This is a genomic window from Paenibacillus sp. Y951, from assembly GCF_056786395.1.
In genome coordinates, this window is record NZ_JBXCIY010000002.1 from 346,029 (window position 1) to 403,699 (window position 57,671).

Sequence of the window (57,671 nt, forward strand, 5' to 3'; positions counted from 1 at the left end):
AGACGATCAATGTTGGACAAGTGAGCTATAACAGTAATTCTTTATTCGATCATACACCCAGGCCGGCTACTTTAGCCGGAGGTGGATTTGAGCATTATCAAGAAAAGGTTGAAGGTCGTGTTATTAAAGCACGTGCTGATAGCTTCAAAGACCATTTCTCCCAAGCGACGATGTTCTGGAATAGTATGAGCGACATCGAGAAACAACATATAAAAGATGCGTTCACCTTTGAACTCAGTAAAGTGAAAAGTAAATCCGTTCAGCAGCAGGTCGTTGATATGTTTGCTAATGTCAGCTCAGAGCTTGTACAGTATGTAGCTGAGCGAATTGGCATTTCTTATGTGGACAAGCAAGAACAAGCTCCCGAGAAGCTTAATACGAAGGCCTCACCTGCGCTAAGTGTCGATCAATCTCCCAAATCAGCCCGCACTCGTAAAGTGGCAATCGTTATTTCGGATACTGTGCTAGCTGATCAACTACAACCAATATTAGATGCGTTGAACAAGGATATGGTTCAATATCGCTTCGTTGGAGAGCGTTTAGGCAATGTACTTGATCACGAGAACGGGGAATGGACGGTACAGGATACATTTTTCAATACAGACCCTTGCCTATTCGATGGATTGATTATTGCTGGAGGGTTGGAGCATGCCGGGCTGATCAAACCATTCATACTTGATACTTATCAGCAATATAAACCAATCGCTTCACTTCAAGACTATGAGTCGATATTAACGCAATTGCAAATTGCTGATCAACCTGGCGTTATCCAAGCTTCTACAGCAGGAAAGGCGATGGGGACAAGATTTGTCGAAGCGATAGCACAACAACGCTTCTGGGAGAGGTAGCTCAAAACATCCATTTGTGATCACGATGGATATGCTGGCGTAGCTTAGTCGACGGCGAATATGCCTCCCCATCGAAAGCCTGCGTGTGCTCGTGTACCAATTACGTACACTGTGCTACTCGTTTTCGCTGTGGGGCATCTTCTTGGTGCTGACAAGCGAATGTTTTGAGCCTTTATTGAAAGAGGTAGTTCAAAACTTTCATTTTAAGTTTCGCAGTTGATCGCTTGTGTACTCGTGCCGTACACGTTGCTGGGTTTCGTTTCATTGCTTTGCAATCACTAAGAATATGCTGACGTAGCATATTTGGCATCGAATAGTTACCAATACAAAAGCCGCACCCACCTCTCTCTTCATATAGAAGGGAGAGTATGGATGCGGCTTATTCGTATGACATTGTATGAATGCTTCTCTATAGGGAAAACTACATTTGAATATTACGCGTATTTTCGCGCGTTTGCGGTTTTAATGCTTTCTTTTTCTTAATACTGCCAAAGATAACCCAGCTTTGCGGAATAAAGCGTACAACAAGCTCCACAACAATCCAAGAACCTATTAATGCAAATAGGAAGCCACCAACATACCATGCGTGATGAATCATACTAGTTCCAGTTTGCGGTGGATATGCACGATAGATCAGTAATAAGAATGGATGGAACAAGTATACGCCAAACGATACTTCACCTAATCGTGTTAATACATTTACTATCGATTTTGCTGATTTTCTATAAATAATGAAAGCTATTTGCATCAAAATAATTGCTGTTGTTAACGTATGAATGTTCCATACCAGATCAAACATTGTTGAATTATAACTATCTAGCTTCAATCTAGTTTCATACCACATATAAACATGCCCTAGACCTGAGCTTAACCAGATTAGTCCAAATACAATCCAGCCTAACACTCGTTTCTTCGTTACATTTTCTTTCGCGATAATGATCCACTGTTTCCATTTGTCATAATAAATTCCTAAGTATGCACCTAAGAAATAGTACGTAAAGTAACTTAGCGACCAGCTACCGCGCGCTGTAACCGGTGTTTCCAGACCGTATTTATTCACTAGGAAGAAGCCCCATTGAACGATAATCCCGATAAGCAATAACCAATGAGTAAGCTTCGGATATTTTTTGAAAAACCATAAAAACAACGGAAATAATAAATAAAATTGAATGCTTATATAGACGAAATATAAATGTGTATGCGCCGTACCATGCATCAGACGATCACCTAAAGCAAGCATCATTTCTCCAAATGAGAAACCATTCCCGAAAATTAATGGATAGCTTCCCGGATATAAATAAAGCTTCAATCCAAAGTAAAAAAGTGAAAAAGAGACATAAGGTATAATGATATATATTAATCGCTTCTGATAGAAACTCGTAACTAATTTTGCGGTGAAGGGTCTATTATAGTAATTGTAGAACAAAACAAAACTACTTAAAAAGATAAATGTCGTTGTCCCGAACTTCAAAAAGATGTTTGCAAAATTATAAAGAAAAAACCAATCGGAATCTATCATTCCCGTACTTACTGCTACGGAGGTAGAATGAATACTTAATACACCTAGAATAGCAATGGCGCGAACAATAGATAACTGAGGTATATTGTCACGTTTTGCGCTTAGTAACTGACTCATGATGAGCTCCTTTCGTTGTTCCAAAACTTGTACAATTCAAATATATCAATTTTTTTACACTCTCCATGATACACCCTATCAGTGAAAATAATCAATTTTTAGATTATGGTATTAATATTCCAGCGTGAAACAATCGTGCATTATGCCATATCAATAAGACGTTTAACTATATGTTTTTGCTTGGAAATTGCTCATAATAAATGGGTAGTCTATACTTATTTATTATGATAATACTTTTTGTTCGCAAGAGACTCACAAAAAGTTTTAGGGGGAATTATGATGACTTATACAGCTAATGAACAGCGTTATGCAGATATGAAATACAATCGTTGCGGCAATAGTGGATTACTTTTACCGGCAATTTCTTTAGGGCTTTGGCATAATTTTGGAGGAAAAGATGTATTTGAGAATGGACGAGCTATGGTTCGTCGTGCCTTCGATCTTGGCATTACGCATTTTGATATTGCGAACAACTACGGACCTCCAGCTGGTTCTGCTGAAGAAAACTTCGGAAAAATGCTTAAGCTGGATATGGCTCCATATCGTGATGAGCTTATTATCTCAACAAAAGCAGGTTATGACATGTGGGCTGGTCCTTATGGTAACTTCGGCTCTAAGAAGTATATGGTTGCGAGCTTGGATCAAAGCTTGAAACGTCTAGGACTAGATTATGTTGATATTTACTATCATCATCGTCCAGATCCAAATACACCAATTGAAGAAACGATGGCAGCGCTAGACCTGCTTGTTCGTCAAGGTAAAGCATTATATGTTGGTCTATCTAACTACAATGCTGAGCAAACGGCTGCTGCTTCAAAAGTATTGAAAGAATTAGGCACACCATGCTTAATTCATCAGCCAAGCTATTCTATTATCGATCGCTGGATTGAGGACGGTTTGCAGGATGTATTAGCAGAAGAAGGCATTGGTACAATCGCTTTTGTGCCACTAGCGCAAGGTGCACTTACGAATAAATATTTGAATGGTATCCCTGAGGATTCCCGTGCAGCTGGCCATTCCGTATTCTTGAATGAGGATAGTATTTCTGAAAAGAAAGTAAATATTGCTATACAATTGAATGAGATTGCTACCGAGCGTGGACAAAGCTTAGCGCAAATGGCATTAGCTTGGGTGTTACGAGGTGGTAAAGTCACTTCCGCACTTATCGGTGCAAGTCGAGTTAGTCAAATCGAGGAAAATGTTGCCGCACTGCAAAATCTTGAATTTACAAGTAAAGAGCTTGCTCGTATTGACGCTATCGCACGATGATCGAATTTCTACCACAGCATCTTCATCAGCTTGATCTGTACTTAATTCAATATGGTCGTGAACAATGTACGCCTGGTCACTCCTTCGGTCCTGCCATGCGCGAGTATTATAAATTCCACTACATCCTTGAAGGCAAAGGAATATTCGAGGTTAATGGAAAAAGATATCATCTACATGCTGGGCAAGGATTTCTAGTAAGTCCTGGAACGATTACATTTTATCAGGCAGACCAGAATGATCCTTGGAAATATTGTTGGATCGGATTCCATGGCATAAAGGCTCCAACCTTATTGAAGCAAGCAGAGCTATCAGATGAAGCACCAATATATGATTGTGATAAAGTTGATTTTTTCAATTGCAGTATTGATCAAATGATGGAGTCTAAACATATAGTAGCTGGTCGTGAATTGAAACTAACGGGTTTGCTTTATTTATGGCTATCAATCTTAGTAGAATGTCGTGGTTCACAGCTTGCCTATAAGCTTCGAGAAAATAGCAAAGAACACTACATTGCCCAGGTCGTTCATTTTATTGAAATAAATTATGCTAATAAAATTACTGTCCAATCTATTGCTAGCTTCATCGGCTTGCAACGTAGCTATCTTAGTTCGATATTCAAAGAGGTTATGAATAGTAGTTTACAGGACTATCTCATTGCTTTCCGAATGCGAAAAGCTTGTGAATTATTAAGTAATGTACAGCTAACGATCGGTGATATTGCCCGCTCTGTTGGATATGAAGACCCGCTTCTATTCTCCAAAATGTTCAAGAAGACGATGCAATACTCACCTACTCATTATCGTGAAAGACAGTTACTGAATAGTTAAATGCTACAACTATCGGCTATATATATTATAAACTGTCGCAAAGGGCATCACAGAGGTCATTAAAAATGACCTTTTGATGCCCTTTCTTTCTTTACTTACTACTATAGCTACATTAACAGTGCAGTGCTCCAATCGATGTAGGTTCAATGATTGATTATCCCCTTATCTGACTAGCATATGTTGAACAATTTCTTTATTTCGTTCCTTGAACAGCTCATTATGAGAAGAAACCATACCATTAGTCTTGGCATCAGGCACGATGTAGCTTTTCGCTTTATTCACTGCATTAGCCGCATCTTGGAATGTACCTGCAATGAGATTAAGCTTACCATCATAGGCTACAATATCTCCTACCGCATATACTCCAGCAACCGAGGTTTCACAATGCGAATTACCTGCTATGTAGTAATTATCCTTCATAGCTAATTGAAGCGGACTATTCTCCATTAACGAAACATCCTGCTCGTAGCCATGACTAATAACTACTTCATCGACTTCTACAATCTGTTTTTCTCCCGTATCAGCATTCGTTAACTCCACTCTCTCAATCGCTGACTTCTGATCATTTGCTATCAGCTTTGTAATGGTCGTATTGAAGCAGCATTGCACATTACTTTCCATCAGCTTCGTAACATGAGCTTCATGCCCCTTCATCTGATCTTTGCGATACGTCAGTATCACTTGAGCAGCTACGCCTACTAATTCATTTGCCCAATCTAGAGCAGCGTTTCCACCGCCTGAGATCATTACCGTTTTATTATGGAAAGGTTTGAATGATTTGATCGTATAATGTAAATTACTAATTTCAAAGCGCTCTGCACCTTCTATTTCTAATTTTTGTGGTTTTAAAATTCCACTTCCAGTAGCGATAAATACGGTTTTGGAATAATGCTTCATTCCCGTAGATGTGTGAATAATAAATTGATTGTCTACTTTTTCGATACGTTCAACCTTCGTATCCAGCACAATTTCTGGATTGAACACCATCGCTTGCTTCGTTAATCGCTCAATTAACTGCGCACACGGAATGGGTGGAATCCCTCCAACATCCCATATTAATTTCTCAGGGTATACATGCAGCTTACCGCCAAGCTCAGGTTGGAAATCAATAATTTTAGTCTTCATTTCACGTAAACCACTGTAAAAAGCAGAATACAATCCTGAGGGACCTCCACCAATTATCGTTATATCGTATAGTTCTATATTATTCATTATTTTAACTCCTTATTTAAGTAGGTTATATTCGTATCCAAAATTTATCATTGACAATGTCGACTATAATTCTATATCATTATAACGAAAATGATAATCGTTATCAATTAGTTTTTTTGTTAATTTTCTTATTTCTCACAATTTATCTTCCTAAGGGGGAAAACAATGGTTCGCCTGCTTACCAAAGAACTTACTGTCGCATATGGAGAACATACTATTATTGATCAGCTTTCTGTGGAAATACCTGATCAAAAAATAACAGCTATTATTGGCTCTAATGGCTGTGGAAAATCTACATTACTTAAAGCAATGACAAGAATTATTGCGCATAAATCTGGTCAAATTGTGTTAGATGGAAAAACGATCGCTTCAGAGCATACAAAAATATTAGCGCAGAAGCTCGCCATCCTCCCACAAACACAAGAACATTCCTCTGGTCTAACGGTAGGTGAGCTTGTTTCATACGGAAGATTCCCTTATCAATCAGGCTTTGGTAGACTTTCAAAACAGGATTATGATGTGATTGATTGGGCACTCGAGGTAACAGGCACGAAAGATTATAAACATCGTAGTGTCGATGCCTTATCAGGTGGTCAGCGTCAACGTGTCTGGATTGCGATGGCGTTAGCGCAAGAGACAGATATGATCTTCCTTGATGAACCAACCACCTATCTTGATATGGCTCATCAGCTTGAAGTGCTTGAACTGCTGCAACAGCTTAATGTCAATCAGCAGCGAACAATCATTATGGTTTTACACGATTTAAATCATGCTGCTCGTTTTGCCGATTATGTGATTGCTATGCGAGATGGTCATATCGTGAAGCGTGGTAGTGCACAAGAAGTTATTACACATGAGGTTTTGAAGGAAGTCTATCATATCGATGCTGAGATCGGAACTGATCCGAGGACTGGCAAGCCAATGTGTATTACCTATGAGTTACTAAAAGGAGAGAATTAAATTGAGAAAAATATTTATGCCATTATTAATCGTATTCATGCTTGCCATCGCCGCTTGCGGTAGTAATAACACAACTAATACTACTAGTAACAGCACACCTAACAATTCTAGCAATGTTGCTGCGAATAATAGTCAGCAAGAAGAAACAACGACTACTGAGGCTCAACTCGTAACCTATGAATCTGAGGTTACTTTAGATTTCCAACTTCAACTTTTTGTTGATGGTTTTCTTGGAGAATAGGAAGTCATGATGAAGCGATCATGGCTGCAAATACCTTTCGCTCTTCAATTAGTTATTGCTGCTTGCTTAACTATTATTGTATTTCTCGTTGCGATCACGTTCGGAGCAGCGGAAACTACGCTTAGCGATGTATATCATGCTCTATTCACATCTGTCAGCAACGAGAAAATAACGATGCTTGAAGAAATCCGTATTCCTCGTGCTGTGGCAGCTATGCTCATTGGCGCAGCACTTGCCATCGCAGGTGCTATTATGCAAGGAACGACTCGCAATCCATTAGCAGATCCTGGATTATTGGGTTTATCTGCGGGAGCTAACTTAGCTCTCGCTGTATCTATTGTGCTACTCCCTACAATAAGTACGTTTACAACGGTTTGGGTTTGTTTTATCGGTGCTGGTATTAGCGTTATGCTAGTCCTGGCAATTGGTTCTGCCAAGCGCGGCGGCTTCTCTCCACTTCGGATTGTATTAGCTGGTGCTGCAATTACCGCTTTCCTTAGTGCGATAACAGAAGGCATTGGACTGCACTTTCAGATTACAAAGCGAGTTTCAATGTGGACTTCAGGTGGCTTGATTGGTACTACATGGTCACAAATAAGTATCATTACGCCATTTATCATTATTGGTATTCTTATTGCGCTTTACTATTCGAGATCATTAACGCTCTTAAGTTTAGATGAAGAAGCGGCTACTGGATTAGGACAGAAGGTAACTAGAGTGAAAATTATTTTGTTCACCGTAGTCGTTATATTAGCTGGTTCCTCCGTCGCCCTTGTTGGTAATATGGCCTTTATTGGTCTTATGATTCCGCATATGGTGCGAGCAGTTGTGGGTAATGATTATCGCTACATTTTGCCAATGTCAATCTTTATCGGTTCAACCTTTATGGTGCTTGCCGACTTACTCGGTAGAATTGTTACTTCACCATACGAAACGCCCGCAGCTGCCATCGTGGCAATTATGGGGCTTCCTTTCTTCTTACTTATCGTTCGCAAAGGAGGTCGCAGCTTCTAATGCTACTCGCTCGTCAAACAAGAAAGCAACGTCTTACTATGCTTGTCCTTACGATACTACTACTTGCTACATTTATTGTTGGCATAGGGACAGGATCGTCGGCCCTTGGCTTCGATCGTCTATTCCCTACATTGTTCGGTGACGGTAGTTTTAAAGAAAGCTTTACTTTATTCGAAGTGAGATTGCCCAGAATTATCGTTACGTTGCTTGCTGGTATGGCACTGGCACTATCCGGAGCAATTTTGCAAAGTGTAACGCGTAATGATCTCGCTGATCCAGGAATTATTGGCATACATTCAGGTGCTGGTATTGGTGTAGCGTTATTTTACTTGTATGTTCCAACACAAGTACTAAGCCTAACTTTTCTACTACCACTTGCAGCATTCGGTGGAGCAGTAATTACAGCGATTATCATCTATATTTTCTCTTATGAGAGAGGCACAGGACTACAGCCTATCCGCTTAATATTAATCGGTGTCGGCGTTTCGATGGCATTGTCTGGCATTATGATTTTTATATTCTCTGCTGTTGATCCGTTCAAGGTTGAATTTATTACGAAATGGATGTCGGGTAATATATGGGGGGCCGATTGGCCGTATATATGGTCGTTACTGCCGTGGTTATTACTATTAATTCCGTATACGTTATACAAAGCTAACCGACTCAATATTCTCACCATGAGTGAACCAGCAGCAATTGGACTTGGTATCTCTTTGAATAGAGAACGTATCACATTAATGTTAACTGCTGTCGCATTAGCTGCTTCTGCTGTTTCTGTTGCTGGTAGTGTAGCCTTTGTTGGATTAATGGCTCCGCATATCGCTAAAGCGATTGTTGGTCCAAGACATCAGTTATTTATGCCCGTATGTTTACTGCTTGGCGGACTCTTATTAATAATTGCTGATCTACTTAGTCGTCTATTATTTCAACCGACAAGTTTACCAGCAGGGATTATGGTCGCGATTATCGGTGCGCCATACTTCGTCTATTTACTAATGAGAAAAATTTAGTTAGATAATGAAAGAGCTCGCAGTAAAGTATCTACCTGCTTACCTATAAGTTATTATAAGAGGTTTTTCAAAGAGGAGAGAATTATATTGAGAAAAGTATTCATGCCACTATTAATCGTATTCATGCTTATCATCGCCGCTTGCGGGAGTAATAACACAACGAATAATCCGAGTAGCAACACTAGCAATGCTACTACATCTAATAGCAATAGCAATGCAGCAAATAATAGTCAGCAAGAAGCAGCTACTACTGAACCTCAAATGGTAACCTATCAGTCTGAGTATGGTCCTATTAAAGTACCTGCTCATCCGCAGCGCGTTGTCATGCTTTCATCTGGTTATGTTGGTAACGTACTAGCATTAGGTGTCCCTGTTGTTGGCGTTGACAGCTGGGCAATTGGTAGTTCACTCTTTACAGATCAACTAAAGGATGTCGCAATTATATCAGAGGATGATGTTGAAGGCGTTCTTAACCTCGAACCAGATTTAATTATTGCGTCTTCAACTACAGCAAATTTAGAGAAGTATAAGGAAATTGCTCCGACGATTACTTATACTTACAATGCTTTAGATTATTTATCTCAACATGTTGAAATTGGTAAATTAGTAGGTAAAGAGGCTGAGGCTCAAGACTGGGTTGATGACTTCAAAGCTCGTGCCAAGCAGGCTGGTCAAGATGCGAAAGCTAAGCACGGTGATGAGGTGACAGTGACCGTTATTGAACACTATGCCAAACAAATGGCTGTATTCGGCAATAACTGGGGACGTGGAACAGAAGTACTTTATCAAGAAATGGGGCTTGGTATGACAGATAAAGTAGCTGAGATGGCACTTGCCGATGGCTACTATGCACTATCTGTAGAAGTACTTCCAGAATATGCTGGTGATTTTATTGTACTAAGTGATGACGGTTCTGATAATTCATTCAAAGAAACAGATACTTTCAAAAACATTCCTGCTGTAAGTAATGGTCATGTTATCGAAGCTAACGCTGCAGATTTCTTCTTTAATGATCCGATTACTTTAGAGTTCCAACTTCAATTGTTTATTAACGGTTTTCTTGGAAATTAGAATGTTAAGATGAATAAAGAGCTTGCGAGTTAATTAGTCTACCTCCATCATTCTGAAGGTAAATTAGTCAAAACTCGCAAGCTCTTTCTATGATCCGTATATTGTTTCGCGTGAAAGAATACTATCTGAACAAGCTTTATAGACAACTATAGACTATATTACGTAAACGCAAATGATGTTCAACTTCCATATTAGGAATACGTTGATGCATATAGACGATAGATAATTGCTCTGCAGGATCGATTAATGCGTATGTGCCTGACATACCTGTCCAACCAAATTCACCTATAGAACCACCAAAATGCGCTGCCGCAGGATCAATCAACGTCCTTACTCCTAGACCGTACCCATAGCCAGCAGTGTATGGATTGGTAAAGTCCTCTAATTGAGCAGCATTAAGCTGATTACTACGAATAAGATCAATCGTCTTCTTACCAATGATTTGATCCTTACCCAATCCGCCGCCATTTGCAAGCATTTGAGCAAATTTCGTATAGTCTCTTGGTGTAGAGTATATTCCCAAACCACCGCCGTTATAAATAGCTGATGGCTCGAAATTTTCATCTCCACGAGCCCACGCAGGTGCCAATTCGTTGCTAGTATTCAACTCATATAAAGGTACTAATCGAGCTTGTATATCGTTTTTGAAACGATATCCAGTATCATTCATCTGAAGTGGATCCAGTAGCTCCTGCTGAATAAATTGCTCAATCGTTACTCCACTTATAACTTCAACTAATCTCGCTACAATATCATGTGAATACCCATATGCATAGCGGGTTCCCGGCTCGAATAATAACGGTGCTTTGGCAATCTCCTTAATCAGTTGCTCTAATGTATAAGGACCTTGCTTGCTAAGATTACCCGTTAGCTTAGATAACTCTTGATGCGTTTTCGATTCGCCCCATTCGTATGGAATTCCTGAAGTCATCGCAAAAATATGTTTTACGAGGATTGGATTTTGAGCAGGTTTCACATGTACATTTCCGTTCAATGAAGTATGAACGACTTGCATATCTTTGAATTCAGGTAAATATAGATGCAATGGATCGTTCAACAGAAACTTACCTCGTTCAAAGAGTAACATTGCCGCTGTACATACAATTACTTTCGTCGTCGAGTATTGTCGATGAATGCTTCGATCATTCATCAATACCTTTTGCTCACGGTCAGCATAACCATAATAACCCTCATACATAAGTTCACCATTTTTCGTAACGACACAACCACAGCCTACGATGTCCTTATCTACAAATCCTTGTAATAAACGATCGATATTATGTAATCTATTCATACTATATGCCTCCTCATCGTTAGTTCACTTGGATAGCCCTCTATTCTAGTTTTCTCTTCGATTACATCATGTGATTGTAATATTTTAACATAAAATATTACACATATTCTGACTTCAGATGATTAATCATCCGCCGTATCGCATCGGCTACTACTTCCGGCTGCTCAGTCGGCACATGTCGATCACTATTAGGTGCTACTATAAGTAAACCTTCCTCCGATAATTTTTTCATATGTGCTGCTAGAGCATACCTTGCCTGCTTCAAATCATTCGAATCATCAACCATTTTACCGCCAATAATAACGGTAACAGGAATGTTTTTATAAGATTTTACTTTACGAACTTGGTTAAATGCTTGTTCAATATGAGCTTGCTCATTAGCTATTGTTTTCACTGTTTTGTTCAACGCGATTAACGTCCATATTTGTTGACGAATTGCCAGCGGATAATGATTGAATAATTGATGCAAAGGACGCTGTAATCTAAGTAATCCTTTTGCAACTCCAAAATAATTTAACAGCGTGTAGCGTTTATACCGCTTCTGTATTTTCAGTTGTTCTTTCATATACTGCTCAGGAAATTTATTCGTATGCTCGTCTTCATGTAATGCATCAACTAGAATAATACCGCTTACCTGCTTAGGATAACGATATGCGAACAAACGTGCATTAAGCGCACCATAACCATGACCTACAATAATAACAGGACCTGTAATCTTTTCTGCTAATAACAATTGATGTAAATCATCAACATGATCCATTCTCGTTCTTGGATAGCTGCCACTATCACTAAAGCCATACCCTGCGCGATCATAGGTAACAACTTTAGAGAAATGTTCCACCCGCTCCGCCACCATATGCCATGTAAGTGAGGAAGCACCGTATTCACTACCGTGATCGAATACAACGGTAGGCGCTTCTCTTTGACCTGTTACATGGATATGTAACTTTCTATGGCCAATAGTGTGTAATCTACCTGCATAATGATATCTATTCTGATTACGTCTATTCATTAGCATTTGAATCCATAGTAATGCTAGAATGACCGCTACTATACTACATCCGATAATAACCATACTGCACTTCCTTTACTCTATAGATAACCCTATAACTTTTCTCATCTATCATTCTAACAATTAATTAGAAGGTTTGCATCAGTCATCATACCCCATAATGTAACAAATGATATAGCCGCTATTGTATTTTAGTTGTATATTAATGTTATTGTTGTCTACGACCGACATTCTAAAACTATTTGCTTCAATTGATATTTTTTTTGGTTAACAATGCTACATTATTCACCGATCAATGGCTTAGCTTTATTCCAGGCGGATTTGATAAAAACATTGGGATTTCTCAATTGTGGGCACGACACTTCACAGTTGGAGGCATTCTTTATTAGTTCGATGGAAGCCCTACAGAAGCAAGGTTCTCTATTACAGTATCGGTTCAAGTTACTATTACGATCGACAATGGAGTAGCTTCTATCTACTATGACGGTACACTTATGAACAGCTTCAACAATTTCAAAGACCTATTTACAGGTGATACCGCAGAGGCCGCTCTTGGTGTGAATTACTGGGACACTCCAGTTATAGGAACTGTTAACGATCTAAAAATCTTTGACTATGCTCTATCAGATGCTGATGTTAAAGCTTTAAATTAGTTTAACACAACAAAAAGCCTACTATGTCATTTACGTTGGACAACGTATAGACATAGTAGGCTTTCTTATTAATTACGTTAACTACTCTCACTATAAGTAACGATAGCGAGCATTTTTCATCCATTGAATTATTGAACGGTTAGATTGTACGTAGAGATTTTATCTGTAATAGCTTTTGCTGCACTATCTAATGCCGCTTGAGGTTCTTTAATTCCTGTTAATGCTTCTTCAATAGCACTTTCAACGATTTGACGAGCTTCAGGGAATACACCCATTACTGCCCCATTAGATGCTGTACTAGGCTTAGATGCATGAAGCTGATCGATAGCAGTTTGGAATTGCGGATACTTTGCTAGATTATCAATAATAAGCTGTTGATCATAAGCCTTCTTCGTAATTGGGAAGTAGCCAGTATTCACATTCCAATAAGCTTGTGTTTCTGGCTTCGCTAAATATTTAATAAATTCCCATGCCGCTTGTTGTTCCTCATCGGATTTATTGTTCATGATCCATAGGCTTGCTCCACCTACAATAATCCCGCCGTCAGCAGCCCCTTCAGCTTTAGGCAGAAAGCCTGTGCCGATCTCAAACTGACCCTCTGCCGCATCTACCATGCCCCGAAGTGACGCAGTTGAATCCAACGTCATCGCTATTTGTCCTGCAAGGAATGCTTTTTTCGTATCAGCTGTAGCACGACCAAGATTCAAAACATTTCCACTGTCTACAAGTTCTTTCCACCAAGTAAGTGTTTGTAAACCAACTTCATTATTAAGTAATGATTCCGTTGCTGCCGCAGAACGACCATTACCATTATTCAAATAGTCGCTACCTTGATTTGCAAAAAACTGTTCCATGAACCAACCATAGATTGCGAAGGATGCACCAGCCTGTCCGTTCACTGTCAGTTTTTCAGCGTATTCCTTAACGTCCTCAAAGGTAGCCGGTGCTTTTTCTGGATCGAGACCAGCTGCCTTAAATAAATCTTTGTTATAGTAAAGAATAGCATTAGACGTGTTGAAAGGCATGGAATGCAGTTGTCCATCAAATGTGTAATAGTTCGTAATATTTTCTTCAAGCTGAGACATATCAAAGCCCTCTGCATCTACAAACTTTTGCATCGGCGTTGTAGACTTAGAATCAATCATAAAGCGTGATCCAATTTCGTACACTTGAATCAGGGAAGGACCTGTCTTAGAATCCATAGATGCCTTCATTTTATTTAAGCTTTCATCGTAAGATCCTTGATAAATTTCTTCAACAATAATATTAGATTGAGAGGCATTGAAATCAGTCACTAATTGTGTGACTGCACTACCAAGCTCACCACCCATAGAATGCCACCATACCACTTTAACTGGATCATTCGATGTAGCTGCTGGAGTTGGTGTTGCTTTGGTTTGGGATGCATCTGTTACGTCGCTAGTTTTGTTAGACGCATTATTTCCGCTATTTCCTCCGTTTGCACCACAAGCTGTAACAAAGATAAGCATTACAGCCATAATGACAGTCAAACTTAATTTCAATTTTGCTCTCATTCTTGTTTCTCTCCCTTTATCTCGTTTTTTATTTATATGGATCGCCTTACGGCGTTGCCACTGAGGCTATGTACTACTTCATCCTTTTACTGCACCTGCTGTAATTCCTCGAACCAACTGCTTCAAGCCAAGCACTAACAGTAAGAGCGAAGGGAGCAGAACGACCATAACACCTGCCAGCAAATTGTTCCAAGAGCTCATTTCTTCGAACTGCAACATACTAACCCCAATTTGTACAGTACGCATTTTTTCACTATTCGTCGTTAAAAGCGGCCATAGATACATATTCCATGAATTAAGAAATACATAGACAGATAAGGATGCAATTGCTGGACGGGATAATGGTAATACAATTGTGGCATAGTGACGTAGATGTCCCGCTCCATCTATCCGAGCTGCTTCGAATAATTCCTTAGGTAGCTGGAGAAAAAACTGCCGAAGCAGAAACACACCAAACGCTGATGCTAGAAAAGGAATTGTGAGACCCTGGTAAGAATCAAGCCAATCCCAAGATTTAATCGTCAAATAATTAGGGATAATGGTTACCTCCCACGGAACCATCATCGTAGACAGAAACAAAATAAACCAAAATTTTTTGAACGGAAATTCGATATAGACGAAGGCATATGCTGCCATTGAAGCGATACATACTTGTCCCACCATAATAGCTGTTGCAGTAATGAAACTATTGCTAATAAACGTCCCGACCGGTATTAAGCTAAATACATTCTCAATATTACCGAAGTACCATGATTCTGGAATAAGCTTTGGTGGATACAGTGTTGATTGCGCAGGATTCATAAATGCTTGCAGCACTGTATACAATAGTGGAAAAAGTACAATCACTGCAAACATGACTAACAGAATATAAACGAGCGAGTGATTCATAATATTCGTTGTTTTTCTCATTGATAGTGCACCTTCTTCTCTACAAATGCGAATTGAATGATAGTAAGCAGCAGCACTATCGCAAACAACACTAGTGCTAATGCACTTCCTGTGCCGTACTGATAATTAACGAAAGCTTCCTTATAAATGGAGTAAACTAACACTTCCGTTGAGCCTGCCGGACCACCCTTCGTAAGCAAATGAACTTGCCCAAACGATTGGAAAGCACCAATGATCGAAATAACTGAGAGGAAAAATAATGTTGGTGATAAAAGAGGTAATACAATACGTACAAATGCTGTAAGCGGTCCAGCTCCATCTATTTTGGCACTTTCCACCAAGTCATCTGGAATCCCCTGTAAGCCACTAAGCACAATGATGTAATTGAAGCCAAAGTTCATCCATACTGTCATGATTGATATCGATAGTAGTGCTATTGACGGATCTGGCAGCCATTGTATCGGTGAGATACCAACTAGCGATAATAAATAATTGAATACCCCTAGTGTCGGATGGAATAAGATAAGCCAAATTACCGCAGACGTACTAACTGACATCGCAAGCGGCATAGAAAACATAAATTGAAATATGCGCATGCCAGGTAATTTAATATGAGTAAGTGCAGCAGTTATAATCGCTAACACAATGCCTGCAGGTACAGTCAACAATGTAAATAGGCCCGTTACTTTCAAACTGTTCCATAATAACTCGGAAGCAAACAATGTTGTAAAGTTATCAAAACCTACAAATGCAGCAACTCTGCCTCTTGGATCTGTTAAGTGAAAGCTTAAGTAGACTGATTTGACTAATGGATAAAATAAAAATAGGCTAAACAGCAGTAATGACGGTGCTAGAAACAAATATCCGAGCGAGCTTTCCTTGATTTTTCTTAGCTTGTTAGACTTTACGCGCACTCTAACAAGGTTTCCACTTTTCAATCTCTGTAGCGTCAATTCCCCGTCTCTCATTTCCATCTCCTTATTACCACCTTCATATTTATCTACTCTATCTATCATAAAGGTGATTTGTTAATTGACTGTTATTGCAGCATTAAGATTTTGTGTGCATAATTGTTAAATTTATGTAATTTTATGAGCAGGCAAAACAAAAAAAAGAAGACATCACTGCATAAACACAGTGACATCCTCTTCTTGATAAGCAACTTTACTTTCAAAACTTTACTTATTTGTTATTGCAAGAAAGTTAATGATCATCTGAGCTAGCTCAGCTCTTGTTAATTGTCCTTGCGGATCAACAGTATGACCATTTTTACCTTGGATTAAGGACAACGCTTGAGCTTCACGAATATCGTTCAATGCCCACTTGGAAACATGATTCATATCCGTAAATTCTGCTTGTTCGGCTACATTTACTTTTTTGTCTGGATTAAGAGTACGATATGCTCTCATTAACATAACGACCGCTTCTTCACGAGTTACTTTATCCAATGGACGGAATTCATTATTATTACCTTGAACGATACCTAGTCCACTTGCTACAGTTACAAATCCAGCATAATAAGTATTGCTATTAACATCTGTAAATTGGTCACTAGCTTGTGGATCATAAATACCTAGTGATCTTATTAGAGCTGTTGCAAAATCAGCACGTTGGACATTTGCTTGAGGACTGTAATTGCTAGCAGATGTTCCATTCACGATATGGTTAGCTGCTAGAATGGAAATGCTGCGCTCTGCCCAATGATCAACGGTATCTTGGAATGCTTTCACATATTCCGCTACAAAGAATTGTCCCGATTGCGTAACATCAACTGAAATCGTAAGACCATCTACTTTACCGCCGACATAGACCGGTTGCCCATCGACTAGTTGATATACCCCTACAAAATCAGCATCTAGTGAAGTAATATCCAACACAAGTATCATCTTACCTTCAACTTCTCTAGATTCAGCTGCATTGACTAGATTAGTTGCTGTCAGCTTAACATCTAGAATATTACTTGCATGTTGGAATTCTTTTGCTAATTTATCCGTAGTTCCTGATTGTCCCTTCGAAGCTACAGTAATTTTCAACGACTCATCGCTAGCTAATCCACTCCAAGTTGAAGATGGAATAGTAATCGTTTGCCCGCCTACTATAATTTCTAGATCATGCTCATTCTGAGCTAATTGTGCAATAGCTTCTTTCGTTATCACAATGTCGACTGGCGTTCCATTCGTACTACTAACAGTAATAGAAGTGCTTCCCGACTCATCAGAACCAACATCTTTAATGTCGACCGTAATCGTATTGTTTGAAGCTTCTGGTTTGTTCTCAGTTTCATCTGGAGTTGGCGTTGACGGATTTGTGCCCGTTGACCCGCCTACTGTTGTAAAGTTCCAAATTGGTGAAACTAATTTACCTGAGAATTGGTCCGTTATTTCAACATACCATTCATAGTTTGTACTTTTCTGTAATTTCTCCCATTGAATCGAAGCTTCCGATCCACTAGCAACATTAGTAACCTCACCAATGACTTGCGCCGTGTGGATATTCACTTCAAAATAATCGGTAGCAACACGTTTGTTCATAACACCTAAATCTACATCCATATCGAATTCATCTTTACCTGGATATTCTGTCGGATCGTAGTAATTGTAATCATCCAAATATGGTGAGTACGTTTTGACATGAATTTGGTCATTATCTAGATCAAATTGAAGTAGACGAATATAACCTAATCCACCCATTTCGGCACCTTGATAATCGGCTAACATTTGATAAACTTTACGATCTATAATGCCATCACCATTATCATCGATTTCATCTACAAGAGTTTCCGCATCATGATAGTGACCGCTCAACGTAGCTATAACGTTAGGATATGGTACAACAACTTGCTCATATATTTCATCGGCAATTGGTGCACGATTATTAGAAACTAGCATATATTCATGGAACGCTAGAATAGCTTTCCGTTCCGGATGATCCTTCACAACCTGTTCAACCCAATCAATTTCTGCATCACCAATGTTCCAGCCCATATATACGATAATAAAATCAATACCGCCAGCAGAGATCAGATCATAGTGACCACGGTTATTTTGATACGATCCACCGTAAGTCTCCATATCTTTGAAGCGATCTTCACCGTAATGCTTCCAATAGTATGAGTAATCCCCGGTTTGATGATCAACATCATGGTTACCTGCTAATACACCGTACGGAATTTTTGCTTTCTCGATTGTTTCCATCGCTTTATTCGCAGCTTCCCATTGATAATCTTGATCCGCATCATCAACGATATCGCCCGTATGAATGATATAACGAATATCCATCGCCTCTTGGTTATCTACAACCCACTGCGTATTGGTCTCATAGATTTCAGGATAACTCTCTGAGTAATATTGTGTATCCGACATCCATATAAAGGAGAAGTCATATTCATCCTCAGTTACTGGTCGTTCATCCTGCACCATCACATTAATGACACCATTGTCATTATAGTCCCCTGCAGCAACTTTAGCTTCTAGCTTAAAGTCTTCTAGTCCAGCAATATGTCTGTCCAGTAAACCCCATTCTTCAACAGTAGGATTCCAAGCGTATAAGCTCACTTTTCTTCCTTCTAATGAATTCCCCTGCCAGTTAATCTCCACTTCATCAGTAGCAACTACAGATGAATCAAACTTGATCTCAAAACGTTGGTATGGGAACTGTTCCGTAGCATCCGTCGTATAGTATTTGCTATCTACTGCACTAATTTCTTGCAATGCCGTTGAACTCATCTTCGTCTCAGCTGAAGGTACTTTTTGCTTCGGCGGCTCTACAGTAGATCCACCATAATAAGCGTTAAAGCCCGCTGTACGTTTACTGTCATAATGGAAGCCACGTTTGAATAGAACCGACATTGCATCCTCTTGCGGATCAGTAACTTTAACCTTTAATGTCGGTGCTAGTCCAACATTTTTACTACCTGATAGCGGAGTAATCAGCTCGACCGCATTTGGGTTATCATTATCAATTGTAAATGTGACCGTTTCAACTGTGCGATTACCTACGGCATCCGTTGCTGTCACTGCAAATGAATAGGCTCCTGAAGCTAATGTACCCGTTGAAGTTTCATATGGCAACTCAATAATGTCACCATTTAATGTTGCCTCAACAGATTGAACACCAGCATAATTATCGGTAACTACTGTATCCAATGTAAACTCACCATGTAATACTTCATCATTAGTAATCGAAGGTACAATTGTGGGTGCTGTATTATCAACAATAACGGTTTGTTCAACTTCTTCATTACCCGCTACTACTTTAACAATATGCTCACCATCTTCTGTTTCAAGCGTGTTCCAGTCATAAGCAAGTGCCTGTAAGCTGTCGCTTGATAGTTCAAAATTGAATGCCAATGCCTCATTCATACCTGCGCTATCACCCATCTTGATGACAGTATCCTTATTATTGAAAGCTGGATCATAAATATTAGTGCCATCCGCTAATATTAGACGAACATTGCGTACTTTGAAATCATCTTTATTTTCTTCTGGACGATCATCGAAAGGACCAGACTTCGTACCTGCACGAATAGCAATTTCATTATTGCCAAACGCTAATCGCTCTGCTTCAATTGGAACTTTAATTGTTGTAAATGTGTTAATAGGATCAAGGAATGTATGCAGAATTTCCGTACCCATCGTAACGCCGTTTTTGAAGTAATAATTGACATCGTTCGCTTCAAATACGAAATACGCATCCGTTTCTAATGCTGCATAAGTATCCAAAGCCTCTTGTTCATCAACAAACAGTTGTAATTGTTCTGGAGTTAATGTACTTGAAGCACCTTTCAAAGTTGTAATGCCATTTACGATTTGATTATTATTCATATTCAATCGTGTACTATCATCTTTGCTGTTATTCGTAATATTTACTGTATAGGTAGAAGACGTTAAGCTATGCGGACCATCCGAATATTCGAAATAATACGTCACATCATTGCGTCCAATAAATTCAGTCGAGTTGACCGTATACGTAAATTGATCTGTTCTATTCTCATCGTATAAATAGCGCTCTGAATATGCGGAATCTTTATCAGTCTTGTAGTATAGAACAGCAGATTTCACACTTTCATTATCTGTAATTTCTGCTTGTATCGTAAGATCAGTGATTGCATCAACTTCAGTAACATTAGTTAGATTAATAAATACAGGTTCTTCGTTATCTTCAATTGTTTTCATAGGAACTGCCGGCACTTGATTCGGCAATACAAATCCAGGTGAAGAATCAATCGTACCTACTGCAAATTCAAACATATCTGTGTTGCCCACTTGATATTGATAGTGACTACCTTTGTTAACAACATTCGTAATTGAACCATCATAATAGGCCACAGAAATATCTTGATGTGTATTCGTACCGATAGCGATACCACGTCTAGAGCCATTCGCCAGTCCATCATTGTACAATTTAACGATATTTTCATTTTCAATTAGATTTGTCTGGAATTCTTTATTAAAGTCTGCAACCGTTAAACTTCCATTCGCAGAGTTAATATTCCAAAATACCATTGTATCCATTGCTTTAATAATAATATCCTCTTGCTTTGTAGCCCATACGACGTCAGCTATTCTACCGTTATCCGTATAGATGTAGTACAATTTGTAATCCTTAAAGTTAATGTCTTTATCTGTATTGTTGTAAATCTCAATAAACTCGTAAGCATCACTTCCACCTACATTATTACTGTTCGGCAGTAGCTCTGTTACGAGCATAATTGGAGCATCTTCACTAGTTGCGTCAGGATCAACAATCGTAATGTCATAGACTGGAGTTACGATTGGTGCTTGATCATCACCTACTACTTCTATGTAGTACGTTAGCTTATTATGGGATGTCAATTGGCTACTTACGATCGTAGCGCTTTGCTCAGTTAATGTACTACCTGCCATTTCCATTTCCGTGTAATCTGTCTCATCATCGAATTTATAATATACTTTTCCATCAACTGTACTTGTAGCATTAGAAATCGCTACCTCAATCACAAAATCATTCGTAGAGATCAAGCGATATGTGCTCGGAGTATGTTGTAAGTCAATTGGTACCTCTGTAACAATCTCATCAAGACGTAATAATTGATCTGGTGATATAACACCAGGAGAAGCATCAATTGTACCTGGATTGTCCATCATGACCATAGCTGTATCACCCGCATTAGGCATACGATAGAAAATACCTTTGTCTGGCTTCGTTTGTTCATCGTTTTGATATGAGGCTTGAGAAATTATTGTACCTTTATTATTCTCATCTAAAACTGTTGGATCAACAATTGCTAACGTTCTTGCTGCGCTATTAATCATTCCACCAGTAGTCTCAACTTTAAACAGATTCGTCCCTTCAACAAATTGAGTTTTGTAATTGCTATTGAATTGGTCGAGTGTCACCTTCTCGATAGCTTCATATTGTACCCATAATACGATAGCGTCGTGTGCCGGAATAAGTACACTCTCATAGGAAGCTAATACATTCCAGTGTATATCTTTCGCATCGTAACGATAGCGTAGTTCATAATCTTTGAACTCAATTGCCTCATCCGTATTATTATATATTTCAACAAATTCATAAGCATCGTTCTTATCTACATTGGCTGTATCAGGTACCAATTCTGTAATAAGTAGATCTGGTTTACCGTTTTTACTTGCAAAGCTCATGCCAACTGGTGTCATACTGAAAATCATAGCTACCATTAACAAAATAGCTATTCCTTTACGATGTTTAACTGCATACATGAATAAATTCCCCCTAATATTGATAAGTACAATGATAGAGGATGTATGTCATCACTATGTTTATTTCATATTAAGGTTCAGTAAAGACTGGTACAACTATTAGATCCACTTGGCACAACACAAAAAAGGAGCATGGATATAATCCCATGCTCCCAATGACTTATCTAACGAAACAATTACTTTCTTCTGCTCGTAGTTGTTTCCCACATATCTGTAAGCCAAGCGTCAAAGCCTTCGCCTTTATCACCTTCGTAAGTATCATAAATATCCGAACGCATCTTTTGTAGCTTTTCTTTAAACTCTTCGAATGTATGACCTTCTGGTAAGCTCTTCTTAATTCTTAGCAAAATCTTACGAAGATTTTTGAATAGCTCTCCCTTACTTTTCACTGGCATTTGTACATCTTCGCCCATTTTTTTCAGCGTGCGGAATGCAGCTTCACGAACTTGGGATACTTGATCGCCTGTCAGAACATGCTGTAAAACTTTAATTGTCTCATCGGAGTTCCACCCAGCCAATTCATTAACAGCATCCAAACGATCTTTCCAGTTTGCAGTACGATTAACTGCTTTCTTAAGTTCTTCAAAATTTTCTGGAAGCTCACCAACAGCTTCATGGTTTTTATTATTCAAAATTCAATCTCCTTAATCATCGCCGCAATGGCATAATGATAAATTACATACTATTAGTTTCTATTATAGCACGAACGCAACTATTCTACCCACACTTGTTGATTAGTTTTTGATCGACTCAGCTGCAGCATTTAAAGCTCCAATAACTTTATCACACCAGCTATCAAATTCAGGATCATCCGTCTGGTGCTCAGGATGAGCTAATATATATTCGATCGTTTGCTTAATTCCTTGATCTAGTCGCGTTGTTGCAACAAACTCAGGAACAAGTCTTTTCAGCTTCGAGTTATCAAAAACGACAGAATTGGCCTTATCGCCTAATAATCCACCACTAAACTCTTCATCGCATTCCGCCAAAAATGATGATGCAACGTGAACGCTATTTAGCTTCACCCCAAGAGCATCTGCAATAATTTCATATATTTGATTCCATGTGACCGTCTCATCCGAAGTAATCTGTACTGCTTCACCAATGGCATGAATATTACCCATTAATCCAATAAAGCCATTAGCAAAATCACTATTATGCGTCATCGTCCATAGCGAAGTACCGTCACCATGAATAATAACAGGCTTATTCTCAAGCATACGCTTCGCAACCTGCCATGATCCTTTTCTACCGTGTACACCAAGTGGAATCGAACGTTCATCATACGTATGACTTGGTCTAATAATCGTAATTGGGAATCCATTATCTCGATACTGCTTGACCAAATACTCCTCGCAAGCAATCTTATTGCGTGAGTATTCCCAGTAAGGATTCGATAATGGCGTGCCCTCCGTAATTCTATAATCAGATAGTGGAGTCTGATAAGCAGACGCCGAGCTAATAAATATAAACTGTTTTGTCTTACCGTTGAACAAGCGATAATCTCGTTCCAGCTGAGCTGGTTCAAATGCTATAAAGTCAGCAACAACATCAAACTCTAAATGTTCAATGAGCTTTGCTACTTGCACTTCATTATTAATATCTGCTTGAATGACATTGACACCTTCTGGTAGAGCATTGTTGCGATTACCTCGATTCAAGAGATATAGCTCATGTCCTTGCGCTAATAATTGCTCTGTAATTGCCGAGCTAATCGTACCTGTCCCTCCAATAAATAGTGCTTTCATCTATCCACCTCCAGAGTGTTTTCAACATAACATCATTGCTTTACTTCCCTCTTACGTTATCATGTATGCGTTACCAAGACAATATGTAAAACCTATCAATTACTTTTCGGCGAAAACTGATAGATTTAATCTAACCAATGAGCAGGAATCGTTAGCGCAGATGGCAATTGAGTTTCACTATCACCATTAGCGGAATTGACTTGTGCTTGCGTAAGAAAGATACTGCCTATAAGATTAGCTCCACTGAGATTAGCATCTCTTAAGTCTGCACCAATCAGATCTGTTTTTCTCATATCCGCTTGTCTAAGATCCGCTGCAATAAATAATACGCCTCTTAAATTAGCTCCTTTAAGACTAGCTCCTTTTAACTTTGCACCAATACAATCTCTTCCTCTAATAATTTTACTATGTTTACTATTTTGGGGACCTATTTTGACTTTGGCACGTACTAGTTCACTCGTTTGCAGCAGTAAGTCATTCACAAATGCTCTATGAGTTGGTACATGGAGTTCTAGCAGTGTTGTCGTATTGAGATTTGTAAGTTGTTCCGTTTCTACTATAGCCTTTTGTAATTGTTCATAAATAGGATGAGTATCCTCTAGACTAAGTGCTTCTGTTAAGTAATAAAGCATTTCATGCAGCTGTTGCATAACTGGTAAAACGTCGAACATTTCCTTCGCTAACTCTGGGTTATCTCGCCAGTTTTTTCCGTTATACGTCATTCGAGAAACTTTCTGACCTGCTCCAAAACATTCATATACTGTACAGCCCCGCAAGCCACTACTTCTTAATTTTTGGTGGATACCACAACGATAATCCGCTTGTAGATGATGACATGGCGTCCCTCCGTCTTTATTAAAAGCGAAGTCAGCAGATTTGGCATAAGGTAACGCCACACAGCATAAACCAAAGCATTGTTCACAATCTGCACGATATGGATTTGGGCTATTGACGTTATCTATTAATCGTTGAAACACAATATTGTACACATCCCTTTACTAGCATCTATCAAAATTAATATTACCATTTAAATGAAATGTTGGGATATTTGTTTTAACTATGACACTTGCTAGCTAAATATTACAAATGAAGAGATGATGTCTTGGTGCATCATCTCTTCATTTATACACATTACTTTTTACTTGAATAAGGTTATTCTAATCCCGCGATCCAAGGTGATAATCGCAAGCTTACATCACTAGTATTTATTACGGCTCCAACTGTAAACCCAGTGAGGTTTTGAGATCTAAAGTTAATTGGGAAAGCATCATTTACACTGCCTGTTCCAGTAACTCGACCACCGAGTGATGATCCATTGATCTGATTGTATACAGCTAGATAATATACACTATTATCTAATAGTGTTATAGGTGCAGTTAATGGCAAGATGAACAGACCTGGAGATATGGTCATTGATACCGTTGTCACAGCAATAACCGTAGCTGTTGTTGAGCCTACAGGCTGTAAGACTGCCATTTGAAAACTTCCCGTATTGCCGCCTAGTTGAGTAACAAAGGTTGCAAGTCTGCTAATCGTTGTGTCCTGCCCATTATATACAAGGGCTCCAATAGCTTGGTTGTTTCCTGAACCTGCGTTAAATGAAATTAACGTGTCTATGTCGCCTACATTTAACGTTTCAATATATGGCGTATCTTCTCCCGTTGCTCCTGTTGTCCCTGTTGCTCCCGTTGCTCCTGTTGCTCCTGTTGTCCCTGTTGCTCCTGTTGCTCCTGTTGCTCCTGTTGCTCCGGTTGCTCCTGTTGCTCCTGTTGCTCCGGTTGCTCCTGTTGCTCCTGTTGCTCCGGTTGCTCCTGTTGCTCCTGTTGCTCCGGTTGCTCCGGTTGCTCCTGTTGCTCCTGTTGCTCCGGTTGCTCCTGTTGCTCCCCCTGCGGCTCCCGTTTCTCCTACGGCTCCTGTTTCTCCTGTTGCTCCCGTTGCTCCTGTTGCTCCTGTTGCTCCTGTTGCTCCCGTTTCACCACTATCTCCTGTTGCTCCTGTTTCTCCTGTTGATCCCCCTGCAGGTCCTGTCGCTCCCGTTGTTCCCGTTGCTCCCGTTGCTCCTGTTGCTCCTGCTACTCCAGTTGCTCCTGTTGCTCCCGTTGCTCCTGTTGCTCCCGTTGCTCCTGTTGCTCCTGTTGCTCCGGTTGCTCCTGTTGCTCCTGCTACTCCAGTTGCTCCTGTTGCTCCCGTTGCTCCTGCTACTCCAGTTGCTCCTGTTGCTCCCGTTGCTCCGGTATTTCCTGTTGCTCCCGTTGCTCCGGTATTTCCTCTGTCACCTTTTTCTCCTTTATATCCACGTGGTCCTCGCTTACCTCTATATCCTCTTTTACAACATTTCTCACATACCTTATGATTCTGCTTACACCTATAATCCTTATTACAGCAGCCTCTGTCTCTTCTTAGAGATTCATTTCTTTTTTTATTGCATTTTTTGTATTTACTCTGTTTCTTCTTGCATGAACTACTACGATAACTGGACTTTTTCAATTGCAGACACCTAGAACACCTTCTCAAGCGAATCATATTTTTAGTTGAACAATTATTTTCAACATACAACACCTCCATGTACATATATATGAGGTTGTATTAAGGTTGGATTGGGTAGATACCACCATGAATTTCACTTTGGGTATGAATCCAACATATCTACATTGTTTCGATGACATCATAGATATCCTAATTACGGAAGACTTAACTCTTTCAAAATAGAGAAAAACAGGTTGTATCTAAGAGTCAATGACTCACGATTCCAACCTGTCTCAATTTAATTTTCCCGTATATTATTCGTACTTCCCTGTGTATTTAGGAGAAATAAGTTCAACACCTATTATCAGTCTTAGCGAAAATAATTTCAGGAACTATTTGTGCCCAGTATACAGATATTTTTGATTCTGCATTTGCTTCTTTTGAGCCTGGTTCATAAGCATCAATTAAGTTACCTGAATCCAACTGATCATTACTAAACATATAGTTGGCGTTTCCATAGAATAGAGATTCAATATATACTGATTCCTCTGTGTTGCTAGACTCTCTTACAGATGCCAGCCAAACATCGTTAGCCATCCATCAAGTATTAGAGGCTGCAATAGATGAAATAAATACGAACTATGGTTATCGTACGATACGCATATGTCCAGATACAGGGTTCTATCTGAATGATCGTCCTATCAAATTAAAAGGAACATGCAATCATCCTTCTGTCATTATGTATAGCTTGTTTAATGAGGAGCCACTACAAAGTACCCCGATTGTTCGTAAAATGTTCAAGCGTATGGCAAGCATTCGAAACAACCACTTATGGGCTCAGAAACGGTAAGTGCCTTCGCCACCCGCAACAATTATGAAAGCAATAATGAGATTTAGATTACGTTATCAAGCTTGATAACGTAAGGAAAACCAACCCCAACTAGTAAGCACCTTAATAAGTGCCACTATTGGGGCTCGTTCTATCTCAACTATTATCATATTATCATTTTGTATTTGCTATCACGCACTAACATAATTGCTTCCAGCAATATTTTTCGCTTTCTTTTTGAGTTTAGCAGCTGTGAGCGATATCTCAGTCAAATCAGTATATTGATCTGCATCAACATTGATTACCGCTATGGAAATGCTAATAAAGGGGAATTTTTTCAAGCGATGATCTCTATCTAATGAAACTATATAGTTTTTGGAGTAATCTTCTATTGAATAAAATTGTTTTTTCTCCTCTTCAAATATAGCAATGATTTTTTCACAGTACTCAGTTACAAAGGGCTGAGAAATAATTGTCACAAAGTCATCCCCACCGATATGACCAACAAATAGTTCTGGCAACATTATTGATGTGAGAGTTTTGCCAACCCACTTAATTACATCATCACCAAACTTAAAACCATAGGCATCATTATAAGCTTTAAAATAATCGATATCTGCATAAATAACCGAAAATGTCTGCTTATGTTCTAACTTGTAGCGAATATATTGTTCGATGCTTTCATTACCTGGAAGCCCTGACAACGGATTTTGTTGAATTGCATTTTTCAGTCTATACTCTGTCATGAAAGTTAACAACTCATACACTGGAATAACACCTATGAACTTACCTTCTTCTGTTACAAGAATATCATCATAAATATCCTCATACGACCTTGCCATCGCAACTCTCGATATTTCATCTACCTTCATTGAACAATCAGCGATTAAAACATTCGAATACATGACGTCTTTTAGCTTCTTTTTTAAATTTAATGACATGCCATACTGGGTTCCTAATAGGCCATACATGTCCACACTTCTAATAATACCGATTGCTATATCATTTTTTAATACTACATATGTACGCATGGATGATTTTTGCACTTTAATTTGATTTACCAAATCATCTAACTTCTCATTCTCATCTACTGTATGTCCTGGTTGTATATGAATTTCTTTCAAACTCGGAACATCATTCCAGTTTTCCAATTTTCGTACACTCCAATGTTAAATAGTTAATTAAATCCTTTATAATGGGTTCACTATTACTATGTGATTTTACGATTTTGTCGAATAATCTCAACAATATGTGAAGGGATTGCTGATGGATTTTGATGTGGTCTTGCTAATAGATAGCCTTGTGCATACTCTACTCCCATACGAACAAGCATAGCAAGTTCTTCCTCTAGCTCAATTCCTTCTGCTATTAAACCAATATTCATTTTTTTAGTAAACGTAATAAATGCTTCAAGTATACATTCTTTCATCCTATCCTGATGAATATTTTGGATAAGCGAGCGATCAAATTTAATATAATCAGGACAGAGCTGAGCAATTGTATTAAGCGAGGAATAACCTACTCCGGCATCATCTATTGCAATACGATAACCTTGATTACGATAATATGCTAAACATTGCCTTGCCTTAGTAAAGTCATCGATAGAACTCTGTTCCGTTATCTCGAATACTATATTATGAGGTTTATATCCACAACTATGTAGTGCCTCTAACGTTCTCAATGATATGAACTCAGAAGCATTAATCATTTGCGGGGATATATTGAGAAATAACAGTTGTTGCATGGAATCCAAACGAGCATTTAATATCGCTTTTTCCTGTGCTAGACGTTCAAGTGTATGCAATTCACCAAACTGATCGGCTATTGTAAATAACTGCAAAGGAGAATGAAGTATACTATGGACTGGTCCTCTTGTTAATGCTTCATAACCCATCACATTTCCTGAATCGAGCTCAATAATTGGCTGATATAATGTATGTATACTCTGATCATTCAGCACAGTTAACAATTCATGCTCCAATTCACTATACTGTTGCGTTTCACTTATTACATGTTTCAATGACTTTCCCATGTAGTAATCATCCTATCAAATCTTAGATTTATGATTCTAATAATTTCATTCTAACATTCGATATAACGAAACAGATTAATTGGGTGTAAAATATATGTAAAAACAGTAAAAATAAGCTGTCTCCGACTATATCGAAAATAGCTTATCTACTTCACCTAAGAGTAGTATGCGAAATAACAGTTACATCATGTTACATTGTGAGTTTAAGGTATTTTCACTAACACTTCGTAGACAGTATTTGGCTTAATATTTCTAATCATGCTATCTGCAATATAATGACCATTCACATAAGTTTCCATTAATCGCAGTCCCGCTTCTCGCTTCATAACAATATGTAGCGTTGCGCATCTAAATTCTCGTTTGACTGTAACCTCGTTCCATTCTGTTGGTAGCTGAGGCTTAATCTGTATGCCTTCACTAGTGCCTTTAATACCGAATAAACCATCAATTAGACAGCGATACATCCAAGGAACTGTGCCTGTATTGAACAGCTGACTCGAACGTCCTGCCGTACGAGGGATTTGTCTATATGCTCCGCGATAATAGTTAGGTATAAATACCGGTAGCTGACCTCGCTGTACAATATCCTCTAGTGTCGGTCCTGGTAGCATTTTTCTAAGCAAACGATAAGCATTTTCTTTCTCACCTACAGCATAAAGCCCGTAAATATAGAATGCCGCAGCATGATTGTATACAGCACCATTTTCTGCGGAACCGGGATGTTTTTGAGTTACTCTACCTACATCCTCTCGCATGGCTGTATAAGAAGGAGCCAGCTTTTCAACGCCATATGGTGTTTCTAATTGCTCCTTAACCGCTCTAATTAACTTCTCTTGCTGCTCAATATTAGCAGCACCGCTCAATAGTGCCCACCCTTGTGGATTGATAAAAATCCTGCCTTCACTATCAGTGCTAATCCCGAAAACAACATTGTCATCTGTTATGCCTCTTGCATACCAATTGCCATCCCATAAATAGGTATTAATAATATCATTCGTTTCTTGCGCTGCCTGATGATAGTTATTGCTAATTTGGTTTTGACCACTATTTTCACATATATTAGCCCAAACCATACATGCATAAGCTGTAGCAATGGTCAGCCATCCAGAAACACCTTTGCCTTTATAACCAACCATATTCATAGGATCACACCAATCACCTTGATTGATATAATTCAGTCCTCGACTATCTCGATCATGGATTAACCATTGCATCGCTCGATCTATATGTTCAAATATTGATGCTAGTTCCTCACTATCTGCAAATGGTACTTGTTCATCCAATATTGCATAATCATTCGTTTCATCTAAATAAGTACTTAAGCAAATAGGTAACCACACACAATGATCAGTGTGAGGGACTTGATTAATATATTTCAACTCGGCATCCTGATGTAGAATAATACCATCTGGCATGGCACCACTTACTTTTTGTTGGCTCAATGCCAGTAGAAAAGCTTCTCTAGCTATTTGAGGTTTTATATAACTCATCCCCATATGATCCTGGAGGAAGTTACGGGTTTGTGGATCTGTCGTGAGACGATTCGTTATTCCGTGATAATAGATTTGGCGGGGCAACCAGTGATTAACAAAGTTATCTAGATCAGAATCAGGAGTTTCAATCTCAATGCACCCTTTACCTTCTCTAATGTACGCATCATATTCTCGCCTAGCTAATTCGAAACCATCTTCATTATCCGAGTTTTTATCTATAAAATAAGCTTTTCGAATTTGTGCAATTTGTTCGTCATTGTTAGCTGGTCCAAAGATAAATCGATATGATTGCTCTTCTTCTTGAAGCAGATTTATTCGATATTGAAGGACAGCTACTGGCGTTTCGTATCGTGCATCTCCTTTTCCCAGTTCTTCATTACTAATTGCAGAAGGCATTGAAATTCCACCTTCTCCATCAAATGCTTCATGATTAACTTCCCATGCAGAAGGTTTCTGGTCAGCTAGTAAAAAGGTTTTATCGTTAAATTCTTTTATTTTGTCATATTCATGATATTTTTGATAAGGAGTAACTGATGAACATACAATTCCTTGTAAATTTTCATTGTATTCTCCAGATTGATTCATCCACGACATGTAACCGACAGTAAAATAAGGGTAAATGCTTATCTTACGTTGCCGCTGTGAAAGGTTCTTTACCTTCACTTGCCAAAGCTCCATAGCATCTGCTTTAGGCAAACTTAAGCTCATTTCTATTAATATTCCATTACATTCAACGTTCCACACGATGTCGCTCTTACCAACAGCAAAAGAAAAGTTATCTGCTGGCTTGCGTACAGGTTCGTATGGAGCAGAGAAAACTTCTCCACTTTCCTCATCCTTCACATATAGAAAGCGACCAGGATGATGAGCATAGTAAGGCTGCTCAGGTTGCATAAACGATTTGGCTTCCAAATTGGGAGCATGGGAGTATTTTGCGGGTTCTGGTTGCATGAACTGGGTTACAGCATATCCGCGACAATTCATATGAATCATCATTTTCTCATTCCATAAAAACCCTGATGCCTTAGGTAGAAGAGTTGCACTTTTCAATTCATAGTATTCGTTATTTTTTGTTGCATGGATCAATATGATCACCCTTTTCCACTAATCTTATAAATCTTTCCGGCTCTTGTCTCTATATTCACTTGGTGTTAGTCCGGTATACTTTTTGAAAATTTGTCCGAAATACTTTACGTCCTCGTATCCAACTCTATTGGCTACTTCGCTGACTTTGGCAGGTGAGGTTGCTAGAATTTCAGCAGCTCGCCCAACCTTCTTACCAGTAACGTAATCGACAAATTTCATACCCGTTTCCTTTTTGAAGATTTCGCTGAGATGATTCGGATGAAGATGTACAAACTCAGCTACCTGTTGCAATCTCAAATCCTTTCCAATTTGCTCCTCAATATAGACGATTGCTTTTTGGATATGTGCAGTCTTTCCTTCTGCATAATAATGATGATAAAGTTTCATAATCATATGCAGATGTTGAAACAGAGTATCACTAGGGTTACGATCAAGCTTATATTGCAGGGATGGCAAACTCACTTCCTGTGATCCCTTCCGACCAATGGCCGAAAGTACTCGATCAATCCATCGATGTGCTGCTATAACAACCGACTGAATAGCACTCTCAAGTGATTGAGGTGTAACCTCTGGGTCATCAAGCAGATGATTAATATAGCTTTGCACCCATAGTTTCAGTGCTATAGGATCATCTTCAAGAAGTTGTAATGATAGCTCCATCTCCTCTTCATAGGAACAAACGGTCGTTCCACCTTTTCGATGCTTAATATCTTCATACTCCCATTGATTTTGCTCTAGCAGCGATTGATATGATTTGGCTGTTACCGCTGTCAAGTATGATTCATGCCATTGACTAGGATAATCAACCTGCTGACCAGCAACAACCGTTAGCTGACATTTCAGTAAACGACTGATCTTCTCAAAGATCACTCGACGCATCTGCTTCTCGCTCTCTAATTTACCCATTGATATAGCGACAATTACATTATCTTTATATACGAAACTTATGCAAGGAATTAGATCCGCAACCATATTATCAACGCCGAATAAAAGTAACTCCTGTTCCAAAGCAGATTGCCCCCAGCCCTCGGCCGATATAACGATGATTTGCCAACCTTGATGACATTGTTCTAACGTAGAAGAACTTTTCTCAAATAGAATTCCGACCTCTTGCTGTAACTGCTCCCCATCAATAATGTAGCGTTTTAAGAGACGATAGCGATCCTCTCTATGTTTCATATGATCCTTACTTTGGGTAACTCGACGCTCCTCTACCCGTTGCTTTGCCTTTAACACGGTTCGAATAATATCCTCCGGTCGACTCGTCTTTAGCAGATAATCGCTAACTTGTTGACGAATTGCCTGCTGTGTATACATAAAATCATCGTATCCCGTCAATATAATAATCTCAAGATTAGGAAATATCTCTTTCACTTCCTCTGATAGTTCCAATCCCGTCTTACCGCTCATTCGAATATCCGTCATTAAAATATCTGGTCGTTCTTCTTCAATCCGCTCAAGAACCTCTTCAGCAGACGAAGCGAGAGGCAGTAAGGTTAGACCAAGGTCTCCCCACTTTATTACTTTTTCTAACCCTGTACGAATAATTACCTCATCATCCACGATCATAATTTTCATAAGAGCGTAAAGGACACTCGTGACTTCAGTCGTGAGAGGAATTGACGCAGTCTCCATCATCGACACTGCCATCGAATCCTTTCCTCCCTTCAAAGTATTTTTAATTATTTTCTACAATCGAATAAAAAAACTATAGCCGCGAACGTATGTTTGGTATAATGGGAATATGACTAACTTCTTATGCTGTGAACCGGAGTCCTTACCCTGATCATACGAGGTGATTCTAAACATGAATAAGCTGACGCTTACCGCCAAAATCAAGATCATGCCCACAACTGAGCAAGCGGAGCAACTGCTTCAGACCGTACGCGCTTATCGTGACGCTTGTAACGATGTCTCTCAGCTTGTGTTCGAGTCCAAAAGGATGTCTACGATTTTCTTGCATAAGCAACACTATCGTCATCTGCGCCAGACCTATTTGCTTCGCTCTCAGATGGCGCAATCTGTCCTCAAGACCGTTGTTGCTCGTTATAAGTCACTAAACAGTAGCCATCATCCCTGGACACGAGTTCAGTTTAAAAAGTCCGAATATGATCTCGTCTGGCATCGTGACTATTCGCTAAGTCAGCAGATGTTCTCGATCAATACATTAACAGGTCGGATCAAGGTTCCCTATGCCCGGAAAGGGATGGATATCTACTTCGATGGCTCTTGGATGTTCGGTACCGCCAAACTTGTGATTCGACGTGGGAAGTTCTTCTTGCATATCCCAATGACAAAAGCATCGGAAGAAGTTTCAACAGTAAGCATCCATCAAGTCGTTGGCGTGGATCTGGGCATCAATTTCACCGCTACCAGCTATGATACCGATGGACAGTGTACTTTCTATAACGGAAGAGTGGCGAAGAATAAGCGGTCACGGTACAAACAGTTACGTAAAGCCTTGCAGCAAGTGGGTACGCCTTCTGCACGAAGTAAACTGAAACGAATCGGAGATCGAGAACACCGCTGGATGATGGATCATAATCATCAGATTTCTAAGGCACTCGTTCACCGCTATGGTTCAGGCACATTGTTTGTCCTAGAAGACTTAACTGGTATTCGTGGGTCCACAGAAACCGTCCGACTTCGCCATCGATATGAAATGGTATCGTGGTCCTTTTACCAGTTAAGGCAGATGATGACCTACAAAGCTGCGTGCCAAGGTTCGCAGGTCATTGCGGTTGATCCCCGGTATACTTCGCAGACCTGCCCGAAGTGCGAGCATAAAGAGCGGGCCAACCGAGACAAGAAGGGGCATCGCTTTACCTGCAAGGCATGCAGCTATCGATCGAATGATGATCGTATCGCTGCGATGAATCTTCAGCGTATTGGAATGAAGTACATCGCTGAAGTGATTGTGTAGGTATACCTATGCCATCGGGCAGCTGTCGACCTGCCTAAAGTAACGCCATCTTAAGGAAGGAGGCCTTCGTAGCCGTTCTCACTTCCGGGCAGTTACAAGCTTGCAACTTTAGTTGTGAGTTGTTGATAAGGACCCTCCAAGAATGGAATAGAGAAAGATATTCGAGTACCGTTATTCGGTCTGCTCTCTATTTGTAAACATGACAGCAAACCATAGTGTAGACGAAGTCGTTCATTTACATTTCTCAAACCATAACTAGCCTCTGGACCATATACAACTGCTGATTGTTCTAATTGATTGCGTACATTATGTAATCTATCTTCCGTTATGCCAATACCATCATCAACAACAAGAAAATTCATATCGTTCCCTTGCTGCTCTATATAGATACCAATGCTACCTTTTCCAGCCTTTTTCTGAATACCGTGAATCATGGCATTTTCAATAAGAGGCTGTAAAATTAGCTTCAACATGAATTTATCCTGTAAGCTTGGATCTACGATAATATCTACCTCAAACTTATCTGGATAACGAATAGACTGTATGTCTGTATAGTTCCGAATATGTGCAAGCTCTTGATGTACGGGACAGAATTCATTTCCTTTATTTAAGCTGAACTGAAGTAGATCACTTAATGCTCCTACCATATTTGAAATTTGTTTTTCTTCTGACATAAGCGCCATCCAATGTATAGATGATAATGTGTTATATAGAAAATGAGGATTAATTTGCGCCTGTAAAGCGCGAATATCTGCCTCCTTCTTACGCGTCTCATCTCTTATAAGCTGCTCTTTCAACTCCTTAATACGAGAACCTAGCTTATTGTAGCTCTCTCCTAATCTTCCTATCTCATCTCTTGATTGAGCATGATAAATTGGCATAAGATCATCGGTGTTCACCTTTGTTAACAGCCGAGTTAACATACGTAATGGATTAGTTACTCGTTGGATGACAAAGAGGACAAGCCCACCGTTAATAATAATGGAAGATAGTACAGCAACCGCTGTTAAAATTAATATAAAGCGATTTTGGGAGCTATATAGATCGTATGGCAACATACCAATAAAATTCCAGCCGTTCGTCTTTTGACTATAGTAGAGTATGGTCTTCTTGGCTGATCCTTCTCCATACACCGTTTCACCGTATAGTCCTTCATTGAATTGACTTAAAGCACCTGGAAATAACTCATCAAAAGATTTTACAAGCCATTCTTTCTCAGTTGATGAAATGACATTTCCATGTTCATTAATTAATGCGACCTTACCATTACCCTCACCAAGATTAGCCTCTGACCAATACTCAGAGAGTTCGTTTTCGTCTAAACTAATGACAAGCCATCCTAGAGTTTCATATGAATAGATACTTCTCATAGGTCTAATAAGTGACATAACTTGATGCTGACCTGAAAAATCAGATACCGTATAAACTCCGGTCCAGATCTTGTCAGTCACATTGTATAAATCAACTTGATCAGACAAATTTGAAGAGTAGATGGCTGTATTAGAAAGAGAGGTATTCGCATTTTTAGAATAAAGTGAAATGTTTGATATATATTTTTTTGAGGTAGATAAATTCATCATAAAATCTAGAATTCTTGCTTGATGTTGATTATCATCCACTTCTGCGCTAAGAAATTTTTGAATGTCATTCTGGCCAATCATAAATAAGGAAATATTCTCTATGTCATCAATAATAAAACGTAGTTTATCTTCCATCTGCTTAAGCGTATCGATTCCAGATTGATTGACTTTTTCCTCGGTTACTAGTGAAGAAACGGAATAAGTAAAGACTCCTAAGGATAATAGAGGAACTAGTGTAGAGATCATAATAATGACTGATAGTTTTCTCCCAAGAGAGTTACTCATCCATTTGACCATTTCGTTACCCTCCAGAGAAATTAGGTTACTTCGCTAGCGATGCAACTTGTGCATCCTGAATTTTTTGAGCAATCATGACAGGATCGTCACCAAGTAATATTTCTTGAAGTCCATTATTCAGTACATCTGCTATCTCAGAATTAAGGCTGCTATCATATACGGGACTAATGCTTATTCTTTGAACGAGCTCATTCAATTCAATAAATAGAGGACTTACCTTGCTCTCATCGAGTGAAATTTTGTAGCTGATTAAAGTATTACTGTCGAGTGTAGCTTGTTGACCTTTCGGTCCTGACAACGCATAGAACAACTCCATTGCAGCTTCTTTTCGTTCTCCAGTTAAATTAATATTGACGCCAAGTCCTGTGCCAACAACTCCGGATGTCGATAATGCCGCACCTTTTCCGCCTTCAATTGGAGGAAGTATCATAACATGTGTATGGTTCAGTACATCAGACATAGCATTCTTCACGATGGAGGATACTGCCCATCCACCATTAATGACCATCGCTGATTTTCCATTCAAATATAACTGCATCATTTCGTTCTCATCAATACTGTTATAACCGGATTGAAAAGCTCCAACTTCTTTCAAGTTTTGTAATACTTCAAGTGCTCGTATGAACTCAGGGTCGGTAAATGACGCACCATCTTGATTTCTTACCCTTTCAATCCAATCTGATCCTGTAATTCTATCGGCTAATGTACTGAAAATTGTAGACTGTACCACCCAGGTTGACTTGTTACCTAATGCAATTGGAATTATATTGTTACGGTTAAAAATTTCAATGGCTTGCAATAGTTCCTCCCATGTCGTAGGAACTTTGACCTGATATTGATCGAATATAGCTTTGTTGTAATATATAAATGAAGTAGGAGCTAAATTCATTGGAACAGTGTATATATGATTGTTTACAGTGTAACCATCGAAAGATCCGGGGAGAAAGTTATTTTTCCATTCTTCCTTATCCGCTAAAAAATCATCAATGGGCTGAAGATGTCCAGCCTTGACGAAATCCTTGGTCATAGCATCCGGCCACATAACAAACAGATCAGGCATTTCATCTGCCGCAGCCAGTGTACGCAATCTAGACTTTAGTCCATCTGTGGATAGTCCCTCTTCTTCTATAATAATATTTGGGTGTGTTGCACGAAAATCCTCGAGAATAGTACGTATCGCCAGTGCCTTTCCATCTTGAACAATCCAATTATGCATAATGGTAAGCTTAATAGGTTGCGAAGTATCCATCACATTTCCGCTCTCCCCTATGAGGCTACAACTAATAAGTAACATCGTGGAGATAAGCAGTATAATCGATCGAAGAAGTAATATTTTCATTTCGCCCTCTCCTTTACGATTGTCTACATAACCGTTATTTTCATATTATTCCCATTACACTTATTGTCGATAAATTTTCCTTAGATTACCGCTTTTAATTATCCTATAACTACATTATTTTCACAATATTAACTTTTCATAAAGTATAATGTTATCCTGTTTGTTCCTATTAATAAAACCCAATAGTTAGAAAAAGCCGCCTGATTACAGTTAAGTAATAGCAGGCGGTTTGCTAGAGAGATATTAAGATTATCTCTTAGCTGCAATTTCTAATCCAAGCGTATTCAGCTTCTCATATGCTTCTTCAATTGAAGATTTTCCGAACATAACAGATTGCATCGTTGCCTTATAAGTATCGACCCATTCGGAATATCCTTCAGCTATTGGAAAGAATGGTAATGCCTTGTCTAATGCAACATCATAAATCTTTTTACCAAGCTTTTCTTGTGGTGTAAGATTTGGCTCTAGTGCCGTATAAATCTCCGGATTAATTGGAATACCACGAGTTAATGCAAGTGCGCTACCTGCCTCCACATCTGTAATAAACCATTTCAAAAACTCTTTTGCTTGCTCTTTATTTTTGGAATTAGCACTAACAGATAAGAAGATTGTTGATTGTGCCCAACCGCCACCTGCTTCTCCTATCGGAAGGTTCACAACATCAACTTGCCCTGGAAGCATACTCTCAAGTGCATTAACCGATCCTGTAGTTGCTCCACGCGTCATCACTACTCCTGAACCCATTGGATCGGAAGTAGGATCATTCTCCAATAAAGCTACCTGCTGTTCCGCTGCTGGTACAATTTTATCTTGACGTAATTGAGCAAATGTATTGTGATATTCAAAAAATAAATCCTTATCTAAAGTAAATGTTTTTCCTCCATCACTCATTAGAGGTTTTCCACCATTCGCGGTTTGATACCACAGATACCAGTCCCAAAGGTCTGACGTATCAGAAATACCATATTGACCTTCTGGTAGTTTTTCTTTTGCTTTGCGACCAAATTCAAAATACTGTTCCCAAGTCCAATCCTTTTGTGGTAGATCAATACCAGCAGCCTCAAGTGCAGTTTTGTTGAATGCAATACCTTGAGCATTTTGACTTAGCGGAATACCATATAGCTTGCCATCAATTTTCAAATTCTCAATTACGTTGGAGTCAACAATACCTGACAAATCAATATCAGATAGATCTTCCAATGTTCCCTTACCAACATACTCTTGAATATATGCTGCATCCATTTGTAATACATCTGTAATAGACTTAGATGCTGCTAACGTTGGTAGCTTTGCCCAAAAAGCATCCCAAGCCAAATACTCAGGCTTAAAAGTAACGTTAGCATGCTGTTTTGTATAAATTTCAAGTGCCTTTAAAGTCGCTTCATGTCTAGTATCTGGCCCCCACCACATAATTGTTAACTCGACTGGCTTCGCATTATCACCTGTAGAATTACTTACTAAACCATTATCCGCTGTCTTTGGTGTATTGGTTGTTTTACCTTCGTTAGTGCTGTTGCTTCCACATGCTGTAACAATAAGCAGCATAGCTAACATGAACAATCCCATACTTATTGACCATTTTTTCTTCATGACATTGATCCCCTCTCAATTTTCAATTAGATGAAACTAACTAACCTTTAATCCCCGTCGTTGCAATACCTTCGACGAAATGCTTCTGTGCGAGAAAAAATATAATCGCAGAGGGAACAATTGATACCATAGCCATCGCAAGCATCGGCCCCCACTGGATTTCAAATTGGTCAATGTACATGCGCAATGCAAGACCTACTGTGAACTTATCGACGGAGGTCAAATAAAGCACCTGTGCAAAGAAATCATCCCAGCTCCAGATGAATGTGAAAATTGCCACAGTCACTAGTGAAGGCTTAATAAGCGGGAAAATAATTCGAAGGAAAATTCCGTATACAGATGCCCCATCGATTTTCGCTGCTTCATCAAGATCTCGTGGAATTCCACGAATAAACTGTACAAGAAGAAAGATAAAAAATGCACCACCACCAAAAAAATGTGGCAATATTAATGGGACATAGCTATTAACTAAATTAAGTTTATTGAAGAGAATGTATTGCGGTACGATAGTAACTTGAGTAGGCAACATCATCGTCATTAACAAAATGGCGAACCAAAATCCTTTTAACCGAAAATTCAATCGGGCAAAACCATAGGCTACGATTGCTGCAGTAATTACTCCTCCTGCTACATTCCAAAGCTCCATAAGTAATGTATTACCGAAGAAATGAGCAAAGGTATGCTCGGAAGGTGAGAATGACCAGCCTTGAATATAATTGTCCCAAATTGGTTCTGTTGGCCATAGGGACGGACTTTTCATTTCTTCGATCGATTTCAATGATGCGCCTAACCACCAAAACACTGGATAAATCATAAAGATAGAAAACAATATGAGCACAATATGTTTCTTCTTATTTTTGAGTTGATTCATCATTTGTCCCCCTTCCCATCTGACTCATAAAACACCCAGTAACGAGAGACAAAGAAATTCAACGCCGTAATAATAGCTACAATAACTAGCAATACCCAAGCAAGTGCGGATGCATAGCCCATCTGAAAGTGCTTAAATGCCTTCTCATAGAGGAACAGAGCATACATATAGGTGGAGTGCATCGGACCACCCTTTGTAATAATGAGTGCAGCGGTAAACATTTGGAAGGAACCGATGATACCTAATATCAAATTAAAGAACATAACTGGAGATAACATTGGTAAAGTGATATGGAAAAACTTCCTTACTTTTGCTGCTCCATCAACAGAAGCCGATTCATACAGTTCAGAAGGAATTTGCTTAAGTCCTGCCAGAAAAATAACCATCGTTGAGCCAAATTGCCATACATTAAGTAAAACGAGTGAGCCAAGTGCTGTATCAGGATTGGAGACCCATCCGATTCCTTGAATGCCAAACCAAGAAAGCATTTCATTGACGTAACCATCTAAACCAAATATATTTCTCCAAAGTAGAGATACTGCAATGCTACCGCCAATTAGCGATGGAAAATAAATTACCGTTCTATAAAAATTCATCCCTTTTAGTTTTTGATTAAGCATTAATGCTACTAAAAGCGAAAATATTAATTTTAACGGCAATGATACTAATACGAAAATAAAAGTCACCCTTAAGGATGCAGTAAAATCATCGTCCCTAGTAAAGATTTTTTTATAATTATCTAGTCCTGACCATTCTGGATCTGAAAGTAATGAATAATCCGTGAAAGAAAGATAGAATGATTGCAGAATCGGCCATAACGTAAGTAATAAAAATCCAATTAACCATGGAGATATGAAGATATAACCAGCTAAGTTATTCATGCCATTTTTTGAGCGTTTATGCTTAATGGGGTTATTTTCATTCTTGTCAGTCTTCATACGAATCTTCTCCCTTCTCATATTCTCTACTAATAACATTAAATGAATTATCTAATAGCGAACAGGTGAGGAAATCAACATGAATAGGTGAAAAAATAAAGATAAATACGCTCTAGCCATTACAAACAAGGACCACAAGAAACAATATCGTGGATGAAACAAAAAACACATCGCTTTATGAGCATTCAGCCCATAAAGCGATGTATTTAAGCTTTCTATTTTTGGCTCAAAACCAAAATCAATGCTTGAATATCAATCAAGGTTGATTTTGATGTCTTCACACCATTTGATGCATTTGGGCTCCATTAAGGTCAAATAACGACTTCTATGTCCGTTAGAATGCCATTCGACCCTAATATTCACAAATAACGGCTTTCGATAATTTGAATTATTGCTTGGCTGTTAATTTTATTTCTCCCATATCAATTCAGCACCGTCTAGAACAGAATACCAAGGATTAGTGCTTTGCTTCATAGCTAATTTTTTAGAATCAAAATCTGTATAATATACAGCGTCGACCATTTCACTCTCTGGAATTTGAAAGATAAATTCTTGCTCATTACGTACTTGTTCATTATCCATAAGTTTTCTTGAATGCGAATTTGCGATAGATTCTTTATAGTGTAAGAAGACCACATTCTTTTCCTCACCATTAATTTCAAGGGTAATCTGCGTCATATTTATCGATTGATAACTAACCCCATAATAATGTGTAACGAGCCGATTTTTATTTTGTGTTTCAATTTTGATTACATCTTCTGAGTAAGGTACAACTGTTGCATAAACAAATACATATAAGTAAGCTCCTATGAGAATTAAAGCTGTAATTAGTACTGATAATCCTGAAATCATAATTTTTTTATTTAGCCATTTTTTTTGAATACGCTTAATGATTAATGTCTCTTTATCGACGGGAATAATAAGATCCCGCTTCATTGCTGCATATTCATTCGCACATTGCTCACACTGTTCAAAGTGCTCTTCTACCATCTTCTTCGTATCTGTACTCACTACCTCATCAGTATAAAGAGGTAAAATATCTTGTATAATAGAACACTTAATTTCTGTCATTATTAATCCCCTCCATATATTCCATAATTCGCTTTCTTGCCCTGTAAAAAGTTACTCTTGCCCATCCCGAACTTTTCCCAAAGATTGCACCTATTTTTTCGAATGGTAATTCACCAAAAGTGCGTAGTGAAAAGACCTCTTTGTATGGTTCATCCATCTTATGTAGAAATTGATGGACAGTAAAAGCATCTTCTTCGGTCATCATATGGTCCAAAATCGTAACACCTGTACCAGCTTCTTCATCTACAAACTCCGAATCTACTTGCCACTTCTTTTTCTTGTAATAAGAGAAATATGTATTTTTAGCAATAGTAAAAAGCCACGCGCGAATATCCTTAGATCCATCGAAACTATCAATTGATTTTAATGCTTTAAAAAACGCTTCTTGAGTAATTTCCTCAGCTATACTTTCGTTATGAGCTAATGATCTAATATACAAATATACTTCTTGAAAGTACTGGCGATAGATTTCCTCAAATCTCATATTTTCACTCCTTTCACTAATATAACTTCTAACTTTTCATTATGTTACAAGAAAAATGTTTTTTTATTTGTAGTACTTTAGAGTCATCCGTTTTTGTAATCATAACAAAAAAAGCCAGTCAGAGATGTTACGCTCTTTTCATAGCATCAATATCTATATTCGCTCTAGCTAATTTGATTATTTTATTGTTATTTTCCCACTCATAAACTTCGGAACAATGGCCCTCACCAATTTTTTCACCAATCAATACATTCATTTAGAAATCATTCCATTCAGAAGGTAACAAACCCTTATAAATATGTCAAAACTGTGAAGATTGTTAATTTTTAGCATGTATTATACCATAAATTTACATAAAAATCAAGTGTTGTTTCATTAACTGTCCCCATGTTATAACAGAAATGAGGTGATAGATAATGGAAAATAAGAGTTTAACTGCGCTTATCAGTGCATTCTCAAGAGCGTATCATACTGAGCATAATCAGATTAAAATTTTTGATGATCAAATTGCTAGACAACTATTAACCGATGAAGAATATGAGAATATTTCCAGTAATATGTCTCAAGCAATAGCGTTCTTCCAACCTGAATTTGATGGTTCACAGGAGCAAGCGCTACGCAGGATTAATGATTACCAACTTTCTCCTTCTCCAATTGGTAGAGCCGCCTTTGCAGAGCGAGCACTAGAGCTTGCAACTACACTCGGCGCCAGACAATATCTCATTTTTGCCGCAGGTTATGACACCTTCGCTTATCGCCAGCCAAAGTGGGCATCGCAATTACAAATCTTTGAAATCGATCATCTTTTTACTGCTACCGACAAACTCAGACGTGTATCCACCTTAAATATGATTAAACCCTCAAATCTACACTGCATTTCAGCCGACTTTCTCGAAACTGACTGGCAGAACCTTGTACTAGCCTGCCCAGCTTTTAACAGAAATCTAATCAGTTTTAGTAGTCTGCTAGGAATTAGCTATTATTTGCCTAAGGATGTATTTAAGCATCTCTTGTCTACTATTGCTTCGTTGATTCCGAGCGGGAGCAGTATCGTTTTTGATTATCCCGATGAGCATACATTCACTTCTCAAGCAGCTGAACGTACACAAAAGCAGGTAATGATGGCTGCTCAAGCAGGTGAACCTATGCAGGCCAGTTATTCTTATTCTGAGTTGGAGCAAATGTTAGCATCTGTTAATCTGCTCATCTATCAGCATTTGACTCCTGCGGAAATTACTGGAGAGTTGTTTCAAGCTTATAATGAAAGTCAGCCTGAAAATAAAATAACAGCGTTCGATAATGTAAATTATTGCTTGGCAGTTAAATCTTAAGTTCACTGTACGCCAAACAGGGCGAGTTACAAACACTCCCCCTGTTTGGCTATCTTTTTCTACTGAAATGATGATACTGCTTCATAGCAACTAGTATGCTTAAAGTTTTGTTTGCTATCCAATTCCCCTAAAAATTAGCGCGCTAATATCTTGAGTACTTGTTCACTTATAATATACATCGCCTTAGCATCTTGTTGCGAAACCACTAGTGCATAAGCCCCTTCAATCAACGCTTGAATAGTAATCGCTAAGTTCACAGATTCCTGCTTATCAAAACCTGAACTTTCAATTTTTGCTGCAAATACGTTAATCCAACCTTCATAAACTTCTTCACACGTTTCTCGAAGAATTGTATTCGTATCTGACACTTCTCTCGCAATCGCAACTAATGAAAAAATATCCTTAGATTCCTTCTGCATCTCAATCTCACTTGCTTTATTCTTCAAATGATTATGAATAGCTAATGCAGCGTCAGAATCTTTTGCTAATGCGTCCTCGATACGTTGTTTAATAATTTGGCCTGTGCGTATAATCGCTTCTTGTGCAAGCTGTTCTTTCCCATTTTCAAAATAATAATAAACTGATCCTCTTGGTGTATTACTTTCTTTTGATATTTGATTCAATGTTGTTGCATGATACCCTTGTTTGCGAAATAGACGTGATGCAGCCATTAGAATCTTCTCTTTTGTAGTAATCTCCATATTTTTTTCACTCTTTCTAAATGCTATTCATTTCATTTTAGCGAAAAGAGTAATTAATTCCAACTATGTTGACATTATTAATAATATTACATAAAATATGTTGAGGGATTATACTGAACGGTCAATATAATTAGGAGATGAAAAAATGTATAACGAGGACAGATTGCCTAGAAACGCAAAAGAAGGTATTTTATTTTTACTAATTATTTCAATCATATCCGTGAACACGATAGCGCCTATTATTGTAGGATTGGAACGTGGATTTAGTAAAGAAGTGTACCTTGATACTTTAAAGATTATTCCGATCATGTGGGTAATCGTCGTTTTATTAGTTAGATTAGTTGCTGGACCACTTGTTGGCAAAGTCATGCCAAAATTTGTAGGACAAACCGATGGATTTAATGCCCGAGTTTTACTGAATACGATATTGAACGTAACCGTATTATCTATTTGTCTATCGATTATTGGAACTTGGGTTGGTATGAAACAAATAAGTCTCGAACCATTCCAAAACTTCCTTCATATTTGGCCAAGAAACTTTGGTATCGCATTTTGGATTGAACTATTGGTCGCACAGCCAATCGCCCGCTTTGCTATGAGAAAACTCCATCAAAGTCAGGCACGTAAATTAGAACGTGTAAATCAGATTCAGTGAACTACTCCCAGCCATTGTCCTTCACTTTTACCAAAGTGAAGGACCTGTGACATTCCTTCCATGTTAAAATCTTCGATTGCTACTAACGTACAATTCAGAGTTTGATCCGTACCATCTTTAGCTTTCTCGTAGATTTCTGTACATTATGATGTTCAACTATCGTTACGATTAAGGGTTACCTTACTGTTAATCAGCTCATTAATAACCTTTTCCATAAACTTCTCCTCTTCTTTGTTAAAAGCACTAGGAAATAAATAAGGATTAGGCTCTTCAAAAGAACCTTCATTATTTACGAACTGTTTCATCGTTTCATCGTCTAATTGGGGGAGAACTATAGTCTTCATCATCGACACCATGGCTTCGGTATGTTTAAGCACTTCAGGATCATTAGGTGTTTTTCCTTCTTGAATAAATCGCTTCATTTTAGTAGTCCACACGGTCATTTCATTATCCAATTCAAATTGCTCCGTGTACAAGTATAATTTATTATACACCGAGTCGGCCGCATGCTCATTTAGCCAGCGGTTTCGTGCCTCTTTATTTTTCAAGGCATGAATGAGTACAAGCAGTGAATCATGATCGACGGCATCTGGTCCTGAAACGGTACTTTGAACGTGGGCAATAGCTTGTAGAACTGTTTCAATCTGTTTCTTTTTTTCTTCCAGCATATTTGCCTGAGTGACCAGTATCTTCGAAATATCCTGCTCAGCTTGCTGAAGATGTTCGGTAATTTCCACCAGTGACAAATCTAAAAATTTCAGTACTAATATTTTTTGAAGCTGCGTAATAGATTTGTTGTTATACTTCCGATGTCCATGTTCTGTGTACTCCATAGGTTTCAACAGCCCAATCTGATCATAGTGACGCAGTGTGCGTTCAGAGACTCCAGTCAGTTTCGCAAATTCTCCAATAGAGTATTTTTTCTCCATTGTCATTTGTCCTCACTCCCTTTCACTTTGAACTATATCACTTGACGTTACGTCAATAGCAAGGACTTATTTTGGTATTGTGTAGCAATGGAATACGATTGTTTTTAACGTTAATCTTTCAGAAAACTTGTGGTCTTTTCAATATTTTCAGCTTGCTCTATGCATTAATTTTTTCCATTTCAACTGATGCTAATATAAATGCGCCTACACCATGTAAATCATTTTCACTCGTAGGCCTCGTCACATAGTTCTGATAATCGCCTGCTGAAGTGCCGATACAAATTTTAGGTAGAATGAATTGCTCTTCGAATTGAATCGTATCCAGCAATCCTTGATAACCTCGATTGGCCGCTTCCAGCAACTTTTCCCCTACAAGCCCTCTTTGATAAGCTTTTGCAATCGCATATACGAACAAGCATGTACCTGATGTTTCTAGCCAATTATCTTCTTGTTCACCTTTATCAACAACTTGATACCATAGTCCGGTTGCTTGATCCTGATATGGCAATATCGCCTCTACGAATTGTGTTAGCACTTGTTCCCATTGCTTCACACGTGTATCTGTCTTAGGTAACTCATCGAGAAATTGGCTAATCGCTAAGCCATACCACCCAAGTGAGCGAGCCCAGAACTCCGGGGAACAGCCCGTCTCCTCATTTGCCCATGGCATTTTTTTACTTTCATCCCATGCATGATAGAGCAAGTCTGTTTTCTCATCACGCATATGTTTGCGCATCAACTGCTCCTGCAAAAAGACCATATCTCTAAGCTCGGGCTCGTCAAATGCGTTAGCGTATTTCAATGCAAACACTCCACCCATATATAAACCATCTAGCCACATATTATATGGATACTTGTCCTTATGCCAAAATCCACCTTCACTCGTTTGGTTCAAGGTTTCAAATAGAAAGCGGAGCTTTTGGGTTGCTTTCTCGTAACGTCTATCCTCAGGATATTGCTGGGCTAAACGAAACAGTAGCAATCCTGGCTGAATCGCGTCTAGCTCATCCCTTGCAAAATTGAAATTGCCATCTTCATCAATTAATTGATCAACATAGCGTTTAATATATTTTTCATAGCTTTCTTTCCCCGTAAGGGAAAGCACCTGCTCCATTCCACATAAAAATACTCCTTGATGATAGTGCCAGCGATTAGCTGGCGGCAATTCTTCTGGTACATAACTGTCCATTAAAGATTGACATGCCGACTCTGCCCAATCAAGCGGAGACCAATTTAATTGTCTGTTCATCATTACCTCCTACAACTTTTTGTGAGATTTGACGAGCAAAAAGTAAAATCTTCTTTTTTGAACTACCTCTTCCAATAAAGGTTCAAAAAGCGGGCTTTTTGAATCGAGAAGATGGAGCGCTACTTGAGGAAGGAGGAAGCGCAAGTGTACGTTATTGGTACACGCGGCCCGGACTTCCCAAGTTCGTTCCATATTCGATGCCGATTACGCTTCCTGCGTTACTTCGTTATCAAAGTCCGCTTTTTGAACTACCTCTGTTATTAGCCTTTAATCGAGCCTAGCATCGCACCCTTCGCAAAATGCTTCTGCAGGAATGGATACACACAGAGGATCGGCAAAGTAGCTACAACAATAACAGCCATTTTCACCGTTTGCTCTGGTGGTGGCACCGATGCATCTAGCTCTGCACCAAACTCTAGACCACTCGCTAGTACTACGATTTGTCGAAGCAATACTTGAATAGGCCATTTGGCAGCATCATTTAAGTACAAAATTGCGCTTAAATACGTATTCCAGTAGGTAACAGCATAGAACAAAGATAGAGTTGCGATAGCAGGCATTGATAATGGCAGTACGATCCGGAATAGAATACCAAAATCACTACACCCATCAATTTTAGCAGATTCCTCAAGACCTTCAGGAATGTTTTGGAAAAAGTTTTTTAATATAATTAAATTAAATGCGGTAATTGCTGATGGAATAATTAATGCCAAGTAACTATCGATTAGATTCAGTTTACTTACGACGAGAAATGTAGGTATTAAGCCACCACTAAATAACATCGTAAATACAACCAAAAACATAATGTATTTACGACCATCCAAGTCACGTCGTGATAATCCATATGCCATTAATGCTGTAATTAGCATGCTGAATATCGTACCGAAGAAGGTCACTCCTACTGAAACTCCCATCGCTCTAAAAATAGTATCGGTCGAGAAAATAAAACGATAGGCTTCAAAGCTCCATTCTGTTGGAATAAGAACGAAGCGTTTCACAGCTAATTCCGCACTCGTTGTAAATGAACCTGCCACTACATGCATAAAGGGCAGCACAGTTATCAACGAAATGATGGATAACAACAAATAATTAATAATGCCAAACATACGCCCAGTAAATGTACGATCCTCAACCATGAGCTCACCTCCTCATCTCACATTAATAAACGCCTTCCTCGCCCATTTTCTTCGCCAAATAATTAGCAAGCACGACTAAAACTAAGCCTACTAAAGATTTAAATAAACCAATGGCTGAAGCGTAACTGAACTGTCCCTGACGCAAGCCGGCCGTATATACGTAAGTATCTATAATTTCAGCAACTTCGCGATTCATTGAATTTAAGAGCAAGTACACATGCTCAAAACCAAGTTCTAGCACATCACCGATTTTCAAAATTAATAATATAATAATAACGCTACGAATCGCTGGTAAAGTAATATGCCATACCTGTCTCATTCTGGATGCGCCATCTATCCGCGCAGCTTCATATTGCCCAGGATCCACCGATGCAATTGCAGCTAAATATATAATCGTTCCCCACCCAGCTTCACGCCAGATTACTTGAATGATATATACAGGTCTGAACCATCCGTTATTGAGCAGGAAATTGACTTTTTCAAATCCAAAAAAGACTAATAGCTCATTAATAATTCCACCATCCATCGTAAGCATGACGAAACTTATCGATACAATAATGACCCAAGAAAGAAAATGCGGTAAATATACAAGAGATTGAAAAAACCGTTTGAAAAATGTAATCCGAACCTCATTTAACATTAAAGCTAAAATAATCGGTACTGGAAAATAAATTAGCAAATTCAATCCGAATAAAATTAACGTATTGGATAGTATGTTTAAGAAGTCTGGTTCTGTGAATAAACGCTTAAAATGCTCAAATCCGACCCACTCACTACCCGAGAATCCAAAGAATGGCTTAAAATCTTGAAAAGCTATTACTAATCCAAACATAGGAATATATTTAAATATTATAAAAAATAAAATTCCCGGAGTGATCATGACATACAACCATTTATTTCGCCATAATCGCCTCTTTAGTTCACTGCTAGACCGTGTTCCTGGAACATGTGCTTTCTCTATTACTACATCTTGCATCATTCTTCTCTCCTTTCCCACGTTGCATTTCGAGGGGAAGAGAAGGGCATAGCAGTTCTATGCTTAGCCCTTCCGCAGCCACCCTGCTTATATCTAGTCAGTCTTATTGTTTGTAAGCAGCATTAAATTCATCGATCATTTGTTGACCCCCACGTTTTTTCCAATCTTCAATAGCTGCATTAAATCCAGCAAGATCAATTGAACCGTACATATACTTATATGTTGCGTCGGTAATCAGCTCTTGCAGCTGAGTTGCTTTTTCTGCATAAGTAGCAGAATCAAGCGCTGCTGTTGGATCATGAATCGCTACCTTAGCATTTTCAATAATTAATTGTTCTGCTAAAATACGTGCCTCAAGTGTGTTTAATGCCTCTAATCTACCACTTGTTTCTGGTTCTCCAATAACACTATCTTTGAACCCTTTAACTTCACGCTCAGTTAACTCTTTATCATCAGATGGCTTTGCTTCCCCATCTACTACTGTGTAGTGAACACCTTCAATTCCCCAGAACATTAGATTAGATACTTCAGGTGTCATCATCGCATCAAAGAAGGCAAGTATTTTCTTAAGCTCATCTTCATTTTTGATCGCTGTTTTCGGGAATAGTACAACATTGTTGTATCCAGGAATCGCCCAAGTAGACACATTACCGTCTGGTCCTTCCATTAGCGCATGTACACTTGCATTAGCAGTAGGGACATTTTTAATTAAGTCCTTATTTAAGGAATCAATATCTTGCATAGATCCGATATAAGCGCCTGCTTTACCACTTGTAAATAAAGCTACTTGATCCGTTTTACTAGTCGCTGCAAAGTCTACGTTCATTAAGTTATTGTCACGAATCTTCTTCATATAATCCATCGATGCAATGTACTCTTCAGAAGTGAATTCTGGCAATAGCTGTCCATCCTTTTCGCCCCATCCATTGGGAGTAGCAAACCAAGAAGCTATTGTTTTGAATGCACCGTAGATTAGATCATTACGATCTGCCAAACCAATCGTATCGTCGATACCATTATCGTCTGGATCCCCATTCGTAAACTTGTCTAGCATTGTATACAGATCCTCAACTGTTTTCGGCGCCTCTAATCCTAAGCTATCAGCCCAATCCTTGCGATAAATTAGACCTTGTCGCGCTAGTGGACGACCAATATATAAGGAATATAGCTTTTCATCTACCTTTGTATTATTCAAAATTTCTGGCTTCAATTTATTCAGGTTAGGGAATTCCGCTAAATAAGGTCCAATTTCCCAAAACTGTCCATCGCGAATCGCTTCTCTCATTTGTAAAAATGTTGCTTGATTTTTCAAATAGACGACTTGTGGCAATGTGCTTGTTGCTAGAGACGTATTTAATTTCTCCTCATACGTATCTGCCGGAGAAAATTGATATGTCAGCTTAGTATTGGTTAATTTTTCAAGTTCGATTTTGATTGTGTCTGGTGGTGTTTCTGCAACATTTAATGGTAGCATAATCGTAATTTCAGTTGGCTTGGCTGGTACCTCTGCATCTTTGTTCTCATTTCCTTTAACATCTGTTGTTCCTTTTGGTGTTGGTGTTGGATCAGAGCTACCTTTGTTATTTCCTCCACATGCACTCAACACTAGAGAAAGCGCTAACAAAATACTTAATACAATAACTATTGGCTTTTTCTTCATAAACGATGACCCCCATTTTCATTATTAAAAATAGCTGAACCGGTGTCTTAAAATCATTCGTCATCTGTAAGCTTCTATACCGTAACATCTGTAGATATGGTTCGGAAATAATCATTTGTTCATGCTCATGCCTAATGAATCAATATATGAGTTAATGATTATGAAGGGAGATAGTGACACTTGAGCTCAAACTCGTGAACTATTCATCTCAATGAACAAAAAAACTGCAGTAAAGTAGCCATAACTTGCACTACTTACCGCAGCCTCTATAACCCTCTATTGATAATTAGATCTATTTAACTATACTTACGAATAAGTATTCTACTGAAAATAATCCGCTGTATACTCAGCAATAATTCGATCCCCACCATTTTCCCGCCATTGTTCTATCTTCTGTTCATACTCATTATCATCAATCGCACCTAGTATATAATTGTATGTTGCATCTGAAATGATCCTGTATAACTCACTCCCACGCTCATCATAGGTTATAGATTCCAGTCCTACCGTCGGGTCAAGGACAAGAAAATTATTATTATCTTCTACCAATTGTGCAGCATAGCTCCATAAATGATGCTGCTCGGCTACCTCCATAACATTGGAATTACTTAGATCAGCAATCATCAACGAATATAGTGCATTTACTTCCTGTGAACGGAGTGCCGTTAATTCCTCTGATAATATAACTTTATCATCCTCGACTGTATAATGCTTATCTTTAATTCCATAGTGTAGTAAGTTTGCTACATCTGCATCCATCGTACGATCAAAGAAAGCTAGTACCTTTAGTAGCTCATCCTCTGTAGGAATTGCTTTTTTAGAAAATAAATATAAGCCATTGAAATTTGGAATTGACCAAATACGGTTGCCTACTGGCCCTTCTATCCGATTGATAACAGTAAATTCAACCGCATCATTAAATTGCTTTGCTTCCTCATATAAGCGCTGTACATCAGTCATAGTACCAATATATACACCCGCTGTCCCACGAATTAATAGCTCACGCTGCATCTCCTTACTAGTAACTGGGAAATCAGCATTAATAAGCTTCTCCTCATATAATTTTTTCATGAAATTCATTGTATTCATATACGTATCTGTTTCAAACTCTGGAATAAAGGTTTGATCTATTATTTCCCAATTATTCGGAGTGCCAAAATAGGAACCTAGTGTTTTAAAAGCACCATAAATTAAATCATTTCGATCGGTTAAACCAATCGTATCGTCCTTGCCATTATAATCTGGATCTTGATAAGTAAATGCATACAATATTTCGTATAATTCATCAATAGTTGTCGGCTCTTTCATACCTAAGCTATCTAACCAATCCTTTCGTAAAATGATACCTTGCCTCGAGGATTGGCGTTCCGTATATAAACCGTATATTTTCCCATCAACCGCTGTTTGTAATAATATCTCCTGATTCAATTGCTTCAAGTTAGGAAACTGCTCAAGATAAGGACCAATCTCCCAAAATGCACCTGTTCTAATCGAGCTTTTAATAGAAACATAATCTGTATACTTCTCGAACATTACTTTTTTATAGGAGTTTGTCGTTAATGCTGTATGCATTTTGTCAGAATAAATTCCATCTGGCACCCAGCTTAGCTCTAGTTTAGTATTTGTTAATTGTTCAAGTAAGGCTATGCTTTCTTCACTTGGAGAATGCGGAAAATGTAGCGGCACCATAATCGAAATCTCAGTAATCTTTGTATCCTCCGTCATTGGCGTTACAGCAGATGCGCTACAGCCAAATAACAGGGTGACGATTAATACCAACATACCAAGCCTATACACGATCAAGATGAAGTTCAACTGCTTATATTGTTTCATTGTAACTCCCCTTAAACTGTTGGATTTCATGGTAATATGAGATGTTGATTATTGTTATGCTAGATGATTATTGTATAATATGTATGCGTTTACTAAAATAAAGATAATCATATTCTTCATATTAATATTAAGGTGTTGAGATCATATGCGTTCACTTAATTATTTAACTAAAATGATGATTTTCGGATGTTTACTCAGCACGATTCCCGTTATTTTCATTGGAATTTTCGCCTATATTACAGCATCTAACGAAATCCAAAAAAATGTTAACGAAGGAAAAAGACAACTTATTATGCAGATTAATTCAAATGTAGAACAGAAATTGACGACTGTCAACCATACTATGAATCAAATGCTTGCCTCTACCGTTCTGAAACAAGCAATGTCTCAAAATTTAACTGCTGCTGACTTTATGCTTTATGATGATCTTCGCAACGAAATACGGCATATGCAATCATTTGATATAAAGCTCGAGGATGTTATCTTGCTCAATGAACGGCACAATTGGCTTATCAAAAATTCGGGTTTATATGAACTGGATCAATATGAATATGATGATCAGCTAGTAGAGCTAATGAATCTGCCCGAATATACACCTTGGGTGCTCACTCCATCTTATCTGTTCTATAGTGAAGAGGTCTCTAGAAATACTGCGGTATGTCCTTATAACATCACGCTCGTCAAGCAACTTCCAGCCAATAGCGTAGATATGTATGGTCTTGCCCTAGCAACGATCCCAACCTGCGACCTACAAGAAATGGTCGTACAAAATATCGACTCGAGCTCTGATGTTGTCGTATTGGATGATCAGTCCAACATTGTCATTCATACGGACCAATCACTCATTGGACAGCCCATCAATACGGCAGGTATTAATCTGAACGAATTAACCGATATGAGCGGACAATACAATACTCAAATTAATCAGATCCACTCCACTGTCACCTACTACAAATCCATCACAACAGGCTGGACGTATATGTCGATTTCGTCCATTGAAGCTTTAACCGCTGAATCCAATAAAATTGGAATGTATACTCTTTACATTTGTTTAGGCATCATTTTCTTATGCTTTCTATTAGTTTGGCTGGGAACGAAGCAATTTTATAGTCCGATCCGCCGTCTTTTACTGCAAATTGGTGGTATTGAGCATGATGATGGAGGCTCGAAGCAAAATGCTAATGAATTTCAATTAATTAGTGAACGTGTCCATTCTTTATTTCAGTCCAAATCAGAACTAGAGTTTCAGGTTCAACAGCATCTCCATCAGGTTCGAACACTGTTTTTTATGAAAGCTTACCAAGGGAAAATTAAAGCAGCTGAAATACGATCACAGCTTCAACAATTTGGATATTCCTATCAATTAGACAATTGGAATACGATGGAAGTTATTACGATTCAAATTGATTTCCATCCTTCAAGTAGTCATACCATTCAAGATATCGATTTACTTTTATTTGCCCTCCACAATGTTTTAGAGGAATTGATACCAGCCGAGCAGCGGCTAGCTCCAATTGTTTTAGATCAAAGTGTAGTCGTTATTATTGGTACTCCCGAGAAGGAAGGTACAATTTTTCATTCTATACAATATAGCTTGACGGAATCACTCCAGCAGCAGATGCAGCAAATTTTGAATTTACAAATTAGTATTGGAATTAGCACGCCATTTCACGAGTTTAACTGTATAGGTAATGCTTATCGTGAAGGATTGGATGCATTGAAGCATCGTATGATTCTTGGCGAAGGTATTATTATTCAGTACAATCAAACGAATGAACAACGAAATGTACTGCAAATTAATTATCCACAGCAGCTTGAAAATGAATTATTGGATGCGATTAAAGTGGCCGAAGCAGATCATGCCAAAGAGCTTTTGTCGCAGTTTCTTTACAGCATCTTTCAGAGTGATCGGTCACCGCAAGAATTTCAATTTCCACTCACTAGATTGCTTAATAATCTAGTCATCACAATGCAGGAATCAGGGATTACATTAAAGCAGCTTGATCATCATGGTTCATTACTAGAACAGCTACTTAACATACAGCATAAGCAGGAAATCCAGCGCTGGTTTTGGAAGGTCGTCATTTATCCGCTTGTTACCATTTATCGCGATAGACAAGATACGCAATATCATAATTTATCAGCGAAAATTATTGATCTAGTGCAGCAACACTATGATACCGACCTTACGCTAGAGGAATGTGCATCTCGCTTACATTATAATGCGAACTATTTAAGTGGTGTTTTTCGCAAGGAAACGAATGTTTCCTTTACTGATTACTTAACGATGTATCGATTTAAAATGGCTAAAAAGTGGCTATCCGAATCTACTATTGCAATTAAGGATATCGCCGCAAAGCTGCAGTATAATAACTCTCAAAACTTTATTCGCTCGTTTCGCAAGCTAGAGGGTATGACACCAGGCCAATATCGTGATAAATTCAAAACTAATCAGACATAAGTTGATAACGTAGATACTTCATCGCAAATTCAAAAGGCAAATACCAATAGATCACTACTAGTGACTATAAAGTATTTGCCTCTTTATCGTAAGACTTGAGAGATAAAGAGAAATCACCTCTTTTCTTAATGTATTCTTAATGAATTCTATAAAATATATATTTTCCAATTTATTATTGATATGATTTAACTGTGATCAAGAGGGATGTAATGCCCTATGAAGATGGAGGAATGATGTATCAACAATCAAATCTTAATCGTAGATGATGAACCCGAAATTCGTCAGTTAATTCGTATGCATTTAGAAAAAGCAGAACTACAAGTCATTGAAGCTAGTTCAGGACGTCAAGCTATTCAATGTTTACAGGAGCATCCCATTGAATTATTGATACTGGACCTCATGATGGATGATGGCACTGGATTTGAGGTGTTACACTATTTACAAGAAGCAACTGCAACGCCAGTAGTTATTGCCCTTAGTGCAAGACGGGAAGTGCAAGACAAAATCTTGACGCTCGGATTAGGTGCAGATGATTATGTCACCAAGCCCTTTAGCCCAATGGAATTAGTTGCTCGTGTACAAGCACAGTTAAGAAGACATAATCCCCCTTCTTCTCATCCTGTTAAAGTTCTGCGGTTAAATAAATTTGTGCTAGATATCGAAAATTATGTATTGCAGAACGATGGGAAATCATTTTCTGTAACCCCGGTAGAATGCAGACTTTTAGAATTGTTCATGCAAAATCCAGACCGTGTTTTAAGTAAAAGGGAAATATACAAGCAAGTATGGAATCATGAAAACTTTGATAATAACAATTTGAGTGTTTATATAAGTAAACTACGAAGCATTCTCGAGCCCACAGAGGACTCTCCTCATTACCTTCATAATATACGTGGAATCGGTTATCGATTTTCAGGAGATGGACAATGAAAATTCAAACAAAGCTTTGGCTGCTTATGCTCATTAGTGCAATTAGTAGTATTCTTCTTTTCATTCCACTTAGTCAAATTATGGGTACAATTGGAGATGAGGGTTATAACTTGAATGGCTTGAACACGATCTCGCAAGAACTTCTTGATACGGTTGAAAAGCAACAAGCTTTTCATGTCGCAGACATAACGCCATTACTGGATGATGCTCATAATAACCATCCTAATATTCGTTTTGAATGGATTTCTGCAACTGGAGCGACGATTTATGACACTCTTGGGGAACAGAACAGCTATGATTTTGGACAACTTGCAGATCGTATGCTTTATATGCCCGAAAATTTATGGGGAGTCGATGAGCCAATAACACTTACGTTTTCCGTTGAAAATGGGGATCAGCCCTATTATCTACTAATGGGTTTATCCAGTGATGCTATGAAAAAAGGGCAAATTTATTTCTTCATGCGCACCTTTAAAGTTATGTTTACTTTTTTGTTACCTTTAATTGTCGCTTTCTTAATTCCTTATCTGCTATCTTTATGGTTTTTCTTTTCCATGAACAAACGCATTAATAAGCTCAATCATGCCATGGGGCAGCTTAACCTCCAAAGTGAAATCACCGTACTAGAAGATACGAGTAAAGATGAAATCGGCCAGCTCACTGCGCATTATAACGCTATGGCTCACCGTATTCAATATCAAACGGAACTGATTAGGCAATTAGACCATAGGCGTAAGCTGTTGCTGTCTAATCTTTCCCATGATCTACGTACCCCGCTAACGATGATTTTAGGATATGCAGAAACGATTCGTGCTGGATTGTATAAGGATGAGAAGGAACTGCAAGCTAGTGCTAAAATTCTGCTGCAGCG

49 protein-coding genes and 1 pseudogene (2 of these 50 cut by a window edge) are annotated in these 57,671 nt (G+C 38.5%); 17 read left to right on the forward strand and 33 right to left on the reverse strand.

The window, feature by feature from the left end; all coding sequences use genetic code 11:
- Window positions 1-848: the 3' portion of a catalase gene (locus AC1TPB_RS04355; protein ID WP_482075360.1), read on the forward strand. 1,174 nt of this gene lie to the left of the window's left edge; the window shows 848 of its 2,022 coding nt (coding positions 1,175-2,022); the start codon falls outside the window, past its left edge; its stop codon occupies window positions 846-848.
- A 421-nt stretch (window positions 849-1,269) separates the two neighbouring features.
- Here the strand turns inward: AC1TPB_RS04355 and AC1TPB_RS04360 are convergent, their stop codons facing one another.
- Window positions 1,270-2,484, reverse strand: a complete 1,215-nt coding sequence (locus AC1TPB_RS04360; protein ID WP_482075361.1) for an acyltransferase — start codon at window positions 2,482-2,484, stop codon at window positions 1,270-1,272.
- 279 nt (window positions 2,485-2,763) lie between these two features.
- On the opposite strand from AC1TPB_RS04360, the gene mgrA reads away from it, so the two are divergent.
- Window positions 2,764-3,753 (forward strand): L-glyceraldehyde 3-phosphate reductase, encoded by a 990-nt coding sequence (gene mgrA / locus AC1TPB_RS04365; RefSeq protein ID WP_482075454.1) that lies wholly within the window; start codon window positions 2,764-2,766, stop codon window positions 3,751-3,753.
- Window positions 3,750-4,580: an AraC family transcriptional regulator gene (locus AC1TPB_RS04370; protein ID WP_482075362.1), complete on the forward strand. Its 831-nt coding sequence runs from the start codon at window positions 3,750-3,752 to the stop codon at window positions 4,578-4,580. The genes mgrA and AC1TPB_RS04370 overlap by 4 nt, the downstream gene beginning before the upstream one ends.
- A gap of 162 nt (window positions 4,581-4,742) precedes the next feature.
- Here the strand turns inward: AC1TPB_RS04370 and AC1TPB_RS04375 are convergent, their stop codons facing one another.
- Window positions 4,743-5,792 carry an NAD(P)/FAD-dependent oxidoreductase gene (locus tag AC1TPB_RS04375; RefSeq protein ID WP_482075363.1) on the reverse strand — a complete coding sequence of 350 codons (1,050 nt, stop codon included), beginning with the start codon at window positions 5,790-5,792 and terminating at the stop codon, window positions 4,743-4,745.
- A gap of 165 nt (window positions 5,793-5,957) precedes the next feature.
- On the opposite strand from AC1TPB_RS04375, the gene AC1TPB_RS04380 reads away from it, so the two are divergent.
- The 5 genes from AC1TPB_RS04380 (at window position 5,958) to AC1TPB_RS04400 (ending at window position 10,088) form a co-directional block, all read left to right on the forward strand.
- A complete protein-coding gene (locus tag AC1TPB_RS04380; RefSeq protein WP_482075364.1) occupies window positions 5,958-6,752 on the forward strand; it encodes an ABC transporter ATP-binding protein in 795 nt (264 codons plus the stop codon).
- Between the two features lies 1 nt (window position 6,753).
- Window positions 6,754-6,993, forward strand: coding sequence for a hypothetical protein (locus tag AC1TPB_RS04385; RefSeq protein ID WP_482075365.1), 240 nt, complete (start codon window positions 6,754-6,756; stop codon window positions 6,991-6,993).
- Window positions 6,994-6,999: 6 nt separating this feature from the next.
- Window positions 7,000-8,007 carry a FecCD family ABC transporter permease gene (locus AC1TPB_RS04390; protein ID WP_482075366.1) on the forward strand — a complete coding sequence of 336 codons (1,008 nt, stop codon included), beginning with the start codon at window positions 7,000-7,002 and terminating at the stop codon, window positions 8,005-8,007.
- Window positions 8,007-9,017 (forward strand): FecCD family ABC transporter permease, encoded by a 1,011-nt coding sequence (locus AC1TPB_RS04395; protein ID WP_482075367.1) that lies wholly within the window; start codon window positions 8,007-8,009, stop codon window positions 9,015-9,017. The genes AC1TPB_RS04390 and AC1TPB_RS04395 overlap by 1 nt, the downstream gene beginning before the upstream one ends.
- 87 nt (window positions 9,018-9,104) lie before the next feature.
- On the forward strand, window positions 9,105-10,088 hold the full coding sequence (locus tag AC1TPB_RS04400; protein ID WP_482075368.1) for an iron-hydroxamate ABC transporter substrate-binding protein: 984 nt from the start codon (window positions 9,105-9,107) through the stop codon (window positions 10,086-10,088).
- Window positions 10,089-10,224: 136 nt separating this feature from the next.
- Here the strand turns inward: AC1TPB_RS04400 and AC1TPB_RS04405 are convergent, their stop codons facing one another.
- On the reverse strand, window positions 10,225-11,382 hold the full coding sequence (locus AC1TPB_RS04405) for a serine hydrolase domain-containing protein (protein WP_482075369.1): 1,158 nt from the start codon (window positions 11,380-11,382) through the stop codon (window positions 10,225-10,227).
- 97 nt (window positions 11,383-11,479) lie between these two features.
- A complete protein-coding gene (locus AC1TPB_RS04410; protein WP_482075370.1) occupies window positions 11,480-12,457 on the reverse strand; it encodes an alpha/beta fold hydrolase in 978 nt (325 codons plus the stop codon).
- Between the two features lie 383 nt (window positions 12,458-12,840).
- Here AC1TPB_RS04410 and AC1TPB_RS04415 point away from each other — a divergent pair, with 383 nt between their 5' ends.
- Window positions 12,841-13,047, forward strand: a complete 207-nt coding sequence (locus AC1TPB_RS04415; protein WP_482075455.1) for a LamG-like jellyroll fold domain-containing protein — start codon at window positions 12,841-12,843, stop codon at window positions 13,045-13,047.
- Between the two features lie 128 nt (window positions 13,048-13,175).
- On the opposite strand, the gene AC1TPB_RS04420 is transcribed toward AC1TPB_RS04415, so the two are convergent.
- The 9 genes from AC1TPB_RS04420 to AC1TPB_RS04460 all read right to left on the reverse strand — a co-directional run bounded on the left by AC1TPB_RS04420 (window position 13,176) and on the right by AC1TPB_RS04460 (window position 26,907).
- A complete protein-coding gene (locus AC1TPB_RS04420; RefSeq protein WP_482075371.1) occupies window positions 13,176-14,582 on the reverse strand; it encodes an ABC transporter substrate-binding protein in 1,407 nt (468 codons plus the stop codon).
- Window positions 14,583-14,660: 78 nt separating this feature from the next.
- Window positions 14,661-15,491 carry a carbohydrate ABC transporter permease gene (locus AC1TPB_RS04425; protein WP_482062839.1) on the reverse strand — a complete coding sequence of 277 codons (831 nt, stop codon included), beginning with the start codon at window positions 15,489-15,491 and terminating at the stop codon, window positions 14,661-14,663.
- Window positions 15,488-16,486, reverse strand: a complete 999-nt coding sequence (locus tag AC1TPB_RS04430; protein WP_482075372.1) for a carbohydrate ABC transporter permease — start codon at window positions 16,484-16,486, stop codon at window positions 15,488-15,490. Before AC1TPB_RS04430 ends, AC1TPB_RS04425 begins: the two co-directional genes overlap by 4 nt.
- Window positions 16,487-16,648: 162 nt before the next feature.
- The gene (locus AC1TPB_RS04435; protein ID WP_482075373.1) at window positions 16,649-22,192 is read right to left on the reverse strand and encodes an S-layer homology domain-containing protein; all 5,544 of its coding nucleotides are present in this window, start codon (window positions 22,190-22,192) and stop codon (window positions 16,649-16,651) included.
- A gap of 176 nt (window positions 22,193-22,368) precedes the next feature.
- Entirely contained in the window at window positions 22,369-22,827 is a 459-nt protein-coding gene (locus AC1TPB_RS04440) for a HEAT repeat domain-containing protein (RefSeq protein WP_482075456.1), read from the reverse strand.
- Between the two features lie 99 nt (window positions 22,828-22,926).
- The gene (locus AC1TPB_RS04445) at window positions 22,927-23,940 is read right to left on the reverse strand and encodes an SDR family oxidoreductase (protein ID WP_482075374.1); all 1,014 of its coding nucleotides are present in this window, start codon (window positions 23,938-23,940) and stop codon (window positions 22,927-22,929) included.
- A gap of 125 nt (window positions 23,941-24,065) precedes the next feature.
- A complete protein-coding gene (locus AC1TPB_RS04450; RefSeq protein ID WP_482075375.1) occupies window positions 24,066-24,917 on the reverse strand; it encodes a pentapeptide repeat-containing protein in 852 nt (283 codons plus the stop codon).
- A 175-nt stretch (window positions 24,918-25,092) separates the two neighbouring features.
- Window positions 25,093-26,427 carry a hypothetical protein gene (locus AC1TPB_RS04455; RefSeq protein WP_482075376.1) on the reverse strand — a complete coding sequence of 445 codons (1,335 nt, stop codon included), beginning with the start codon at window positions 26,425-26,427 and terminating at the stop codon, window positions 25,093-25,095.
- 330 nt (window positions 26,428-26,757) lie between these two features.
- Window positions 26,758-26,907, reverse strand: a complete 150-nt coding sequence (locus AC1TPB_RS04460) for a hypothetical protein (protein WP_482075377.1) — start codon at window positions 26,905-26,907, stop codon at window positions 26,758-26,760.
- A 49-nt stretch (window positions 26,908-26,956) separates the two neighbouring features.
- Between AC1TPB_RS04460 and AC1TPB_RS04465 the strand changes: the two genes are divergently transcribed.
- On the forward strand, window positions 26,957-27,256 hold the full coding sequence (locus AC1TPB_RS04465) for a hypothetical protein (RefSeq protein ID WP_482075378.1): 300 nt from the start codon (window positions 26,957-26,959) through the stop codon (window positions 27,254-27,256).
- 170 nt (window positions 27,257-27,426) lie between these two features.
- On the opposite strand, the gene AC1TPB_RS04470 is transcribed toward AC1TPB_RS04465, so the two are convergent.
- From AC1TPB_RS04470 to AC1TPB_RS04485, 4 genes are all read right to left on the reverse strand, one after another.
- A complete protein-coding gene (locus tag AC1TPB_RS04470; RefSeq protein ID WP_482075379.1) occupies window positions 27,427-28,386 on the reverse strand; it encodes a GGDEF domain-containing protein in 960 nt (319 codons plus the stop codon).
- Window positions 28,387-28,445: 59 nt separating this feature from the next.
- The gene (locus AC1TPB_RS04475; protein WP_482075380.1) at window positions 28,446-29,267 is read right to left on the reverse strand and encodes an EAL domain-containing protein; all 822 of its coding nucleotides are present in this window, start codon (window positions 29,265-29,267) and stop codon (window positions 28,446-28,448) included.
- A 203-nt stretch (window positions 29,268-29,470) separates the two neighbouring features.
- Complete coding sequence (locus AC1TPB_RS04480) at window positions 29,471-31,846, reverse strand: GH36-type glycosyl hydrolase domain-containing protein (RefSeq protein WP_482075381.1); 2,376 nt, start codon at window positions 31,844-31,846, stop codon at window positions 29,471-29,473.
- A gap of 24 nt (window positions 31,847-31,870) precedes the next feature.
- Window positions 31,871-33,496, reverse strand: coding sequence for a response regulator transcription factor (locus AC1TPB_RS04485; RefSeq protein ID WP_482075382.1), 1,626 nt, complete (start codon window positions 33,494-33,496; stop codon window positions 31,871-31,873).
- 157 nt (window positions 33,497-33,653) lie between these two features.
- Here AC1TPB_RS04485 and AC1TPB_RS04490 point away from each other — a divergent pair, with 157 nt between their 5' ends.
- Window positions 33,654-34,769, forward strand: a complete 1,116-nt coding sequence (locus AC1TPB_RS04490) for an RNA-guided endonuclease InsQ/TnpB family protein (RefSeq protein ID WP_482075383.1) — start codon at window positions 33,654-33,656, stop codon at window positions 34,767-34,769.
- A gap of 92 nt (window positions 34,770-34,861) precedes the next feature.
- Here AC1TPB_RS04490 and AC1TPB_RS04495 read toward each other — a convergent pair whose 3' ends face one another.
- The 8 genes from AC1TPB_RS04495 to AC1TPB_RS04530 form a co-directional block, all read right to left on the reverse strand.
- A complete protein-coding gene (locus tag AC1TPB_RS04495; protein ID WP_482075384.1) occupies window positions 34,862-36,646 on the reverse strand; it encodes a sensor histidine kinase in 1,785 nt (594 codons plus the stop codon).
- Between the two features lie 25 nt (window positions 36,647-36,671).
- Window positions 36,672-37,985: an extracellular solute-binding protein gene (locus AC1TPB_RS04500; protein ID WP_482075385.1), complete on the reverse strand. Its 1,314-nt coding sequence runs from the start codon at window positions 37,983-37,985 to the stop codon at window positions 36,672-36,674.
- A 249-nt stretch (window positions 37,986-38,234) separates the two neighbouring features.
- On the reverse strand, window positions 38,235-39,575 hold the full coding sequence (locus AC1TPB_RS04505) for an ABC transporter substrate-binding protein (protein ID WP_482075386.1): 1,341 nt from the start codon (window positions 39,573-39,575) through the stop codon (window positions 38,235-38,237).
- Between the two features lie 40 nt (window positions 39,576-39,615).
- Window positions 39,616-40,449: a carbohydrate ABC transporter permease gene (locus AC1TPB_RS04510; protein WP_482075387.1), complete on the reverse strand. Its 834-nt coding sequence runs from the start codon at window positions 40,447-40,449 to the stop codon at window positions 39,616-39,618.
- Window positions 40,446-41,384, reverse strand: coding sequence for a carbohydrate ABC transporter permease (locus AC1TPB_RS04515; RefSeq protein ID WP_482075388.1), 939 nt, complete (start codon window positions 41,382-41,384; stop codon window positions 40,446-40,448). The genes AC1TPB_RS04510 and AC1TPB_RS04515 overlap by 4 nt, the downstream gene beginning before the upstream one ends.
- 408 nt (window positions 41,385-41,792) lie before the next feature.
- A complete protein-coding gene (locus AC1TPB_RS04520; RefSeq protein ID WP_482075389.1) occupies window positions 41,793-42,455 on the reverse strand; it encodes a zf-HC2 domain-containing protein in 663 nt (220 codons plus the stop codon).
- Window positions 42,442-42,939 (reverse strand): RNA polymerase sigma factor, encoded by a 498-nt coding sequence (locus AC1TPB_RS04525; RefSeq protein ID WP_482075390.1) that lies wholly within the window; start codon window positions 42,937-42,939, stop codon window positions 42,442-42,444. The genes AC1TPB_RS04520 and AC1TPB_RS04525 overlap by 14 nt, the downstream gene beginning before the upstream one ends.
- A 127-nt stretch (window positions 42,940-43,066) precedes the next feature.
- A complete protein-coding gene (locus AC1TPB_RS04530) occupies window positions 43,067-43,195 on the reverse strand; it encodes a hypothetical protein (RefSeq protein ID WP_482075391.1) in 129 nt (42 codons plus the stop codon).
- Window positions 43,196-43,355: 160 nt separating this feature from the next.
- On the opposite strand from AC1TPB_RS04530, the gene AC1TPB_RS04535 reads away from it, so the two are divergent.
- Complete coding sequence (locus AC1TPB_RS04535) at window positions 43,356-44,270, forward strand: class I SAM-dependent methyltransferase (protein WP_482075392.1); 915 nt, start codon at window positions 43,356-43,358, stop codon at window positions 44,268-44,270.
- A 134-nt stretch (window positions 44,271-44,404) separates the two neighbouring features.
- Here AC1TPB_RS04535 and AC1TPB_RS04540 read toward each other — a convergent pair whose 3' ends face one another.
- Window positions 44,405-44,971 (reverse strand): TetR/AcrR family transcriptional regulator, encoded by a 567-nt coding sequence (locus tag AC1TPB_RS04540; RefSeq protein ID WP_482075393.1) that lies wholly within the window; start codon window positions 44,969-44,971, stop codon window positions 44,405-44,407.
- A gap of 145 nt (window positions 44,972-45,116) precedes the next feature.
- On the opposite strand from AC1TPB_RS04540, the gene AC1TPB_RS04545 reads away from it, so the two are divergent.
- Window positions 45,117-45,626 carry a DUF2798 domain-containing protein gene (locus AC1TPB_RS04545; RefSeq protein WP_482075394.1) on the forward strand — a complete coding sequence of 170 codons (510 nt, stop codon included), beginning with the start codon at window positions 45,117-45,119 and terminating at the stop codon, window positions 45,624-45,626.
- Window positions 45,627-45,633: 7 nt separating this feature from the next.
- Here the strand turns inward: AC1TPB_RS04545 and AC1TPB_RS04550 are convergent.
- The 3 genes and pseudogenes from AC1TPB_RS04550 to AC1TPB_RS04560 all read right to left on the reverse strand — a co-directional run.
- A pseudogene (locus AC1TPB_RS04550) lies at window positions 45,634-45,712 on the reverse strand (RNA-guided endonuclease InsQ/TnpB family protein); the annotation flags it as partial.
- A 66-nt stretch (window positions 45,713-45,778) separates the two neighbouring features.
- Window positions 45,779-46,561, reverse strand: a complete 783-nt coding sequence (locus AC1TPB_RS04555; protein WP_482075395.1) for a MerR family transcriptional regulator — start codon at window positions 46,559-46,561, stop codon at window positions 45,779-45,781.
- 151 nt (window positions 46,562-46,712) lie between these two features.
- The gene (locus tag AC1TPB_RS04560; RefSeq protein WP_482075457.1) at window positions 46,713-47,804 is read right to left on the reverse strand and encodes a glycoside hydrolase family 88/105 protein; all 1,092 of its coding nucleotides are present in this window, start codon (window positions 47,802-47,804) and stop codon (window positions 46,713-46,715) included.
- A gap of 98 nt (window positions 47,805-47,902) precedes the next feature.
- Between AC1TPB_RS04560 and AC1TPB_RS04565 the strand changes: the two genes are divergently transcribed.
- On the forward strand, window positions 47,903-48,085 hold the full coding sequence (locus AC1TPB_RS04565; RefSeq protein ID WP_482075396.1) for a hypothetical protein: 183 nt from the start codon (window positions 47,903-47,905) through the stop codon (window positions 48,083-48,085).
- Here AC1TPB_RS04565 and AC1TPB_RS04570 read toward each other — a convergent pair.
- From AC1TPB_RS04570 to AC1TPB_RS04585, 4 genes are all read right to left on the reverse strand, one after another.
- On the reverse strand, window positions 48,065-48,940 hold the full coding sequence (locus tag AC1TPB_RS04570; protein ID WP_482062862.1) for a carbohydrate ABC transporter permease: 876 nt from the start codon (window positions 48,938-48,940) through the stop codon (window positions 48,065-48,067). The two genes, AC1TPB_RS04565 and AC1TPB_RS04570, sit on opposite strands and share 21 nt — an antisense overlap.
- Window positions 48,941-48,962: 22 nt before the next feature.
- Entirely contained in the window at window positions 48,963-49,919 is a 957-nt protein-coding gene (locus AC1TPB_RS04575) for an ABC transporter permease (protein ID WP_482075397.1), read from the reverse strand.
- Between the two features lie 100 nt (window positions 49,920-50,019).
- Entirely contained in the window at window positions 50,020-51,576 is a 1,557-nt protein-coding gene (locus tag AC1TPB_RS04580; protein WP_482075398.1) for an extracellular solute-binding protein, read from the reverse strand.
- 321 nt (window positions 51,577-51,897) lie between these two features.
- Window positions 51,898-53,409 carry an extracellular solute-binding protein gene (locus AC1TPB_RS04585; RefSeq protein WP_482075399.1) on the reverse strand — a complete coding sequence of 504 codons (1,512 nt, stop codon included), beginning with the start codon at window positions 53,407-53,409 and terminating at the stop codon, window positions 51,898-51,900.
- Window positions 53,410-53,554: 145 nt separating this feature from the next.
- On the opposite strand from AC1TPB_RS04585, the gene AC1TPB_RS04590 reads away from it, so the two are divergent.
- The 3 genes from AC1TPB_RS04590 to AC1TPB_RS04600 all read left to right on the forward strand — a co-directional run.
- Window positions 53,555-55,870, forward strand: a complete 2,316-nt coding sequence (locus AC1TPB_RS04590) for a helix-turn-helix domain-containing protein (protein WP_482075400.1) — start codon at window positions 53,555-53,557, stop codon at window positions 55,868-55,870.
- Between the two features lie 255 nt (window positions 55,871-56,125).
- Window positions 56,126-56,800 carry a response regulator transcription factor gene (locus AC1TPB_RS04595; RefSeq protein ID WP_482063116.1) on the forward strand — a complete coding sequence of 225 codons (675 nt, stop codon included), beginning with the start codon at window positions 56,126-56,128 and terminating at the stop codon, window positions 56,798-56,800.
- Window positions 56,797-57,671, forward strand: partial view of a HAMP domain-containing sensor histidine kinase gene (locus AC1TPB_RS04600; RefSeq protein WP_482075401.1) — the 5' portion only. 538 nt of this gene lie beyond the right edge of the window; the window shows 875 of its 1,413 coding nt (coding positions 1-875); its start codon is at window positions 56,797-56,799; its stop codon lies off the right edge, out of view. The genes AC1TPB_RS04595 and AC1TPB_RS04600 overlap by 4 nt, the downstream gene beginning before the upstream one ends.

Bases quoted from the DNA above. Each gene is read 5' to 3' on its own strand.
- AC1TPB_RS04460 (WP_482075377.1), bottom strand. From the start codon at position 26,907: ATGTTTAGTAATGATCAGTTGGATTCAGGTAACTTAATTGATGCTTAT.
- AC1TPB_RS04425 (WP_482062839.1), bottom strand. From the start codon at position 15,491: ATGAGAAAAACAACGAATATTATGAATCACTCGCTCGTTTATATTCTG.
- AC1TPB_RS04410 (WP_482075370.1), bottom strand. From the start codon at position 12,457: ATGGTTATTATCGGATGTAGTATAGTAGCGGTCATTCTAGCATTACTA.
- AC1TPB_RS04485 (WP_482075382.1), bottom strand. From the start codon at position 33,496: ATGGCAGTGTCGATGATGGAGACTGCGTCAATTCCTCTCACGACTGAA.
- AC1TPB_RS04500 (WP_482075385.1), bottom strand. From the start codon at position 37,985: ATGAAAATATTACTTCTTCGATCGATTATACTGCTTATCTCCACGATG.
- AC1TPB_RS04505 (WP_482075386.1), bottom strand. From the start codon at position 39,575: ATGAAGAAAAAATGGTCAATAAGTATGGGATTGTTCATGTTAGCTATG.
- AC1TPB_RS04515 (WP_482075388.1), bottom strand. From the start codon at position 41,384: ATGAAGACTGACAAGAATGAAAATAACCCCATTAAGCATAAACGCTCA.
- AC1TPB_RS04395 (WP_482075367.1), top strand. From the start codon at position 8,007: ATGCTACTCGCTCGTCAAACAAGAAAGCAACGTCTTACTATGCTTGTC.
- AC1TPB_RS04475 (WP_482075380.1), bottom strand. From the start codon at position 29,267: ATGGGAAAGTCATTGAAACATGTAATAAGTGAAACGCAACAGTATAGT.
- AC1TPB_RS04575 (WP_482075397.1), bottom strand. From the start codon at position 49,919: ATGATGCAAGATGTAGTAATAGAGAAAGCACATGTTCCAGGAACACGG.
- AC1TPB_RS04545 (WP_482075394.1), top strand. From the start codon at position 45,117: ATGTATAACGAGGACAGATTGCCTAGAAACGCAAAAGAAGGTATTTTA.
- AC1TPB_RS04370 (WP_482075362.1), top strand. From the start codon at position 3,750: ATGATCGAATTTCTACCACAGCATCTTCATCAGCTTGATCTGTACTTA.
- AC1TPB_RS04535 (WP_482075392.1), top strand. From the start codon at position 43,356: ATGGAAAATAAGAGTTTAACTGCGCTTATCAGTGCATTCTCAAGAGCG.
- AC1TPB_RS04405 (WP_482075369.1), bottom strand. From the start codon at position 11,382: ATGAATAGATTACATAATATCGATCGTTTATTACAAGGATTTGTAGAT.
- AC1TPB_RS04375 (WP_482075363.1), bottom strand. From the start codon at position 5,792: ATGAATAATATAGAACTATACGATATAACGATAATTGGTGGAGGTCCC.
- AC1TPB_RS04570 (WP_482062862.1), bottom strand. From the start codon at position 48,940: ATGGTTGAGGATCGTACATTTACTGGGCGTATGTTTGGCATTATTAAT.
- AC1TPB_RS04560 (WP_482075457.1), bottom strand. From the start codon at position 47,804: ATGAACAGACAATTAAATTGGTCTCCGCTTGATTGGGCAGAGTCGGCA.
- AC1TPB_RS04420 (WP_482075371.1), bottom strand. From the start codon at position 14,582: ATGAGAGCAAAATTGAAATTAAGTTTGACTGTCATTATGGCTGTAATG.
- AC1TPB_RS04430 (WP_482075372.1), bottom strand. From the start codon at position 16,486: ATGATAGATAGAGTAGATAAATATGAAGGTGGTAATAAGGAGATGGAA.
- AC1TPB_RS04580 (WP_482075398.1), bottom strand. From the start codon at position 51,576: ATGAAGAAAAAGCCAATAGTTATTGTATTAAGTATTTTGTTAGCGCTT.
- AC1TPB_RS04525 (WP_482075390.1), bottom strand. From the start codon at position 42,939: ATGAGATTTGAGGAAATCTATCGCCAGTACTTTCAAGAAGTATATTTG.
- AC1TPB_RS04435 (WP_482075373.1), bottom strand. From the start codon at position 22,192: ATGTATGCAGTTAAACATCGTAAAGGAATAGCTATTTTGTTAATGGTA.
- AC1TPB_RS04495 (WP_482075384.1), bottom strand. From the start codon at position 36,646: ATGGTCAAATGGATGAGTAACTCTCTTGGGAGAAAACTATCAGTCATT.
- AC1TPB_RS04390 (WP_482075366.1), top strand. From the start codon at position 7,000: ATGATGAAGCGATCATGGCTGCAAATACCTTTCGCTCTTCAATTAGTT.
- AC1TPB_RS04510 (WP_482075387.1), bottom strand. From the start codon at position 40,449: ATGATGAATCAACTCAAAAATAAGAAGAAACATATTGTGCTCATATTG.
- AC1TPB_RS04380 (WP_482075364.1), top strand. From the start codon at position 5,958: ATGGTTCGCCTGCTTACCAAAGAACTTACTGTCGCATATGGAGAACAT.
- AC1TPB_RS04490 (WP_482075383.1), top strand. From the start codon at position 33,654: ATGAATAAGCTGACGCTTACCGCCAAAATCAAGATCATGCCCACAACT.
- AC1TPB_RS04445 (WP_482075374.1), bottom strand. From the start codon at position 23,940: ATGAAAGCACTATTTATTGGAGGGACAGGTACGATTAGCTCGGCAATT.
- AC1TPB_RS04520 (WP_482075389.1), bottom strand. From the start codon at position 42,455: ATGACAGAAATTAAGTGTTCTATTATACAAGATATTTTACCTCTTTAT.
- AC1TPB_RS04540 (WP_482075393.1), bottom strand. From the start codon at position 44,971: ATGGAGATTACTACAAAAGAGAAGATTCTAATGGCTGCATCACGTCTA.
- AC1TPB_RS04590 (WP_482075400.1), top strand. From the start codon at position 53,555: ATGCGTTCACTTAATTATTTAACTAAAATGATGATTTTCGGATGTTTA.
- AC1TPB_RS04555 (WP_482075395.1), bottom strand. From the start codon at position 46,561: ATGACAATGGAGAAAAAATACTCTATTGGAGAATTTGCGAAACTGACT.
- mgrA (WP_482075454.1), top strand. From the start codon at position 2,764: ATGACTTATACAGCTAATGAACAGCGTTATGCAGATATGAAATACAAT.
- AC1TPB_RS04585 (WP_482075399.1), bottom strand. From the start codon at position 53,409: ATGAAACAATATAAGCAGTTGAACTTCATCTTGATCGTGTATAGGCTT.
- AC1TPB_RS04530 (WP_482075391.1), bottom strand. From the start codon at position 43,195: ATGAATGTATTGATTGGTGAAAAAATTGGTGAGGGCCATTGTTCCGAA.
- AC1TPB_RS04360 (WP_482075361.1), bottom strand. From the start codon at position 2,484: ATGAGTCAGTTACTAAGCGCAAAACGTGACAATATACCTCAGTTATCT.